Below are 57,671 nucleotides of genomic sequence, written 5' to 3' on the forward strand. Positions count from 1 at the left end.
GTAACTTATTAAATTCCGGCGCAGAAAAACCTGCCAATCCACTGCGGGCAAAGACGGGGCCTACCATTGCAGCTGCATGGTACAATTCTGGTTGCAGTGCCGCAATACCACCAGATGACATCAGATACAGGTACACATCATCACCCGATTCAGGCATCTGCCTTAACCAAACGTCAACACCGTTATCTAATGTCCAGCGGTGTGTGGTTGGTTCAATTGCCTCATAAGACGTTATTTCTCCTCCTTTTTCAGGCAATGGAAAATCACCAGAAGAGGAAGCCATCAAGAGTTCTTTACCCGATGCTGAAAATTGCGTCTGAAACTGAGCAAATGTCGCTTTGGCTTTCTCTGTATTCTCTTCTCTTGTGAGCAATAAAACGGGTTTATTGTTTGCTGCACTAAGGTACTTATTGATCGCTTTATTCAGCCTTGCTTGATCAAGCTGTTTAATAAATTGCTGCAACTGACTTCGAATCACTTCCTTCGATAGTTGTGTTTTACTATCCATTAAAGTGTAGAGACGATCGTCAGAAAAATCGGCGGCTTTTTTGTTTAACCACTGTGTATCTAAGCCATTAACATCATTTCGCCACGTTTCTTTAATCGTCGCTAGCTCAACAGCACCAACGCCATGATCTCGTAAGCTCGCTAATTCTTCAGCGAAAAATTTCTGAGCTGCCAGCCGATCAGATTCGGCAAATTCAACCACTATCTCACCAATATGGCGATTGATAATAAGGCTGTTATAGGCAAATGAATTGAGTAGTGGCGACTGAGTTTCTATGTGCCGATCTTGCAACCTCAGTGCGATAGCCTGAATCACCGTGTCTTCAAGTAGCAAGGTCTGGTATTCAGCATCGGTCCTCACTTGTTTGTCACTCAATTCTACCAGCAAAGCTATACCTGCCTGTTGCCCTGCCGAACCAGAGATAAACAAAGGCTCTGATGTAAGATCCTCAATCCCTTCATCTTCTGACTCTGTTTTAACATCCTGAACGACGGCTTCTTCTGATGCACTAAAATGCTGTGCGATCATAGGCTCTAACTGCTTACGATCAATATCTCCGGTAATAATCAATTCTGTATTTTGAGGTAGATAATGCGCATGATAAAACGACAACAATCCATCACGATTCAGGCTATTGATGCTGCCTGTCGTGCCGAGTACATCTCTACCTTCATAGCGACTACCTTGTAGTAATGCCTCAAAAACTTTAAGATCAGCGGGCTTATCACCACGTTGGGCAAACCGAAATTCGCCTAAAACAGCCCCTTTTTCATTCTCGATAAGGCTTGGATCTAAGGTGAGCTTTCCAGTGGCAATATCACTAAGCCAAGTCATCGCACTCTCTAACCGCTCATTATTCGGTAGATCGATTTGATAAGTCGTTACATCATGTGTTGTAAATGCATTTAGGTCATTGCCAAACGACACGCCGGCATCAACAAACAAAGACTCAACATGCTTTGCACCAAAGCCCGAACTGCCAAGAAACGCCATATGCTCAAGGAAATGCGCATAACCGGCCTGCTCTGCAGTTTCATCAACGGCACCAGCATGCACAAGCAAACGGAGCGAAACAGGCTCTCCGCTAATTGGTAACAAGTGATATTGCATTCCGTTTTTCAATTTTCCTTGCAACCACTGGCTATCCGCCTGAAGCGATTGAGGTTCAGGCACGTGCTGGCAAGCTACCAGCAACAAAGTGGCAAAAATAATTCCCCAAACTCTAACTAGTCTTTTTACTTCCATATACTTACATCCAAACTTACATACCCAACCAAACCATCATCATACAATTATAAATCGCGTGAAATATATAATTATTTTCAATGATTTAAATGAGTTATCACTCAGTAGCAGAGTATAGAACCTTCTGTTCGTTTATCTTGGCTGACCAGCTTGTATTAGTACTGTGTCAGGTAGGGTTTAGAAAAAGCATTGAAAGACAAATTCTCTAATGTGACATTTAATTTATCGGTTGGGTGGCGTTATATACGGCGTCGCACGGTCTTGATGCAACACCGTATGGTCTATTATGTAGTAGCAGAACTTAACCTACTTGTCCGGTGAAATATTCTGATTTAAACGGAAAAAATTATCAGGGTCGTACTTGGCTTTGACCTCGGCAAGCCGTTCATAGTTGGCTCCGTATGCTCCTTGAACGCGATCTTCATCTTCACTAATGAAGTTTACGTATACACCACCAGTGGCGAAGGGTTTAGTGGCATCGTAAAACTCACGAGCCCACTCAAAGCAAGACCCATCTTGACTCGTATTATCCCAACGCGTATGTACATTCATGATGAATTCAACATCACGATGAGGATATGCATTGGCATCAGGTGCAACCCTATTTGTTGCCCCTCCCATTTGAGCAATGAAGATCTCAGACTGTGGCGTTGGTAATTTGGAACCATACTCCACTAACTGCTCAATCAATCCATCACTTAACTCCGTGAAATTGTGTGACTTCCAGTAGTTTCGAGCACCGGGTGTTAATAGAGGGTCAAAAGCTTGCTGAAATCCAACAAATGGATGTGGTGCAAAGCCATTAGCAATCGCTTCGCCAAGCTGGTGTAACGGAGCCAATGCTTGTTTGCCTGCTTCCATGTCACCGCTGTAAAGAGCCACCAAAATCAATACTCGGGTTCCGTGTACATCAGGTTTAAGAAAAGGTAATGGTGGTGCATCGCGAATAACGGCCCATACCGTCAACTCTTCAGGGCAATTAGCACAAAAATCACGATATGCATGCAATACCGAATAAGCCTGCTCAAAAGGAAAAACAATTGGACCAGACATCACTTCAGGGCCAACAGCATGTAGTTTAAATTCGAATGATGTGACAACACCGAAGTTGCCGCCACCACCACAAGAAGCCCAAAACAAGTCAGCATGATGATTTTTATCACACCGCAGACGTTTACCTTCAGCGGTTACCACTTCAATGGCAAGAAGGTTATCAACTGTCATACCATATGTTCGACTTAGCCAACCGAAGCCCCCGCCAAGCGTTAACCCTGCTATCCCTGTCGTAGAGTTAATACCAACAGGGACTGCCAAACCGTAAGCTTGGGTTTCATGATCAACATCACCGAGTGTCGCGCCGGGTTCAACAACTGCAACACGCTCTTGCGGGTCGACTCGAACAGACCGCATATTACTTAAATCTATTAAAAATGCACCGTCGTACAGAGATTTGCCTGCAATATTATGTCCAGCGCCTCGAATTGAGGTAAGTAGCTGATGCTGCTTAGCAAATTGAATCGCATAGAGAACGTCGGCGGTTCCTGTACAGCGTACTATCACAGCCGGATGACGGTCGATCATCGCATTCCATATTTGACGTACCTCATTGTAATCAGGATCACCGGGAACGATAATCTGACCTCGAACTCTTCCATGAAGCTCGCTTAATACCTCATCGTTTAGAATTTTCATGTCGCCATCAAGTGAGCGAACTTGTAATTCAGCCATAATCACTTACCCATAGTTTTTGGCGAATGCACGGTGCATACGCCAGCCTATCTAATGAGCAATCGTTGGAAGTAAACCTCAATCATTGCTTCAGGTTGATTGCTACAACAATGAGTGTAGACGAGGCTTAGATTCAATAGCACAAAACCTAATGAACAGCCATGCTTGGGAGCCTGATTCAAATACTATTATACCCAAGTCACCAATTCCATAAACGAGAAAAACCGTGGCGATATAAGGCTACGGTTTGTTGGAAGACGATCTTTATTTGGATATATTGGCTCTATTTAGAAGCCAAATTTTCCATTATTATTTTTCCAGGCATTTTTCGCTGGAATTGACTCGATAGTATCCCAGTGTTCTACAATTTTATTATTATTAATGCGGAATAGATCATAGAAAGAAACGTGTTCGCCACCAAGGCTACCTTCACTAATACTCAGAACGAAATTGCCTTCACCTAATACGATATGGTTTTCTGTATAAACCATTTTAATGCCTTGCTTTGCCATCTCATCAAGTGCTTTGCCTAAGCCAGTAACACCGTCGGCTATGGCTGTATTGTGTTGAAGATAATCGGCATCACCATCATCAATAAAGCGACCTAGTTGTGCAAAGTCACCTTTCATAAGAATCGTATCAACAAAGTCAGTAACGAGTGCTTTGTTCTCTTTTGTCTTATCTAAATCGCTAATTTCTGTGGGGCCATCTAACTGGGTACGATTACTTGGATTTGGGCCTATTTTTTCAGCCAGATTATCCCAATGCTCAACAATTAAGCCATCTTCAAAACGGAATACATCAAAGCCAACTTTAGGGCCGAAGAAATTATAGTCGGTATGTGTAAATACGTAGTCACCATCAGTAAAGGCACGTTTTACATTAACCTTTGCACTGCCCTCTGGAAGCGCTTGTAGTACTGCACCAAAACCAGCAAGACCATCTCCCACTGCTAGGTTATGTTGAATATATTTATCTGGATTTACATAACTAATCGCTTGCTGATCGCCCGTTTCTATACTGTTAAGTACAGCAACCGCTTTGTCTTTATTAGATAGGTCCATTGTATTTTCCTTCGCTGAGATCTGACTTGCGTATGCTGTTCACACTAAAACTGTTGTAGCTAAAGCGGCTGATATACCTTTTTTCATGATTTTTACCTCTCGTTGGAATGAAGTAATAGTAATGATAAAAGGCAGAACTCACATGGTCAGTACAGGCGGAATAATGGTCAATGACGAACTTCAAACTGTTTCTGAAAGCGTGATGGGGTGATCAATGTATGTTTTTTAAAGTACTTTACAAAATTGCTGGCATCTTCAAAGCCAAATTCATAAGCAAGCTGTTGAGTTGGCAACCCATCTAATACAAGTCGCCTTTTTGCCTCCAAAATAGTGTAGGCATCGATGAGTTGCTTAGCAGTTTGATTGGTCGCTAATTTACAAATCTGATTTAAGGTTTTATAGGTAGTGTGCAGATGATCAGCATAATAAGTAGCATCTCTAGAGTGACGGAATTTTTTTTCAAGCAAATCAACAAAATCAGAGAACTTACCGAGTTGATCTTTGTTTAATCTATCATGATGATTCTCTGGCATCACTCGGCGAAGAATTAACGACAATGAAGAAAACAGAAACATGACGATTAAAGGATCTGATTCCTGATGCACAAGTTCTTTGCTGATTTCAGTCAATAGCTTTTCGCTGCTGCTCATGGCTTCTGAGTCAGGAATAAATACAGGCTGATAAGAATACTCTAAGTGAGTTGGCGTAAATTCTGGCAATCTCATGTTCGCAAGGGCTTGATTGATAAACTCTTGCGTAAAGAGCAGTATTTTACCTTTTGGTTTCTGGCTAAAATCAAACGCATGAACTTGATTTTTTTGAATGAAAATAAATGCCCCCGACTCATAAGGGTAGTTCACAAAATCTATTAAATGAGTGCCCTCTCCTTCTTCGATATGAATAATCTGATTGAAGTCGACGCGATGTGGCAAGGTAGGGTTATGATTAAGACTATCTTTACGTTGGTACAGTTGTTCTAAATCAATGATTTCAATTTCGCGGTTTGCCGTTTTTGTGTGGTTGAAGCCAACTTCAGGTATATTCATATTGCGAAAACCATTTATATAACATTCTGATTATACTGAAGTCTAGAGCATATCACTTAAATACTCTATCCCTCTAAACCGTCAGAAGAGATAATACGGAGCCTAACACTCATTTATATTAATAAGCTTGTTACTGTATTAAACTCACGGACTTGCAGACAGTCAGTATCGAGTATACCCCGCTACCTTTAATTTTATGTGTCGCGCGTTATCACTTCATCAGAAGCAAGACCTATAATCAGCTCTCGTAACCATTTATGACTCGGATCGTTATCAAAATGGCGATGCCAAAGTAACGCATATCCACCCGGTTCGAGTTTTATTGGAAGCGGCTTAACAACGAGATTGGCATCCATATTTAACGCTTTAACCGCAGAAAACGGATAACACATCAGTAAGTCACTCTGCTCACATAACTTCACTGCACTCTGTACATCCGACATATTGACCGCACTGTCGAGTTGCTTGCGCTCAATGTCGAGCACCTCTTTTAATAACCAACCGCTAATGCCACCAATGGTGACTTCTAAATGTCGGTATTTCAAAAAAGTGTCTATATTCCATTCTTCTTGCAATGCAGGGTGATCTTTGCGCATCAGACAAACCGAATAGTCCCGTACAAGCTCAGCATAATTAAGCTCATCAGGAATGCTAAGGTAATGAGACTTTGCACGTTCATCCCATTCAAAAATTCCAATACCAAAATCAATTTCACGCCTCAGTAAACGATTGAGACTATCATCACTCCAGGTACGGCTATTGATACTAATGCCGGGCGCTTGCTTAAGTAAGCTCGGCATGAAACGCGAATACGTCACGGTATATGCCGTTTCAACCAAGTCAAATGTAAACGTACGCTGGCTTTTTTCAGGTTCAAATTTTGAAGGTATCGCCAGCTGATCGATCTGACGTAAAATCTCATGAATACTGGGTGCAAGAGACAACGCCTTTGGAGTGGGAAGTAACCCTTTAGACTGACGGTCAAAAAGCGGGTCATCAAAGGTTTCACGCAGCTTAGCTAATTGCTTGCTGACAGCTGATTGGCTAAGGTATAAACGTGATGCCGCCGCTGTTACACTGCGCTCTTCGAGTAATACAGCCAATACCCGTAATAAGTTAACATCAAAGTTCTTCAAGTATGATTACCATCTATCAATAATTACAGCCATTGATTGTATACCGAAGTTACCTCAAGATGCTCGTTTCAACGATAATTTTCAACCTCTTACAAATACGATAAAAAGCTCCTCGTCTCGTTTAACTAATTTAATTCACGCTGCAAATTTTTAATACCAACAAAAACAAGCATAGCGCTTTACCTAAATGGTCAAAAAAACCTCAAAAATAACTATTAATCTTGTTAATATGTTAACCTCAAACCAATTGACAGGGTAATGATATGAAAAATAATGAAACAGATGTACCTACCTAATCGTCGCGTAATTTGTGGAGCATTATTTCTTCTTATAAGCTCAATTGGCATCTATTGGACTCATATTAGCCATACGCTGAACGCCCAAGAACAGCACCTGTTATTAAGTGATATCGTCAATGCACAAGCAAAAGCATTTGAACGCCGTCTATCACAATCATTATCTGCTACGCATATTTTAGCTCTGGAAGTTCAACAACAAAATGGTCGAATCGACGATTTTGATCACTTCTCTGAAGAGGTATTGAGAACAATTGGTGGAATATCTAACCTCCAACTAGCACCTGATGGAATAATCCAAAAAATATACCCACTTTTAGGTCATGAGAAAGCTATCGGACACAACATTCTTAAAGATGATAAACGCCGTAAGGAAGCACTCTCTGCTATCAATGAGCAAAAACTAACTTTGGCTGGTCCCTTCAAACTAATTCAAGGCGGTGTGGCGGTTATTGGGCGTAATCCCGTATTTTTTAGAGACGGTAACAAGCAGATATTTTGGGGCTTTACCGCTGCGCTAATCTATTTAGATGATTTGTTAGCATCAACGGAATTAGACCTCTTACAGTCCAAAGGGTATCGTTATCAACTAACTCGACGCTCCCCTGATACAGGCGAGACGGAAGTGATCGCAGCCTCTAGAGAATCTATCGTCTCTCCTCATCGTACTAGCACAATCAATATTCCAAATGCTACTTGGAAAATAACCATAAGCCGTCCAATGGAAGGAAGTACCTGGCAGGCTGCGCTCGGTTACCTTACCAGTATTACCATCGCTCTATTTGGATCTTGGGCTATGTGGTTTGTGCTTAGGCAGCCCGAAAAACTTCAGAAAATTGTTAAACAAAAAACACATGAACTGGAAAAATTTGCACTTTATGATCACTTGACAGGGCTTGCAAACAGGCGACTTTTAAATGAACACTTAGAGCAAGTCATTCAACAAACAGAATACTGCGGCAACTCGGCAGCTTTACTCTATTTTGACCTAGATGATTTTAAGCGCATCAACGACTCGCAGGGGCACGAGGTTGGTGATGGTGTGTTACAACAAATTTCGCATCGATTGAACTCCGTCGTAAACAAAAGTGATATCGTTGCCCGCATTGGAGGCGATGAGTTTACGGTTCTATTGTCTGCTTCCGGCTCTGCCTTTGATACTGGCCGTATTGCAGAACGACTGATAAACGTTATTTCAGAGCCAATTTTCTTGAATAACAAGGAACTCTCTGTTTCTGCATCGGTTGGAATTACCATGATTCCTTCAGACGGGAATGACGTGTCCACGCTTCTAAGAAACGCGGATATGGCAATGTATTCTGCTAAGAAAAGTGGCAAACGGAATTATCTTTTTTTCAATAAAACACTTCAGAAAAAAGCATTATATAAGATGTCGATTGAAGAAGGTTTAGACACTGCAATCAGTAAAAAACAATTCGTTTTACACTACCAACCAGTCTTTAGTTTTGATAGTAACAAGTTATGCTGTTACGAGGCCTTGATTAGGTGGAATCATCCTAGAGAAGGCCTCTTGCACCCTGAAAGCTTCATTGGTATTGCGGAAGAATCCGGGAAAATTAAAGATATTGGCTATTGGGTTATTCAGGATGTATGTGACGTCATCAAAATGCAGCAGTTACACATAGGGGATAGCTATCGTATAGCGGTTAACTTATCACCAAAGCAGTTCAACGATCCGGATTTGTTGGAGAATATACGCAGAATTATCCTGGATGTGGGTATTGATGCACGCTCTCTTGAAATCGAGATAACAGAATCGACATTGATGGAAAATATTGAGAGTGCGATACATACTTTACATCAGTTCAAGGAGTTAGGCATTACAGTCGCCATCGACGATTTTGGTACAGGCTACTCTTCCTTGGCGATGCTAAAACGCTTACCCGTCGACAAACTCAAAATTGACCGCAGTTTTGTTAAGGATCTGAGCTCAAATAATTCTGATCAGAAAATCGTTCAAGCACTAATTTCCATGGCCCACACTCTGCAAATTAGCGTAATAGCCGAAGGCATCGAGACACAGGAACAATACAATTTACTTCAGCAATATGGCTGTGATTTCGGTCAAGGCTATTTTTTTAGTAAACCTGTACCGATTACTGAATTAACCGTGGCTATGAGCCCAGTAGTTTAACCAACGAGAAAAGAAAAAAGGACGCTACTTATTAACAATAAGCCGCGCCCTTATTAAACAGTTCTATCTCATAAACAAGCTGGTACTCGATGCAAGACATTGAGATGCTAACGTTAGCTTTTACAAATAATTTAGAACTCAGACATTAGCTGTTTGTACTTCATATCGTCTTCATACATCTGATGGAAGATTTGATACTTCATATCATAGAAACGCTTAATTCTGTCTGTTTGTGGTGTTACTGCTTTTCCAATACGACTCATTGCATTCATCGCATCTGGAATATCGGTATAAAAACCTGACGCGACTGAACCTAGCATTGCAGAGCCAAGTAATACTGCTTCGCTTTCTTCTGGTAGTAACATTAAACAGCCAGTTGCATTGGCATGCTCTTGCACAAAAATCGTATTCTTTGTTCCTCCGCCACAACCCATAATAGTATCAATCTCGTATCCCGACTGATTCATTACTTCAATGATATGCCTTGTTCCTAACGCAATTGCCTGAATTGTCGCTAGGTACGCAAGTGCCATATCATCGAGTGTCTTCGACATTTTTAGACCAGTAATCGTACCGGTAAGGTTTGGGTTAGCTCGTGGAGAACGGTTACCATGAAAATATGGCAATACATGAATCTCTTTAGTTAGAAACGCAATATCTTCTTTAGTGCCCGCAAGTTTCAATAAATGATCATTTAGTATTTGATAAACCGTTGATCCATCTTTTGTAGCTTGTGCTTTTAGTTGTTCATATAACGGATTCGACGTGATGATATGGTCAATTAATGCACCTGTAGCAGATTGACCTCCTTCATTTAACCAATGATTAGGGATCATTGCGCCATAATAAGCCCCCCATACACCATCAATAAAGCGGGCTGTTTTTGATGCAGCCATATGACAAGATGAGGTTCCGCCTATTAGTGCCAAACGCTTATTAAAATCGGCAGTCTCGCCAGCCATACCGGCGGCTCCTAGAACACCGATACCACCAGCATGAGCATCGATAATAGACGTACCCACTGGTGTACCCCTTATTAAGCCTAAATCATCAGCTGCGTGTGCGGTTAAGCCTTGCCCTACGGGCTCACCCATTGGCTTAATAACATTACCAATAGACTTTGCACCATCAGCAAGTAAATCATCTAACCCAATGCGTTCGAAGAAGTGTGTATCCCACTTATCTTCATGACCAAGGTATGTCCATTTACACACGGTAGAACAAAGAGAGCGGCTATCATCAAACGTTGCTTTCCATGTTAAAAAATCGGGTAAATCAAAAAAATACTTCGCTTGTGACCAAGTATTTGGCATATTTTGCTTTAGCCAAAGTAACTTCGGGGTTTGCATTTCAGGGGAGATACGATTTCCCACATATGCCAATACCGGATGTTCTGTCGCATTAATACGCTCTGCTTGTGCAATGGCTCGGTGATCCATCCACATAATGATATTTTGTTCACTACGACCTGTTGGGCTTACTGTTAATGGTTGACCTTTCTTATCTAAAACAACTAATGAACACGTTGCATCAAAGCCAATGCCTTTTACTTGAATCGGATCAATACTCGCTTGTGAAACGGCATCTTTTACCGCCATACAAACACTTTGCCAAATATTTTCAGATGATTGTTCAACAAAATCGGCACGAGGTTTGAACATTTGAGTGTCGCGCTTTGCTTCACCGACTTTTCGACCAGAGGCATCGAAAACACCCGCTCTTGCGCTGCCACTACCAACATCAACGCCAATAAAATAAATACTCATTTTGCTCTCTCCACTAAGCTTTACGTTTTTGTAGGGTAATGAATAGAATTAAAATGCCACCCCAAAGAGCCATCGTTAAATAACTGCTGACTCCTAATAAGTTCAGACCGCTTTCTAACGTTTGCAATACAATCAATGCCAAGCCAATACCAATAATTCGACCAAAACCACCATCTGGATTAATCCCTCCTAATACCGATGCTAAGATGGCAATCAATAAATAGGATTCCCCATAGCCTGCTTTGGCCGAGTTGAATTTCGCCATCATAATAAGTGCAGCAACCCAGCAAAGAATCGATGAAATTGCATACACATAGAGAACCGCTTTTTGTGTGTTGATACCTGAGAATCGTGCTGCCTTCTCGTTCGAGCCCATTAAATAGATAGTACGACCAAGGCTGGTGTGCTCAAGTAACCCCCATAAACCAATAGCGAAAAACACGAAGAGGATAAGTGGCATTGGAATACCCAATACTGCGCCATTACCGATTACTAATAATGATTCTGGAAAGCCTGACATAACACTGCCACCAGAAATCAAAACGTTTAGGCCATTAATTAATGTCATCATTCCTAGTGTTGCTAATATTGGAGAAACCCCGACATAAGCAATTAAAGCACCGTTAAGTAAACCAATCACAACCGCTGTAACTAAACCGGCCACCAAAGCTAACAACAGTACCATTCCATTATCGGGTGCCATTGTGATAATGCTTGCCATAACTAAACTGCACGCATTGGTCGTTGCAATAATAGAGAGATTAATACCACCTGTAAGCATGCACACAGCCATGGCGAGCGCTAACATCCCCAGTAATGGCATTTGTGATGACATAGACTGTAAATTAGCCACCGAGAAGAATGTGTCACCACTTGCGACAGCCATGATGGCCATAATGCTGACTAAAATCACTAATAAGTAACGAATATTTCTGTCCGTTGGCAGCTTCAATGCGTTCAATACCTGATCCATTACGCCCCCTGTAATGCTTGTTTCTTTTCATTCAGAGCAGTCATACTGATACTGAATACAATGATGAGACCAGTGACAACCGCATGCCAATAGGAAGGAACCCCCAGCAATGTTAATCCGTTCTTCATAATGGCTAATAAAGCCACACCAAGAACAACTCCCATTAGCGTACCTTTCCCCCCAGTCATACTCGTTCCACCTAATACCACCGCAGCCAAAACTGTAAGTTCAAAACCCATTAATGAATTCGGTGCAACTGATTGTGTAATTTGGGTTTGCACCACAGAAGCGATACCCGCTAATGCCCCCATATAGCCGTATACGAACAAATGAATGCCAAATAAATTAATACCAATCCGGCTCGCGGCATCTGCATTACCACCCATAGCATAAATCTGACGACCTAACCGTGTTTTCGACATTAAGAATGACGTGAATAAAACAACAGCGACAAGCGTTATAATTGGAAGAGATAAGCCATAGTCGTATCCATCGCTCCCCACAAAGGTGAACCACTCAACCCCATCCATAAACCAATCAGGGAAACCGTATAACCAAGCACCATTGCTAAAGTAAATCAGCAATCCAAAAAATAGATTGAGTGTTGAAATCGTAATGATGATGGCAGGTACTTTCAGCTTATACACCAATACGGCATTAATAAGACCAAGCAACATACCCACAGCAGCGGCAATCAGAAACGCAATAAAGAAGTTTCCACCAATAGACAATACATAGGTCGCCATAACGTACTGTGCTATTGCGGCAGTCGCTGGAAATGAAATATCAATACCGCCTGCAATCAGAACAACAAAAAGCCCACAAGCCATGATGCCTAAAATGGCAGAACTCACCGACATATCGAAAATATTGCCCAGCGTTAAAAAATCTTCTGAGCTGATTCCTAATCCAACAACCATGAGACCAATAAGAGCCGCTAGATAAAACTCATGACGCTTTATTAAAGCCCCCCAATGAAAACGAATATGATCACGCATTGACTGCCTCCATGATTTCTTTTTCTGAAGATGTTATTGGATGAAAGTCATGAGAGAAATACCCATCTTTCATAACAATCACACGATGGCTGTTGTAAAAAACTTCAGGAATTTCATCACTCACCATGATGATTGCCATCCCCTTTAATGCGAGATCTTTTGCTATCTGATAAATACTTTCTTTGTTCGCAATATCAACGCCCACGGTTGGAGAATCGAGAATCAACACATCTGGCTCTGCCGCAATCCACTTAGCAATAGAAATTCGCTGAGCATTACCGCCCGACAAACTGGTCACTGGTAACATGGGATCAGCAACTTTAATTGATAACGATGAAATGAGTTTTCTCACTAAACTTGTCGCTTTAACATGGTCAAGAAAACCATTCGGCTTTTTCAATCGAGACAGAACAGTCGCTGTAGTGTTATCTTGTATGGATTGTTCCATAACTAACCCAGTACTCATCCTGTCTTCCGATACATAGCCAATGCCATGAGCAATCGCTTCTCTGTTAGAACTAAATTCAACAAGTTTGCCATTAACCTTCATTTGGCCGCTATCGGGCTTCGTCATACCAAATAATGCCAAACATAACTCAGTACGACCTGAGCCTAATAACCCTGTTATAGAAATAATCTCACCAGCACGAACTTGAAGATTAATATCATTAAATTGGCCCTTTTTAGTCAGGTTAGTTACCTCTAATTTCACGTCTCCTTGCTGTTTATATTCACCTAACGGAGAATACTCAAAACGTTGCCCCGTCATTAAAAAAGCCAATTCATCACTATTCATTTCATCTGCTGGATAAGTACCAATAGTTTTGCCGTCACGAATAACCGTTATACGATCAGAAATCTCCATAACTTCATCCAGTTTGTGGCTAACAAACACAACAGTGATGCCTTTGGACTTTAAATCTGCAACCACCTTAATTAAGCTATTGACTTCAGTGCGAGTCAGAGAAGCCGTCGGCTCATCCATAATGACAAGCTTGGCATCAGACGCCATTGCACGGCAAATAGCAACCAACTGGCATTCTGCAATAGAAAGTTGCTCTACCCGTTTAGTTAAAGGAAGTGATACCCCCACTTTATCCATCGCAGCTTTGGCTATCGCATCTAAACGTGTTTGCTTAACTAAGCCCTTCGTCCATGCCATATGATCTTGCACTGCAATATTTTCAGCGACAGTAAGATTAGGAAATAAAGATAAATCTTGATAGATAACCTGAATCCCATGCTCTATAGATTGCTGCGGATTCAAGCGGGAATAGGTTTTCCCATCAAGTACAATCTCAGCCCCTTTTTCAGGTGCATGTACCCCAGAGATCACTTTGAACAAGGTACTTTTTCCACAACCATTTTTCCCTGCTAAGCAATGCACTTCACCTTTATGAAAAGTTAAGTTGATGCCATCAAGGGCCTTAACGGAACCAAAATGCTTGGATACTCGCTTTAAGGTAATAAATGCTTCGTTTGACATGATGGATTTCCAGCTAAAGGGCAGCATTGCACTGCCCAAAACAAAATATTAATAGTGTGATTAGAAACCAAGGTCGCGAGCGTTTGACTTGTCCACAACGAGGATTTTATTAAATTTAATCACACGCTTTTCTTGATCAATCTCTGCAACACCAAGATTATCAACGGTCACACCATCAACCACTTTTTGACCGTCCAGCATTTGTTTAGCTACCGCAACCATCGCATAACCTGCATCGGCAGGATTCCATAAGAAACCTTTATCAATTTCGCCACGCATCAAGTACGGTGCCGCTTGGCTTGGCATCATAATACCAACGGTACTCATTTTGTTTTTAGCACGTTTCTTCTTAATTGCTTCACCAGCACCAATGGCACCGAGTGAGCCATAAGAAACAATACCTGTCATGTCTGGATGAGCTTTCATTAAGTCATTCGTTGCAGCATACGAAGCATCAATACTTTCTGCGACAGGCATACGACTTGTCACTTCATACATGTCTGGGTAAGCCATTTTTTGGTAATCAATCGCTAAATTTGCCCAGTTGTTATGCAGTGGAACAGTTAATGACCCAACATAAACGGCATAGCCACCTTTTTTGCCCATATTTTTCGCAAGCTCATCCATTGTCGCTTTCGCATAAGCTTGATTATCAATGGTTTCGATATCCCAGTCGGCACTGTGACCATCTGGCGATTCGTGAGTTAGTACAATAATGCCCTTCTCACGTGCTTTCTTAAATACGGGTTCTAATACCGTTACATCATTAGGAACAACAGTTATAGCATCCACTCCTTTAGCAATCAGATCTTCAATGATCTTCACCTGCTGTGCTGGATCGGGAGTAGATGGACCTAGCTGACGGGCATTAACACCAAAATCAGTAGCTGCCTGCTCAATACCCTTGTTCATTTGGTTAAACCAAGGGATACCTGATACTTTCACGACGTTCACAATTTCATAGTCTTTTGCCTGAACACCAGCAGTAGCAAGAGCCAGTGTAAGAGCAGCAACTTTGAACAAGACCTTTTTCATCGTTTCAATCCTTTATTATGTGTATAGGGTATTGGATATTCGATGAGAAGAATATGAGGCATAGACTGATAACAAACTTAAAATCACTCACGCAATGTGACACACACACATTAATGTAACCACACCAAAACATCACGGTTAAATAATTGTTAAACTGAAACCATTACGTAATTTAAGCAAATCAATTCACGCCAAACAACACAATAAAAGATCAATTAAACACAAGGTGGCAACAATACACTTTGCGATTACCTCTACGGTAAAAATTAATTGAGGGAATAGTCATTACTGACTGATGGGAATATTATGATTTATGACCTAGTTCTTATTTATTGATAAATATTGCATTGTTGCACTGAAAAAACAGAGGTTCATCCAGAATTTAAAAGCATCTCGACGAGCCACTTTTAAAATATAAGCAACTCATGATGTATTTTTATTACAAATTGCTCTTTACGAATATACGAGCACCAGCCTCATTCATGATGCTCTCCCCCCTCAATATCACCAATGCATTTTGCCATTCTCATCACGTTTTTAACCTATCAAAGATACTGAATACCTTGGATATCATTGCGGTAGATAACATTTATCTATGTGATATGCATTTTTTCTATGGCTGCCCTTTATAAAAGGCATTTCACCCAATACCACCAACGACCTATGATAAACCTAATGACGTTTAGCTTTATAAACAGACAAACATGTATCGCAGGAAGCACTCTAAGAGACCGCTTAATAAAAAGCATAAGCTGTTGATACCATCGAATTAGTCCAACGTGATTTTATCGACTCAAACCTCTTTATCCCTTTCAGGAGAAACTAAATGATTAAGAAAATATCGCTTGCCGTTTCAACCGCCTTACTATTAAGCAATACGGCAATGGCAGCAGAGAATATTGTAGTCGGTGTAGAAAAAAGCTACGTACCTTACTTCACCGAGTTGGCAGAACAATTCAACAAAGGTAAAGATTTTAAGGTTGAAGTCGCCGCGACAAGTATGTTTGACCTATTGAGTGCATTGCCAACTCAAAAAGGCAACATTGCTGATATTTTCATGATCCCTAATGACCGTATTGGTGAATTAGCCGACCAGCATTTAATTACTTCTACCAACTTCACAATTAACGGTTTTACCGATGCTGCAACTAACGCCGCAACATACAACGGCAAAACGTATATGGTGCCAATGTCTACGGACACTACCCTATTTCTTTACAACAAAGATATGGTAAAAGAAGCACCAAAAACATTGAAAGAAATCCCACCTTCAGATTGGGCTGCAACATTTACTAATTTCTACTTTTCGGGTGGTCTGTTTATGACCAACGGCGGCTACATATTCAAAGACAACAACCCTCAAGACATTGGTTTAAATACCGCCGATTCAATCAAAGCAGGTTTAGCGGCTCAAGGGCTATACGACAGTGGTGTTAGTCACTGGACATTAATGCAAGATGACACTGTCGCTTACGACATCATGATGAAGTACTTCATGGAAGGAAAACTAAAAGCGATCATCAATGGACCGTGGGCGATTGCTGATATTGAAAAAGCCGGCATTAACGTTGGCGCAGCACCAATCCCAAGTTGGGATGGTAGCCATCCATACAAAGCCCTAACAGGGACAAAAGGGATGACCGTTAATGGTTACAGTGATAACAAAGAAGGCGCGAGTGCCTTTCTTAAATTCCTAGCTACGCCTGAAAATGCACAAAAATGGTACGTAGATACACGCGAAGTCTCGCCTAGTTTGTCTGTGAGTTACAAAGAAGGGTCACTGCACAAAGCCATTTTCGATGCGACGAACATTGGTCAACCTATGCCAAGCATTCCTGAGTTCATGAAAGTGTGGGGCCCAATGAAAACAGCTCTTGCTCAAATAGCACAAGGACAAGATGTGAAAGCGGTATTAGATGCAGCTGTTGATACTATCGAAATCGATATTGAAGACATGTAATCAACGTTAATATTCCCTTTCTATGAGCCGCACGATGCCTATGACATTAAGGCATCGTGCAACACAAATAACGTGACATATCTACACAGCACTTATAAATAAGTAGGTTATTTACATGAGTCAACAATTTGTATTCTGGCTCTCTATAGTTATTCCCGGCAGTGGACATCTCCTACTCCGTCGAATGCGAGAAGCCCTATTTGGATTTTCGATACTGGCTTTAGAGATATTGGTATTTATTCAATTCACCCTTCCGAACTTCCGCCTATTAGCTGTCGAGCAACCTAATGGAAAAATCACCATTGGTGCTGAGCGTTTTGTTGATGATTCTTTTCTGATCATGGTCGGTTCAACCGTTGGCGCCATGATGATTCTGGTTTTTTTAGCCCTTCACTACGCGTTTGCTCGTGATGCTAAAGATGTAAAGCGCCAAATAGAAGAAACTGGTTTTGCCATTACGTTTACCGAGAAAGTTCGTGGCCTATCACACGAAATCGTTCCAAACCTAATCACTGCACCTAAATTTATTTTATTGTTTATTTTTGCTCTTTTACCTGCAATTGTCTCTATTATCGTTGCATTTACTAACTTCAAACGCCCTGTACTTCCGCCTGCATTCCTTATTGAATGGAAAGGCTTTACCAACTTCGAACGTTTATTTACCAACGAACGCACCGCAGCTGCATTTCAAGAAACACTCACTTGGACGTTAACATGGACATTTTGTGCCTCAGCACTGACGATTGTTTTAGGCACTGTGCTGGCGGTTGTAGCCAACAATAAACACATCAGAGGAAAGAAATTCTTCCGTACCGTGTACATCTTGCCTTGGGCCGTTCCTGCTTTCTTAACCATTTTAGTCTTCCAACTTTTCTTCTCGAAAATTGGCGGAATGAACACTATGGTAATCCCATTTTTCACGGGTAATGAATACGATGTCAGTACCGCAATTGGCTTCTTCCTTAATGCCGATTACGCCAAGATAACGATCATTTTAATACAAGCATGGCTTGGGTTTCCTTACGTCTTTATCTTAGTCACAGGCGTATTACAAACCATTCCAGACGACCTTTATGAAGCCAGTGCCATTGATGGCGGTAATGCATGGACAAACTTCTTCGACATCACTTTGCCCTTAATATTAATCAGTGTTGCTCCCGTGTTTATTACTCAATTTACCTTCAACTTTAATAACGTCACCATCGTTTATATGCTGGGTGAAGCAACGGTACAAACCGTGGGGTCGATTTATAAACCACTCGATACCATTTCATCGCTTGGTTTCCGTTTAATGATGGATGCCAAATACAACGAAGCCGCGGTGTATACCTTAATCACCAGTACCATTGTCGGTGCGGTTGTCTTGTATTCATGGTTAAAAGCCGGTGCCTTTAAAAATGAGGAGGTTATGTAATGGACAACGCTATCCGTTTAGATCGCCCAGTCAAAGCGAAACGCCTAAATCGTCATTTCATCACCAAAAATATAGGACTGATTTTTAGTTACGCGTTTCTTATTTCAATGGTGATCGTGATTGTTTATCCGATACTGGTCACTCTTATGAGCGCGTTTAATGTGAGTAATTCACTGTATTCAACCTCCTTTTTTCCAGAGAATTTCAGTTTAACTGAAAACTTTGTTCAACTGTTTACTGAAACACCTTATTTAAGTTGGTATCGCAATACCTTCCTTGTGTCGGTTATCACTATGGTGCTCTCTACTGTTATTGTTACGATTTCTGGTTTTGTTTATTCCCGCTATCGTTACCAGTCACGAAAAAGTGCCTTAATATCGCTATTAATCATTCAGATCATCCCCTCTGGCAGTGGCTTAATTGCCCTGTACGCGATTGCAAACTCTATCGGCATTTACAGCTCTTCAAATGCCACGCTTTATACGTATATCTTTATGATCCTCATCTACACCACAGGTGGCATCACAATGAATACGATTTTAATGAAGGGGTATTACGATTCGATCCCTCGAGCGTTAGACGAGTCAGCGAAAATTGATGGTGCAACCCAAATGCAGGTCTTTAAAGAGATATTACTGCCATTGGTTAAGCCGATGATCATGGTTATCGCCATCTTCTGTTTCTTAGGCCCTATTGGCGACATCATCATGCCAAAATTCCTTATCGCCAGTATGAATTCAGAAGCAAAAACACTGGCCGTAGGCCTGATGGGACTCATCAACAACATCAAAGAGTCTAGCTATAACGTATTCGCAGCAGGAGCGGTCTTAGCAGCAATTCCACCTGTCATTGTGTTCTATAAATTTCAAGATTATATCGTGGGCGGCTTAACGTCTGGTGGAGTAAAAGGCTAATGAGCAAGATTTCATTAAGAAACATCAATAAAAAATACCCTAATTCGGATACGTGCTCGGTACGTGATTTCAATTTAGACATTGAAGAAGGTGAATTTATTGTCCTTGTCGGCCCATCCGGTTGTGGCAAATCCACCACTTTGCGCATGATTGCCGGGTTAGAAGACATTACCGATGGTGAGTTCCTCATTGATGGCGAAATCGTGAATGACATCAGTTCAAAAGACCGCGACATTGCAATGGTATTCCAAAGCTACGCCCTTTACCCACATATGTCGGTACGCGACAACATTGGTTACGGATTAAAGCTACGTAGTTATCCTGGCAATGAGATTAAAGCGTCGGTTGATAATATCTCTGAAGATCTCTTCTTAACCGAATACCTTGAGCGTAAACCGAAAGAACTCTCTGGTGGTCAGCGTCAGCGTGTTGCTCTTGGCCGTGCCATGGTTCGTACGCCAAAGCTGTATTTAATGGATGAACCACTAAGTAACTTGGATGCAAAATTACGTACTACAACGCGAACTGAAATCTCTCGCATGCACCGAGATAAAGGCGCAATCACCATTTACGTAACGCATGACCAAGTTGAAGCAATGACGATGGCAGATCGCATCGTATTAATGTCGATGGGTGAAATTCAACAAATTGGCTCTCCAAAAGAGCTATTTACCAACCCTAAAAACTGCTTTGTGGCGACTTTCATGGGCATGCCATCAATGAACTTGATTGAAGGAACATACGAAGGCGGTCAGTTCATATGTCACTCTTTCACTATTACCTTAAATGAGAGTGATCAACAAATTCTAAATGATGCGGGTTATAACGGTAAATCAGTTACTTTAGGTGCACGTTCGAGTGCCATTCGCTCAGGTAAAAAATATCGCGATGCTTTCCCTGATTGCTGCTTTGAAACCACAGCAATGAACAGTGAATACTTAGGAGATGCTATCAATGTGTTCTTCAATGCCGCACCAATGAACCTATTTGTTGGCACATTAGGCACAGGCGAGCCCGATGTGGCGATTGATGAAAAGATCACCTTAGTTATCGACAATACCAAGCTGCATTTCTTTGATACCAAAACCGAAGAATCGATCAAGTATTCAATAAAATCAGCTGAGTTCAAAAAATAATCACATCATAAACATACCTTAAATAAGGTACTTCACTGCCCTCTTACAGTAAGAGGGCAATGAAGAGTATAATCTATTCCAGACAGTTAATGGAAAGGAGTCACACTTTGATTTTTCGCGGCCAACTTCAACGCATTCACGACTATATGTTTCATATTGCCGTCGCTGTCGTCATTTTCATCACTGGATTTATCATTGCGTACAGCACCCTTCCCAAGCCATCTTTTGAGTATTCAACGTTTACTGAGCAACAAAGTAACTTTAAGCAATGCGTAAATAATGATGAGCTATTTCTCTTGGCTGAGCGTTTTGAGAGAAGCTATTTAACACTTCCATTAGAAACCATCCATACCGAATACAACACACTGCGTGATCAGATCCCAAATGATTGTGGAGCATTTCATGTAGAAAGCAGTTATGAGCAACTGCAAGAGATGGCGATTCCTGTATTAGCCGAAGCTCAACGCTTTTATGGTTCTAAAGACGTAAAGGCGGTGAATGCTGTCTACACCACACCATCGCAATACAACGCACTGCTTAAGCAACCTCAGCCGTATCTCTTTTTTATCTCAGATAACGAGCAAGAACGTATTGTGGCAATTAAGGTAATGCCAACCAAAGACGTCTTTGAAATCACCCCTCTTTGGGGATACGAAGAGAGCCAAGATCTCGCGTATACACAAGGTGAAGTGCAAAAACTCTTACTCGTTTATAACGAAATTAAAAGCTAGAAATCAACTATCGAAACTTGAAATATTACGAAGAGACGCTTCACTTACGAATTCGTACCGCAAAGGGTGAAGTTGCTAATAACAGCGAGAATCCCGTTGAAGTGAAGCTTCCTCGTTTACTTTCTGACCATAATGTCATTGATATTTATCACGAAACGCCTTACCAGTTAACAAAAATACTAACATTGGCACTATTTGGCTTCGCTATGTATCAAGATAGATAGATATATACAAATAAGCGTCATAAAATAGCTCTTTCTGTAAAAGCAAAGAGCTATTATGTTTAAGTTAATGATCCAATTCATTCAAGTAGCTAAGACTCAGAACGTAACCCAAGCCGCTAACAACCTCTGCTTAAGTCAACCGACGTTAAGCCATAACATGCAGAAGTTAGAAGAAAAACTTGGCAGTAAACTGTTTAATCGTCATTCCAAAGGGATCACGCTTACATCAAGCGGTGAACTACTTTATGAACAAGCGAAAATGATGCAGAATCTGTACGAGAATACCCTCAATAAATTAGAAAAAAATAAACTGAGGCATCAAACTGAACTTAAAATTGGCTGTGGTGATGCCTGGTGGCACCTGTTTATTCGAGACAGCGTTCAAGACTTTCGAGATACCTATCCTCACAGCAATATATCCATCGATGTTGGCAATCACTTACAGCTGATGAATTTATTATTAAGTGATGAAATTAGCATCTTTGTTGGGCATGAGATACTCGGACTAGCGCAATACGAAGGCATACAGTTTCACCCTCTATTTAGCAGTTGCGAAGAAGTCTATGTCAGGAAAGGGCATCCTCTACTTGAGATCACTTGCAGTAATGAAGATATCGCACGCTTTCCCTCTGTCGATTTAGGCGCGTCTAAAAAACGTTTTTCACACTTAGTTCAACAGCAAAACGAAGAATTAACGTCTTTTCAAAAACGTCACTATTTGCAAGAAAAGGTTATCTATAATACCAACTCACTATTAACCGCAATTGATTTATTACAAAACAGCGATGCAATTTTACCTTACCCGATAGGAATGAGGTCTTACTTTAGTACCTTTGATATTGTGCCGCTTCAAATGCAAGAATGTTTTAGTAAGGCAACTATTGGAGCATACCTACATAAAGATGGATTACAAAATAAACAAAGCATTGCACTGTTAGATCAATTCAAAAGCCTTATTAAAAACAATCCGCATATCAATGGCGATATAGATTAAGTAGGTAATAAAAAGCTAGTTCACTCTATTTAAGCTCAGAAGGGATAACCAGCCTCTTTTTATAAGGCTGGTAACTGCGGACTAACTACCTTGATTAAAATGTCGAAGGATAGCGGTTACTTCAGTGATCCTTCTGATAAAACTACTTTTTGATGCCCGCTCGAATTCAGTATGGTCCCCATCACCATAAGGACCAAAACCATCAAGAGTGGGTAAACCAGCCCCAGAGGTGACATTGGCATCACTCACCCCGCCTCGTTGTTCCGTTTTTAAAGGGTAGCCAACAATTTTCCCTAATAGGTCAAGAAATTGCTGCTGTTCAGGCGAAGGAGTCATAACATCACGTTGCAAACCACCACTCAGGTTGGCTGTCACCCCTTCTATCCCATGATTTTCAACCATGAAAGGAATAGCACTTAACACTCGTTGTTGCTCAATCGCTTGGGTAAATCTAGCTTCCACCATTAACGTGGCCTTGGGGGAAATGGTATTGGTGCTAGTTCCCCCGTTTATTTTTCCTACATTAACTGTGGTGCCTTCAGAAATATTACTCAGCTCAGTCAATAAAATGAGCAGTTTTGCTGCGGCAAGGTTAGCATCTCTGCCTTGAAGGTAATTATTACCAGCATGCGCCGCGACGCCTTGAAGTTCGATGCCATAAGTCGCAACACCTTTGCGCCCATTAACCACTTCATGATCTGCACCTGCGGCTTCAAAATCTAAACACGCTTGATAGTTTTTGGCTAACTGACGAGTAATAAGCTTGCTGTCATCACTACCCGTTTCTTCATCACTAACCATTAAGAAGTCGATATTACGGATTTCACCACACTTTCTTTTTATATTACGTAGCGCACTGAGAGCAACAAAATTGCCGCCTTTCATATCGCAGGTTCCAGGGCCATAGATCCAGTGTTCATCTTCCCTAAACCCTTCAAATATCCCTGGTGGGAATACAGTATCTAAATGTCCCATAAGAAGCAGCCGAGGTTGGTCTTTTTCTGTTGGGCTACAAAATAACAAGTGGTTCCCAACCTCTTTTCGCTCAAAGACTTCACATTCAAAGCCAAGCATTTTCATCCACACTTTCATCTTTTCACCGTGATAATCAACGCCACTTTTGTTGTTTGTCCAAGAGTTTATTTCAACAATTTCTTTCAAATCAGTGAAATCACTGTAGTCCATAATTTGATTCCTTGCACAGCTTTAGTAATTCGCTGCCATCGTTAATTAGAATTTTCAACTCAGCTCACTGTTACAATCAATATGCAACAATATGATGTGAACATATATTACTATTGTGCCAGTTTTACTGACAATGCCTGAACGGCATATTTTTGATCTGCTCGTGATTAAGGAGATACTCATGGCAAAACATCGAATCGGTTTGTGGATGTATGAGAACTGTGGAGGACAAGACATTGAGCGAAAAATCGTTGCTCAGCTACAAGAAAGAGAAATTGAAGCAATTGGCGGTCTAAACTTAGCGCATGCCTCTGCATATGACAGCAGTATTTTTTGTAATGGTCATATATTAGATGAACTCGATCTGTTCTTTTCGTATAACGCAGGGCAGCAATCACCGTTTCAGGTCTATCTGTATCAGACCCTCAACACCATGATGCCAATGATCAATAACTATGATTCATTCGCTCTGACGGAAGATAAGTTCCGAACTGCACACCGACTCAAGAAAAATAATATCCCAACCACCGATTATATTGTTTGTAGTAAGAACAATATTGAACAGCTCAAAGAACACATGCGTTTTTGGCAGGGAAAAGCCATTTGTAAGCCTGTTGACGGCTGGGGAGGCAACGGCATTATTAAATTAGAACACGAACGTGACCTTGACCTGCTAACGCCCTATATAACCCAGCAGCATGCACCGCAATTCTATTTAGAACGAGTGATAGAAAACGATTTTACCGATTACCGAGTAGACATAGTGGATAACAAATTTGTTGCCTGTTATGGCCGAAAAGCTGCACCCGGTAGTTGGAAAACCAACGTGACCAGCGGTGGCAGCGTGATAATGCGTGAACCTGTACCAGAAGTGGTTGAACTGGCATTAAAAGCCGCGAAAGTGACAGGGCTAGAAGTGGCTGGAGTCGACATTATTTATGACATTGAGCACCAGCAATATGTGGTCATTGAAGTCAATGGCATTCCTGCTTTTGCTACCCCAGAACAAGAAAAGTTCGGACTTAACTTTAATGATACTAAGATTCAATATTTGGTTGATCTCATCGACCGAACAGTAAACAAAAGCAATCATCCAACGAATATTTCTCCTGATATTGCCCTCTCCTTTCATGAGCCTGTAATGAATCCACCCCTCCACACTGAGGTACCTTCCGTATGATTTCTGTAAATACTTCCAATATTACAAGCAGTACTAAAAGCTGCCCTAAAATTGGCTTACTGTACCTTGACCATGTATTACGTTTTTTCAATTGTTCTAACTTTAAAGGCTGGCCAGAAAAAATTGAACAGGTGGTGTATCACTGGGGTAATGATAAACAGCGTTTTATCAATGAAGTGAAGCGCAAAAAAATTGAGGTCTTAATTGGCAATATTCCGGCAACGGCATACGAAACATTCCGCGCTATCGCCCGTGAATTACCGAATGTTCGGTTTATCCCTTCTCTTGATACTCAGTTCAGTAATAAATCAAAAGAAAACGTCACACACTTTTGTGAAAAATATCAGTTGCCCGTTCCGCTTACTAAGATTTTTTATCAAGTAGATGAAGCCTTGGAATACCTAACACATACTGATTATCCAAAAATTGTTAAACGTTCTTATGGTCCATCCAACTATGGCGGTTATTTTGTCCATAAAGTAGATACAGCCGAAGAAGCGTTACGACTATTTTCAGAAAAGCGATATTACCCTGCTTATATTCAAGACTTTGTTCCGATGAAAGCCGATATTCGAGTAATGCTAGTCGGACACCAACCAATGTGCGCATTTTGGCGCCGTCCTCCTGAAGGTGAATGGCTTACCAACACCAGTCAGGGAGGTAGCATGGACTATCAAGATATCCCTGAAGAAGTACTTGAAATAGCAGTAAAAGCATCGAAAGCGGCCAATGCTGAATACTGGGCTTGTGATATTGCCGTCAGTACAGAAGATGAATATACCATTTTGGAATGCGCGACAGCTTTCGCTGCTTTTCCCTATATCCGAGACTGGATTGGCCAATATTTAATGTGGTTATTAAATCCTCAAAAATTCACCAAGCCTCATATTGTTCATAAAAACTGGGAAGAGCTAGGAAAGATTGACTCATCATTATTGCGAACCATGCGTCACATTACATTTGGCCAGCCAGATTTCTCGACAGATACTGGCGAGTATGCGCCAACAGATGAGCACTACCGTCTATTGCAAACGCACTATCAGCCAATTGAAGAGTGGCCAAGCGAAGCATGGAACTTTCAAGATATGCACAACAGTCTGGTCATTGAATCTAAAACATCGAGCGGTGTTTTAGAACAATTAAGCACTGAACCTGTATTAGATTGTACTATTGAAGAAATGGATAGTGGTATTGAGGAACATAGTGTTGTTAATGTCTCGGCACAGCAAGCCTGCTTACATCCTGATGACATAAGTAGCCCTGATATTGATTGCTCTAATGTAGCGGGTTCTGATATAGACGACTCTTCTGTAAAGGAAATACCTTCAATCACTCACGACCAATTAGTAACATTCTTCTTGGGCGTAAAAGGAATTGGGCAAACACTAGCCAACGAGATTGTTGATACGCTTAGTGTAGAAGGCACGTTACACGCTTTAAACAATGCCCCACAGCAACTCACAACGTTTCGAAATTTAAAGCAGAAAAAGCTGAAAACAATCCTTGCCGACTGGCACGCGTATGTTAGGGATTAAGAATGAAAAAACGATATCTTTCTTACCAAGATACTATCGACTTCTTAACAGAAGCGATGGCAAAATATCCTGATTTGATCCGGCTACAGAATATAGGTGACACCCATGAAGGGCGCCCTATTATGATGGTGACTATATCCCAAGATGTAGCCTATGCCGATCTTAAACCAGCCTTATTGTATACAGGTACGATACATGCCAGAGAATGGATAGGTATCGAGCTAGCGGTTAATTTTATTCAATATTTATTGGATAACTACCCGAGTAATCCCGAGGTTGTTGAAGCCTTGACGCGCAACACCTTATATATCGTACCTTGCCTGAACCCAGATGGTTTCGAGTATTCCCGTAATCACTTTTCGTTTTGGCGCAAGAACCGACGTGATAATGGTGATGGAACCTTTGGGGTCGATCTAAATCGTAATTTCGGTATTAACTTCCGTCAATCGACAAACACCCAGTCGAATATTTACGGAGGACCAGCCGCATTTTCCGAACCAGAGACGCAAGCGATTAAGCAGTTTGTCGAGCAACATAACAATATAAAAATTGCACTTGATTATCACTCTCAGGGCAATGTATTTTTTCCTGCTCATAAATTTAATCATGAAGCCGAAATTGAAGGTACGGATCTTAATATTTTGTGCGCCAATATGGCGAAAGAAATACATAAAGTGACTCGCCGTCAGTATGGTATTCACCGAGGAAAGCCACCTGCAAACCTGATCCATGGTAGCGGCCGTGAGTACTATTATGACCGAGGAATTTTATCAACCGTCGTCGAGGTAGGCAGTCGAAATATTCCCGATTACCTGATCAATATGTCACAAAGTGTTGATGAAAATATTCCGGCATTACTGTATGCACTTGGTACTGCCATAAACTATTCAGATTTAGCACCTAAACGCCCAGAAAATTTCACTGTACGTGACATATCAGCTAACCATGCAGAGCTAGTCTGGGATCATAACCCTGAAGATGACGGCTGTTATTATCAGGTTTACCGTAATGAAGCCCCCAAAGACCCCTGCACACGTGACAACCTTATAGCCATTACATCACAAAGTGAATATACCGATAAGCAACTTAAATCTGGGCATCGTTACTATTACAACTTACGAAAAGTTAACCGCGTCAACCGGGTAAAATCACCGTTTGCGCCTGAAGTAAAAATAAAAACGAACCTTGAAAAAGATGAGTTTTCATTCACCTTATTCCCAACGCCCGAAAAAATAGGCTACACCGGAGAGTTTCTTGCCACGCAAAATGCAGAGCACTTTGGTAATAACTCCTTATTTATAGGCGTAAATAAAACCAAGGGGATCTGCTACGGTGTTATTGACTATGATATGAGCCGGATCCCTACCGATGCACAGATCAAAGACGCCGCGTTCTCTTTGTACCCGATGAATCGAGTTGGCGCCAAAATAGAGAATTATGGCGAATGGTCGGTATCCATTCTAGATCCTGATGATATTTCTGACATAACTGATTTCGAACAAATCCATAACGCAGTAGCATTACAAACATTAGGCGATGCAATTGATTCCGATCAGCTCACCCAAGGCATCTGGAAAAATTGGCGTTTCAGTGCCCTAGAAAAACAACTCATTCAAGATCAGTTAGAAAAAGGACGTTTGTTATTACGGTTACAAGGCCCAGATAACTTACCGCAAGGCCACGATTCGCAAATGATGCAATTCGATATCGGCTATGGTCGTTTTGGCGGTGGTATTCATTATCGACCAAACCTCGATCTTATCTATCACCGCCGCCCTAATGCATTAACCTGTAATGCCACTGTGTGCCACACCGTAAGCCATATAGGGGTTACTCAAGGAGAGTTACAAAGTGGTTTTGATGCCGATGGTCAGCGAATATTTGGTCATGTAGAATTCATGCTACCACAGCTATCAGAACGTACAGATATTGTAATCACTGATGCGTATTTTGTATTAGAGAGCGAAGCTACAAACGGTATTTCACAGCCAATACGATTTACCGTTGGGATGGTTGATAATGACAAGCTCAGCTACAACAGCATAAAGTGCAGCGAATTAATCGAATTTCTTGGCTACGAAGTCAGTAGTCACGAACTGGTTAAAACACCAAAACAAACCTTTATGTTTGATAGTTCAGCCCGTCAGCATTTAGAAGATCTACATGATTCAGGGAAACCCATCAATTTAATCATTCGAGCAACCTCAGCCTCTCGTCAACAAGACGCTATTGTGCAATGGAAAACACTCTCAGCTGATGAGACCACCGTTTACCCACAACTGGTTGTGGAATATATTGAGCGACACAAACAGCCAATGGATTCTCCTGAAAACTTTCAAGCCTCATTAGAAGACGGGTTGGTTAGGTTAACGTGGGATAACCCTGATAGTGAAGACTGGGTAGGCACGTATGTGGTGCGAAATAGCTTCCACCCACCCCGTTCTCCCTTTGATGGCGTAAAGTTGTATGCAGGTAAAGACGGATATACGTTAGACCGTTTTGGCAATACGAATATTCCCAAATATTATTCTGTATTTAGCTACGACAATGTACCCAACTATTCTGTACCAGCCACCTTGAAATTCAGTACTGACGAGGTTACTCCCGTTATTTACGATGAATTTGAAGCACAAGACGAGATGGAACAGCGTTATCGAGAAGGTGACTAATTACTCCTAAAGCCTAAGAACCCTAAATCTAATGTTATAAAAATCACTGGCGCTGACGTTATATAAACTAAAGCGCAATGTAAACTAGGCCGTAATAAGTGCCAGTGATTTATACCAACTCTTAAATTTAATATTGAAATACCGCTGAATGTGGTTACAAAGAATTACTGGCGTAGAAAGAGAAATATTATACGAATGTTTACACAGAGGTTACAAACCACCGAATAAAAGCGTTAAGATTGCTATTATTTGCTGCTATTATGCACACTATGAATCGCTTTCAACTTATGGGCTTACTGGTTGTCTTTTGTATCAACGCTTCATCAGCTGTTGCTCAAGATAATACAACAAACCTTCAAACGTTATGGCAACAGTTTTATCAGCAAGCAGGCTTGCTCTCTCCAAAGCAAGATCTTAGCCAAGCCGACATTAACCGCTACCCTAAATCACTACTTCTCAGCAGCAGTCAGTACCCTCTTTTCAGCCAATTCCACTGGCACGAAATACAGCAGCTGTGGCAAATAGGTGATCAATGCCAACAAGATCGCTCCTTAGCTACTAAGCCAGATCGTAAAGAGATTAGGCTACAAAATGCTATCGAATTTGAACTGGCGCGTTGCCAAAAAAAGTCACTAGCAAATAATTGGTTTGATAATAAGGCCTTGCTTCACCCGGCTGGCGGCAGTTACGCAGACCGATACCTAACCTCGCTTGATAAACCGCATCGTGAACTTTTTTTAACTCAGCATCGAAAGCAATTAACGCTCGCTAACCAAGAGCATCCGTTACACGCTTTACTTTCAGAGCTTTCTCCTCAAGGAGTCGATGCGTTGTTATCAGGCTATCGAGCTTACATTACCGAACAGAGCACACTGTGGTTAAACAATGACTCGGGGTGGAAAGCCATCGGCGCCAACCAATGGCAGCCTCTTGCACATTCGATGAAATTAGCGATAGCAAACAACACAGCCGCAATTTGTTCATTTCGGTACAGCAACATTTGTTTAAATGTCGCGACACCAGCGCCTCAACTAACTCGTTGGATCTTGGCCTTTTTAGCTTTAGCTATTGCATTTTTGATAACACGTAACCTTTACCAACGACGACAAAATGCAAAAGAACGACAATTTATCCTCCAGCTTCTAACACACGAGCTAAGAACACCAATTACCAGTTTAGGTTTTACCGTAGAGATGTTTCGCGATCAATTTGATGAGTTAAGTGACAACACACAACAAACGGTTTGGCGCTTAATGGCAGACCACCAAAGGCTGGCTCAATTAGCAGAAACCAGTAAGGGCTATTTGAGTTCTCAACCTGAAGATCAATTTCAACATCAAAGCGCTTATCTCTCTGACTGGTTAGATCACTATTTAGAAAAATATTCACTGGATTACACATTGAACGAAGATCGAGAATTAAACCTACCCTACTATTGGCTTGGGATCTGTCTCGAGAACCTGATAAAAAATGCTCAGCAACATGGTAAAGGTAACGTCGCTATCGATATTCATGTTGATCAAGTACTGCGAATTCAAGTGTCTGATCAGGGTGAATTCCCGAGTATCGCTCAACGCTGGTTAACACTTGTTAGCCCTTCAAAGAGTCAAACCAATATGGGGATCGGTCTCGTTATCGTCTCTCGCCTTATGAAGCAAATGGGTGGCAAGCTTATCTGCCAACGCAAACCAACACGTTGTATTTTGGAATTACCATTATGAACCAAATTTTATTAATTGAAGACGATAAGCTACTTGGTGAAGGGTTAAGTGAATATCTTATACAACAAGGTTTTACCTGCAAATGGCTCACTAACAGCCAAAATATTGAGACACACTGGTATCGTGCTGATCTGGTTATCCTTGATCGTCAACTAGCTGAAGGCGACAGCATTACACTTTTACCACAATGGCTTATGCTAAAGGCACTGCCTGTAATCATCCTGACCGCAAAAATCGAGGTCGAACAGCGTATTGAAGGATTAATGGCTGGTGCCAAAGACTATATGGTGAAGCCCTTTTCTCATCAGGAATTATTGGCGCGTATTTGTGCACAACTTCGTCCGTTGGGTGAGAGTTTGATTCACTACCAACAAATAGAAATTGATGTATCTAATAGAGCGTTAACCGACGATGGGTCTGCTGTCGAACTCAAACCAAAAGAGTTTCAATTGCTACTGATGTTAGTTCAAAATCAAGGACGCGTTTTCCATCGTGAAGAACTACTGAATAAAATATGGGGTTATCAAGCCTTCCCAACAACTAGAACCGTAGATAACCATGTATTACGCATCCGTCAAAAATTACCTAGTATTCATATAGAAACGTTACGTGGTGTTGGCTACCGCTTGGTGAAAGTGTCATGAATAAACTGGTTTCATTGCTTCTGAGCTGCCTATTTATTAGCCCAATCACTCACGCCAAAGCTGACAACTGGTTTGCTGATACCCCACTGCAATCGAGCTATTCAGCTTTATCTGCAGGTCAAACGCTGCTTGCTTGGCAAGAACTTCAACTCAGCTTGAGCCAAAATCAGATCAGTGAGCACTATTGGCAACCGATCAAAGACGCGGTATTGAGTAAAACACAATGTGGGAAGCAACTGATTAGTTCTGTAAGTTTACCAGCCAGCATCGATGTCTCTTTTATCAATAAAAATAGTGTGAACAATCAGGGTTATCAGATAAAAATATCAACAGAGCAAGTCACGCAACCTCTTATTTTAAAACTATTTGACGAAAATAATACGTTACTTGTCACTGCCAATATTCCCCAGCCAACCGAAGAGTATATTGAATTTGAAAGTAACGATTTATTGAGTACACCAAAGGCAGGAATATACCAACTATCGATTAATAACGTTCGCTATCCGCTGGTCATTTCTTCTTTCACAAACACTACATGGGTTCAGCAGAGCACAGATCAAACATCAAAATCATTCATTGTCACACCACCAGCAAATAAAATAGCTTGTGCACCCGTTGTGATGAATTGGCAATGGTTTGATGAACAATACAACCAGATAGGTAAGCATATTTCAATGCAGCTAGCACCTGTTATGCCAATTATATCAGCCGCAACTAATAGCAATTTACAATATGCAGCAAAACGCCCAGCAACCACTCCTAGCAACGCAACATGGCTAAGTGCTGTAGTCAGCCAATTTGAATACCAAGGCGAAGTGAAAGTGGAATATGTCCAGCGCTTTAGTTTGCCTATTTCGACAATAGAGACATATAGGTGACAAAACGACATTGGATTTGCTCTGTAATAAGCGCAAATCCAAACGGAATAATCACCATGAAAAAAACAACGTTTTTATTTACGACCTTAGCCAGTGTTATCAGTTTCTCAGTCCACAGTGCAGACATACAACTTAACCAAAACAATCAGCAAATCTCTATAGATCCTGATAATTTGCAGATTAACTGGCGCAAACAAAATCACAACCTCTCAATAAACCAAGCCGCACTGGCGATTAACGATAAACCACAACATGCGATTCAGCTTGTGCAATCCAGCGACAATCAGGCTCGCTGGCTCCTTAAACCCAGTAACATTGAGGTAGCAGCAAAATTTGATGAAAGCTTAAATCTGGCTTTTACGGTTAACGAAAAAACAATCATCAAACGTAATCAGCCAATCAAACTAACGTGGTTTGATTTAGCAGAGCAAGCCACGCAAACTTTACTGATCCCTTTCAACGAAGGCATGCGTATTCCAACTGATAACAAAACATGGATAAACTACTTAAGCGCAGAATATTCAGGATCTAACACCGCACAAGATCGTAAAATGCCGTTTTGGACCACAGAGCAAAATGGCCAGTTTGTCAGTTACCAATTCGTAACAGCTACAAACAACACACTGCATTTCACCCCATCTAAGCAAGCAGGCAATATATTATTAGACATGCAAGCAACGCATGACTTCACGCCCCTTAATCGATCACAAGCCTTTAATGTACAAATATCCCTTAGTGATGAACCATTAGCGGGCGCAAAACAATACCGAAAGTGGCGTATTAACCATCAGCAAGCTCAGCCCCTTTCAACAAAACGTATTGATAATCCTGAATTGAAAAAATTAATTGGAGCGAGTCATGTCTATTTGTTTGGTCGTGACGTGCTTGCCGTTGAAGATGTTCTGGATTGGTGGGGACTAAAAGATTGGTACTTTAATCAACCGCAATTTACGCCGTCTAAAGAATCGATGAAAGAGCTCAAATCGCTTCATCAAGGTCAAGATTGGCTTAGTAAATACCATAAACATTTACTGGTTGAGAGCATAAACCAGTCAATCAATAATACCATGCCAGCCCTTGACCATCCGCTGGGTAACAACGGTATTAAGGAACAGTACCAAGCTGCTCAGCAACGTAAAGCTTGGCTAGCAATACAGGCAAGGAGCTATTTGATATCTCCCGACCGCTGGGGACAAGCTATTTCAAAAGATATGATCACGAACCTGCAAAAAGTTGGCTTAAAGAAACTTTGGCTTGGCTTAGATAACTGGATGCCTGCGTTTTATCAACCCGAAGCCGTGGAACAAGCAAAAAAAGCCGGGTATCTTGTGGGGGTTTATGATTCCTACAATACTGCAATTGCCCCTGGGGTTAATGACGCTTGGCTTACAGCACAACTACCACAAGCAATGCGCGAAGAGTGTGCGATTGAAAAAGCCAACGGCGATCAACAAAAAGGATTTCGTGGCAATGGTGTATATCTGAATCCAAGTTGTCACCGAGGTTACGTGGAAAATCGCATAAAAGACGTAATTAATTACGGGCGCTTTAACAGTATATTTCTAGATGTCGATGCTACAGCGATGGCACGTGAAGATTACAGTGACTCAAGTGGTGGGATGAATCAGACAGATATGCTCGCTGCGTTTAACGCACGTATGCAGTGGATCGCTACAGATCAGCGTGTGCTATTAGGATCAGAAGATGGCAACGCTTTAACCACTCAGGGAATAGCCTTTGCACATGGTATGGAAACTGTGGGATTTGGTTGGACAGATCCCGATATGAAGAGTAATCGTCAGTCTCCCTATTATTTAGGTGCTTGGTATCCTGATCAGAAGCCTGCTTTTTTCTTTCAGTCAGCCCAAGTCAAAGAACCATACAAAACGCTACTGTTTGCACCGCAATATAGAATACCGCTATATCAAACAGTATTTCATGATGAGTTGATTAACAGCCACCACTGGCACAGCGACAGCCTAAAATTCAGCAACGTGCAAATAGAGCGAGACTTGATTGCTATGCTCTACAACACGCCAGCGATGGTTCATTTAAGTCGTGATGAAGCGAACACTATAAATGAACCTCGTTTACAGGCACTTAAACACTATCAAAGCGGCTTTCTTCCTATTCACAAACAACTATGGGATAAAGCGCTGGTGGGTTTTAAATGGCTCGATAAACAAGGGCTGTTACAGCAAACCACTTTTAGTGATGGCAGCAAAATTATTGCTAACTTCTCTAAACACGCTATGCCACTAACAGTACCCAATACCAAGCACCTACCATCAGGTGCAATTTTGGCAGTACTAAGCAATGGAAAAAACATTCAATGGCGTTCATCAACAAAAAATAATGACTAGCCGGAAACGCGCAAGGTATCAGTAAGTATCAATTTTGTACTATTCATGAAATAGTCGGTGCTTCTTGCATTGACTATTTCATTCGCTCACGCGAGGGTATTTATGATTGGCGCTCTCATGATAAATATCTGCCAAATATGAAGCTAACTCACTATCATTGAGCTCAGCAGAATTAACAACATCGTATATACAAACACGCATTGATATATCTGATTCTAAATACAATAACCAGAATTTACTGAGTAAACAGCATGATGAAATTAGTCAGTGGGCATACACAAACTGCAGGGCGTGTGCTCCATATATGACCACAATGACTACCTTGATGAACAACGAGAGATACACACCAATTGGTGGAATAAGTTCGAAAGGATTCTAGCGAACGCTAATAACATAGTTGAAATCAAGAAGGTGTAATTACACGTATTCTCTTTACTAAAACAATCATTGTCATCCTGCTTCTTTAGGGCTTTCCATTACTACCATCGTTGCAATTGAGTTAACTTGTGGTATTTCACCTAACACGTCGGCGTGAAATCTTTTGTATGCAATTAAATCTTTCGTTTCAACCTTTAACAGATACTCGCTGACACCAGTGATGTTATGACATTCTGTCACTTCAGTAGCATCGTTTATACGTTCTTCAAATTCTAATTGAGCTTGTTTGCTATGATTTGACAATCCAACGGTTACGTAAGCAACAAAGCACAGTCCGAGCTTATTACGATCAAGTACTGCTCGATATCCTTTTATCACACCGTTGCGCTCAAGCTCTTGTACTCGACGTAGTGTGGCTGAAGGTGATAAACCAATCCTATCAGCGAGCTCTACATTCGTTAGTCGACCGTTTAATTTCAGCTCGCGCAATATTCTTTCGTCAAATCTATCCATAAGTGCAACTTATTGTGAATACCTTAGGTTTAATGGTGAAAATAGACACAAAATTCACCCTATCACGCATTAAAATATCAAAATTCAATACACATGGTAAGGAATTGATGTGGAAACACAACAAATTATAGCTTTAGTTACTTTTGCCTTTGTCTCAACCATTACCCCTGGCCCTAACAACATAATGCTGATGACATCTGGTGCTAATGTGGGCTTTACCCGTACCCTTCCACATATACTTGGAATTGTTTTTGGTTTTAACCTGATGATTGTGGCTGTGGGTTTTGGATTGATTGAAATATTCAACTACTACCCGATGATACACAGTGTCTTACAGGTCGGTTGTATAGGATACTTATTGTATTTAGCGATAAAAATCGCAGTAAGTAGGTCGGATTACAATAAATCAGCTGATTATGAACCATTGAACTTTGTGGCTGCAGCTAACTTTCAGTGGGTAAACCCAAAAGCTTGGTCTATGGCTCTAAGTGCAATCAGTATTTATAACATTTCAGGACAGTGGCAAGAAGTTATCATCATCTCATTGATTTTTGCCATAATAAATATCCCAGCAGCTAGTGCTTGGGCTGTCACCGGGCAAAAATTTCAATCAATTTTAACAAGTCAAACTAGTGTTAAATATTTTAACTATGGGATGGCGTCGCTACTTCTTATCTCAGCAGTAATGATGATATGAACGTTAATATAGTTCAACTCTAGTGTAATACAAAGCTCAGCCACCTGAAATTTATATAAAGGAAAATTAGAATGCCCGCTTCATCACATGATAATGAAAAACAATTCGTTGCTATTTTAAACAAAAAAATAGAACAAGGCCGTACACTTAATGTACTTAGTCATTTAAGTGTTGGTATCTCAAATGTACTCGAAGAAGGTGAAGCTATATTCGTTGATTACCAAGACCTAGACAATGGAATTCATCCTAGCTTATCCCATTATCCTTTTATCGTTCTAAAATCAGATAATTCTAACAAGATCAGGAAAATACGAGAGCAAGCGATTGAAAAAGGTATTAAGTTTACTGATTTTACACATACGATGATTGAGGGCGGTTCAACGATTCAGCAACAAATAACAAGTCAAACAAAAGAAGAAGATCTTGAATATTTAGGGATTTGTTTATTTGGCGATGTAAATGTTATAAAAAGCATGACAAGAAAATTTAGTTTATATAAATGACTCTAAGGTGTGTCTTCTTTTTATCTATAAACGTATATCAGGAAGATTTCTTCTTGATATACCAAAGCATCCACAGATACCGAGTTTTTTCCATATACTATATCAAAGCTTTTTTAAATCCTTAACCTTAATAAAATGGCGGGATCGTTGAGCCATCATATTGGTGGTACCTTCCACCAGCAGGGACACCTACTTGCTGACTATCTTCGACAACAACCTCAATTAAGCACCCTATCCAGGTACCATCCACTAGCTAATTTTTTCCATTATATAATTTGTTAATGTCTGCCCTCTTATTTCTACATTTTGCGCTTTTACTGCCTTAAAACCAAAATGCTCATAGAAAGGTTTTGCGGTAATACTGACTTCTGAATAGTAACGGTGAATATTTTTTTTACTGCCACAATTCAAAATATGGGTCATCAATGCTTTTCCAACCCCCATACCTTGGTATTCATAGTGGCAAAAAAAATGGTCAATAAAGCCATCACTCTGTAAATCAGAATAACCCACCACCACACCGTTAATTTCCGCAATAAAGGGATTAATGCTATCCATCTTTTTTTGCCAAAGGGTAAAATCGAACGATTCAGGTGCCCATGCCTTTACCTGTTGTTCAGAGTAGTCTCGCGAGTTGATATCGCGAACAGTATTAAAGAAGATGCCCCACGTTTCTATTGCATCAGATTCAACATAACGTCTAATTAAAATCAATGAATCACCTATCTACAGTTAACATTCAACCGCTGTTTCAGCCGTACCACTAAATCTATTTTCGGTGTAATCCATAAATCGCATGAGTTAAAATACGATCGCCCACTTTCTCGGCATTCGTGATTACGCCTTCTAACTCCATGCCTAAACGCTCACACACAGCCCGGCTTGCAGCATTGTCTACTGCCGCTGAAATTTCGACTTTATTCATATTCAAATGAGAGAAAGCATAATCAATAAGGTATTGGCACGATTGCGTAACAATGCCCTTTCCTTGCATATTCGCTGCTAGCCAATAACCGATTTCAACTTTTTTGATATCGTGATTAATGGTATTAAAGCCCATATTGCCAACAATTGAGCCTTTATATTCAATCGCACAAGTCATCGACTTGTTATCGGCATAATTATGAAGAGAATGTTGAATAAAGGCGTTAAATTCAGCTTCGGTTTTACAAAAGTATGGCCATGATAACCATTGAGACAAATACTCATGATTCTCTTGTGCTAACTCTACATATCGAGGGGCAAACGACGGCTGTAGTAAACATAATTTAATGTCATTATCGACAGTTACTGTAAACATGATCTCTTCCTTGAAATATTTTTGGCAGCTGTAAAACAATCAATACCATTAAAGGCAGCAAACACTTAGCTTCCAATCTTGTATGTATATCATCGTTTACAGTATAAATACTATAACTCACTATTTTTAAATGTGAACCTCATTAAAAATAGACATATAATATTAAATTAATCACGTGCTTACATTTATAGGGACGATAATGACAGCTACTGCCTACCTTAACTCACTCAACGAGCGTTACTTGTCTATTCACCGAACAAAAGAAGATTTCTTTTGGGATACCTACATGGGTATGAGTGATGACCATGATGGCTCGACGAAAGCAGAAACCGCTTGGAATGCTTTTTTAAGCGCCTCTTCTCAAATCTCTGATGTACAAGCGCAGATCAAAATCGCTGAATCTCTTGAAGAATCAGATGAAAAGACACAAAGCTTGATCGGACTAAAAGGATGGCTGGCTACTTTTCAAGCACATGCTCTAGAGTCTGAAGAAGCGCAGCAACTTAAAGCTGAGCTCATTAAGTTCGAAGCCAGTTTGTTTGAAAAAAAGCAACAGTACGTTATGACGTATATCGGTGAAGATGGCGAGAAAGCGGAAGGATCGCTGCCTGTGCTGTCATCGAATATTCGTACAAGTGCCAACGAGCAAGTACGTCAATCATCGCATCAAGCACTATTAGATTTAGAGCAGTGGTTACTACAGAACGGTTTTTTAACCTTAGTAAAGCTGCGTAACAAGTTCGCAAAATCATTAGGCTATAACAGCTTCTTTGATTACTCCATTGTTAAAACAGAACAGATGACTACCGCCGAGTTGTTCACTATTCTTGATGATTTCGAAGTAAGAACAAAAGACAGTCATCAAAATAGCTTAAATAACTTAATCGACTCTCTTGGTCCGCAATCGGTACAAGGGCATAACTTTGTATACTCGTTTTCAGGCGATGCTATGCGAGATTTAGACCCATACGTTCCATTTTCTCAGTCATTACGTCGTTGGGTTGAATCATTTGGCCGTTTAAATATTGACTACTCTGGTGCTGAGTTAACATTAGATCTACTTGATCGTAAAGGTAAGTACCAAAACGGGTTCTGCCATGGGCCTGTGCCGTCGTTCTACGATCAAGGTAATTGGGTGCCGGCGAAAGTGAACTTCACCAGTAACGCGAAGCCCGACCAAATAGGCAGTGGCTATGACGGTATCAATACCTTATTCCATGAAGGCGGGCACGCTGCGCATTTCTCGAATGTAAAAATGAATGCGCCATGTTTTGCCCAAGAATTTGCACCAACTTCTATGGCTTATGCTGAAACACAGTCGATGTTTTGTGACAGCCTATTAGGCGATGCTGATTGGCTAAAACAATATGCATTAGACGCAAAGGGTAATGCCGTACCTGATGAGATTATTAAGGCGATTATTGATAGTAAACAACCGTTTATGGCTTACGGTGAAAGAAGTATTTTGGTCGTTCCCTATTTTGAGCGTGCATTATACCAACTCAGTGATGAAGAACTGAATGCTGAAACGGTAACGAAATTGGCAAGAGACATGGAAAAGAAAATTCTCGGTCTAGATGCTAGTCCACGCCCGCTAATGGCGATTCCGCATCTTTTATCAGACGAAGCGTCATGTGCTTACCAAGGCTACTTACTTGCTCATATGGCTGTCTATCAAACAAGAGCTTACCTAACAGAGAAACTTGGTTACTTAACCGATAACCCAGAAATTGGACCGCTATTAGCAAAATATTACTGGAATAGCGGTAACAGCGTTAATCATAACGGTACCATCGTAAACTTGACTGGCGAAGGCTTTAACGCGAAATACCTAGCCGATGAATGTAACTTATCATCTGAGCAAGCATGGGAAATCGAGCAGAAGAAAATATCAGCGCTTGAGTCGAGAAATCGAGCTGAGGTTGCTTCCTTGAATGCCACCATCAATATCATTGATGGTGCCAACAAATTAGCTAACAATGCCCAGTCTGATAACGACATGTGCAATGAATTTGAGCAATTTATTGTATCAACGTACGGCCGCTGATAACCGCAAACTTACTCATCGTAATTAGAAATCGTAAAATCAGTTACTAAAACAATAACTAAAACAGCTACTCTAGATTCTAGGGTCGCTGTTTTTATTGTGTGTCTATAAAACTGGGAATAATAAGGTAATACGCAAGCCACCCTTCAATCGATTATCTGCTTCTACCTGCCCTTTCATTAAGGCCATCGATTCTTTTACAATCGCCAGCCCTAGCCCGTAACCACCAGATTGCTTATCTCTGGCTTCTTCCAAGCGTGTAAATGGGTCAAAAATACGTTTAAGGTGCTGAGGTTCAATACCTTTACCGTCGTCTTCAATAATTACTTGAACATACTGCTCTTCATGCTCTTGCGACAGTTGAACAGTTAGCGAGATTATTGCCTGCTCTCCGGCATACTTGCTGGCATTAACTAATAAATTTTTAATTACGCGTAATAACAAGCGACTATCTGCAAGTATCAAGGGGGTTTCATTATCAAAGTACCCCGTTAAACTTTGCTTCGGTTTCAAGCCCATCTGGCTTTCTAATACTTGCGCTTGGCAAAAGATCTCAAGCTGTAATGGCTCTAAGCTTGCAGAGTAACTTGCATTCTCAATGCGACTAAACTCTAAAATTTCAGTCACTAGGTTATTCATTTCATCAGATTCATGCTCAAGACGATCTAATAAATGCTGGTTTTCTTCGGGCGTTCTTTTTCGAAGTAAATGTAAAGCCAGGTTATGACGCGCTAGCGGTGTACGTAATTCATGAGAAACATCTCTAATTAGACGTTTTTGCTGTTCTGCCAATGTTTGAATACGAAATGTCATATGATCAAAGTCATGAGCTAACTCTCGAAACTCTTTGACACCACGTCCCACTTCGCTTGTCACTCGAACACTAAAATCCCCTTCAGATAAACGACGACTGGCTTCTTGTAGTTTATTTAATGGTCGTTGTAAATATCGAGCCAGTAATAATGAAAATACACATAGAATAAGAGCGGCAATAAATATTTTAATTAAGCCAAAATACAGTTTAAAATGATGGGCAGGATGCTGATCAAGTGGGAATTGAATAACTAAACGATTACCATCGCGTAACGGTATTTCTATGATTGGTCGATTAACACGACTTTCCAATAATGAATCTATTTGCCTGATATACGCCAATTTAAATTCAAAATGTGGGTGCATGTCTCGCCCACTCAGTGACCTATTTTCTTTATTTAATACAAAAAGGTAATAAGGTTGCCCTCGCTCCCAATCTGCCAATTCATACATATCACCGTCAGCTATCATGATCTCAGCTTGATTTGCAAGATCGCGCATCTGCTCTTGTATTCTATCTGGAATACGTAACATTGCTTTGACTAACGCAATTTCTGCCACGTTTTGTATACCAAGGATCAATAATAGGATAATGGCAAAATAGGAAAAAAGCCGTACAGCTAATCCACAGCGGTCATTAATAGCGTGTAAGGGAGAAAAAACATTAGAGCGAATTAAATTCATTATTCATTAAATCAGTATTGTTACTATTAAAGTGCTAATTAAAAAGTGCAAATAGTGAGCTAGCATTGCCGATAATTAATTAAGCATCAAGTCATCGATTAGCATCAAAACTACGCTGCATTAACACTTTCGTAAAAGCTATAGCCTTTACCACGTACCGTCTTAATGTGTTGCTTTGACAGGCCTGACTGCAGCATTTTCCGTCTAATATTGCTGATATGCATATCGAGGTTACGATCAAATGGGCAAAGATCTTTTTTCAATACTTCTTTTTGCAATTCAGCTTTAGAGACCACAATACCGTCATGCTTAATAAGGTATTCAAGCAGCTCAGATTCGGTGCCCGTTAACGGCAATCTTGAAAACTGTATCGATAAATCAGCCGTGCAGTTATTCAGCCCCTGACGCTGACGTTCAAGCCCGACTCTACGTAATATCGACGTGATTCTTGCCAGTAATTCAGGTACACGAAAAGGTTTCGCGACATATTGATCGGCTCCAGCTTGCAAGCCATCTAGCATAGACGCTTCATCACCCAATGCGGTTAACATCAGAATAGGTGTGGCAAAACGTTGGCAAATGCGACGTGCAACCTGTAACCCATCAATATTCGGTAGCATCACATCCAGTAAGACTAAATCAACAGAGTGTGCTTGCATGTACGTCAGGGCACTTTCACCGTCGTGAATATAGTGGACATCGTAGCCTTCTTCACTCAGCACTTCGGTTAATAACTCGCACAGCATTACATCGTCATCAACAACCAGAATATTTGACACAGCACTCACTCTTAATAAAAACGATTCGTATTCTAGTTAATAAAATCAGATCAATCAATAATAACAATGCTTTTTCTAAGTCACTTAACCTTTCATCTCGCGTATTTGACTAAGATACCGAATCCAACTTGTTGACGCAGCAGAAGACGTAATATTATTCGCTAGCTTGGCATGAATGATGGCACGGTCAAAGTCCTCTAGCTTGTAATAGGCGCGTACTTTTGCAAGCTCAACATCCGCCTTTTTAGCTTTACGTTTCACACGTTCTAATTCTATTAACGCCTTACGATAATGCCCTTCTTGCAACAATAACTGAGCCAACTCCCAGCGATACCTATTATCTAACGCGGCCGCTTTAGCCCAAGTGGAAATCGCTTTATTCCACTCTTTGGCCAACTGCCAATACATCGCTTGATCAGAGAGTAATTTAGCGTCGGTTTCTGCCCCGTCTAACTCACTAAATAAGATAGCTGCTCGTTCAGGAATACCACGTTGCGCATAAAGTTGAGCGAGTGTTTTTAAATCTTGCTGACGAAGTTCGACACCTTGATGCTTGGCTAGAGCTAAAGTATCCAATGCATCATTCGAACGCCTAATTCGAATTTGAATACCAGCCAATTGCTGCCACCATACGGTTTTATTCGGCTCTAGCCCAATCAAACCGTTAAGGGTAACAATTGCACCTTTCCAGTGTTTAAGTTGAAGCTGAGCTCCCAACTTAATCGTCATCGGTTGTACATCTGCTTTTTTGTTGAAAGCATCGTACTGTTTTAAGGCAGAAAGGACTTTTTCCCACTCTTCAATCTGATAATGCGCTTGTGCAATTCTCAGCCATAATTCATCAGCTTTCTGATTATCAGGTATATTTGTCGATAACGTATAATAATGAGGAAGTGCCGCTGTAAACTGCTGCTCTGACAATAGAATATCAGCGAGCATTCGCTGAGTTACCCAAGCTTGTTCATCATCCAATAAACCACTGTCGACAGCATAAGACAGATTAGCAATAGCATTTTTCGTATTGCCTTTTTGCCAATAGAAAATCCCCAGCATACGTTTAACAAATGCTTTGTCGTACGCCCTAGAAGGATTGAGATCAGCCAGTAGCGCGATGGCTTCATTTAATTTTTCGTCTTGCTGCAAATTATGAGCTCGCTGTACTTTGCCAGCTGTAAATTGAGAGAGCTCTTTCGCTTGAACGCTTGTCGAGATACAAAGCATTAAGGTACAGGCAATAACGACGTTTTTTATATTCATTATTTATTTAACTTAAATTCAAGGCGAACAGTTTGACCCTGCTGAGGAATGGACTTTCCATCAACAACTTTAGCCTGATATTTCCATTTACGTAATGCTCGAATAGCTTCTCTTTCAAATAAGCGACGCGGCTTAGCATCTAGTATTTCAACATCGGTCGGACGACCTTGTGCATCAATAGTAAACGACAACACAACAAAACCTTCAGCGCCTTGCTTCATTGCACGAGCTGGATATTTAGGCTCTACACGGTATAGCGGCATGGCTTGTTGGTTCGCCCCAAAGTCTGAGAATTGAGGCACACTAATGGCAAGCCCTGTAATCGCAGTATTCAAACCTAGGCTCGGCATTGATGGCGCAGAGGTAGCTGTAACCGCAGATTGAGAACTTCTTGGTACAGCCTCTGGTGGCGGTTCCGGTGTGTCGGGTTTTTCTGGCACGGTACGCTGACGGCGTTGCGCATCACGTTCTTGTTCAACCATAACGATATCGAACGCCAGAACGTCAGATTTCTCTGGTGTCTTTTTATGTCCATTGTCTACCATCCACGCCATAAAGGTGAACAAACCCAATGCCACAACGGCAGAGAGTGGTAGTGCGACCAATAGCCGAATAAATGATGACTGAAAAATTGAACGAGAAGGCACGGTGGCACTTGAATTCAAAGGCATTAGCGCTTCTCCGCTGCCAACGCAATATTATTAACTCCAGCGCCTTTCGCTGCATCCATCACTTTTACAACAGTGCCATTATAAGCATGTTCGTCAGCTTGAATAACTAATGACGCTTCAGGTTGTTCTAACAATAAGTGTTCAAGTATTGCTTGTACACGTTCTACATCAACCACGCGCTTATCAATGTAAATATCATTCGCAGACGTAATGGCAATGAAAATACCGGCATCTTTTTGACTTACGACATTGCTCGCCTGTGGTCGATTAACCTCAACGCCAGATTCTCGAACAAATGAGCTTGTAACAATAAAGAAAATCAACATGATAAAAACAATGTCTAACATAGATGTCATGTCAATTTGTGCTTCTTCACGAGCAGAAGACGGACGGCTCAGTCTCATCATTGGCTCCTTAATAATTTTTCTAATTTCAATTCACGTAGATGACACGCTTTAGACAAGCGTGCGTGAACAAACATACCCGCGAGTGCCGCAACCATACCCGCCATGGTCGGTAACGTTGCAAGCGAAATACCCGAAGCCATTAACCTTGGCTGACTACTACCTTGAGTTGCCATTACATCGAAGACAGAAATCATCCCCGTTACGGTGCCAAGTAGCCCTAACATTGGACAAATAGATACCAGTACTTTAATCAAATTCAAGTTTTGATTTAAGGCTGTACGTGCTTCATTTAACCAGCCGTCACGTACAGCATGGGCATACCACGATGTTTGATCATCACGGGCATGCCATTTTGCTAACCAAGCTTGTCTCTGGTTTGGATACTGGAAGAACAGGTAGATAACCCGCTCGACAACCAATATCCAGCAAAGCATTACCACGGCAGCCAACCACCATAATATTTGGCCGCCCTGGTTCATAAATTGCGATAATGAGAACCACCAGGCTTGTAAAAGACTGAATTCCATTATGCTGTTGTTCCTACTTTTTCAGCCTGCTCTGCAACAAGGCTGATCCCTTGCTTCTCTAAAATATTTCGAATGGTATCTGCTTGTGTACTCAATATATTATGCACAAGCAATAGTGGCATTGCAGCAACCAAACCTAACACTGTTGTAATAAGCGCCATTGAAATACCACCCGCCATGACTTTAGGATCACCATTACCAAACTGTGTAATGACTTGGAAGGTTTCAATCATACCTGTTACCGTGCCTAGCAAGCCAAGCATTGGGGCTAAAGCCGCAAGGAGCTTCAACATAGACAACCCTTTTTCAAGGTGTTGTTGCTCATCGACAATAGTTTCAAGTAGGCGTAATTCCAACGCCTCAACACTTCGTCCTTGTTCGGTATAACGCTCTTTATTATCATAAAATACGCTAAGAACACGACCCAGAGGGTTATTACCAGGAACCTGAGGTTGCTTTAACTGCCCTTTAATTTGCTGACGAATAATGAATAGCTTAGAGCCTCTAAAGAGCGCAATAATGGCACCAATCGCAAGTAGCCCTAAAATGACCTTACCGACAACGCCGCCATTCTCTAATCGTTCTTTTAAAGACGGAGTATTCGCCAATTGTTCCAGCATAATACCGCGTGATGGATCAATCACTACAGGCAACAAGCCTGCCTGATCGATGGTCGATAAATCGGCTAAAACTGGCGCTTGCTGAGGTTGCTTTAAATACGGTTTAGCTACATGACGTTCATTGCTCCATTGCACATAGCCTTGTTCGCCTACTAAACCAAAGCTACCAATACGGAAGGCGTTAATATTTGCTTTGTACCCTTCCCCATTAATATAAGGCAAAGAAACCGCTGCAATTTCACCACTTGCCGTTATCTGCTCTACCATTCCTTGCCATAGTCCAGTTAACTGAACCATTGAAGGCAACGCTTTGGCATCAACGATTTGATTGACAACAGAGGCATATTTAGCGCTATCAATACTGGTTACCGATGTTTCCATTTCAGTATTAAGATCTTTTGCAGACTGGCGCACAACGCCAAATAACTCGCCCAAACTGCCCGTATCCAAACGTAACTGTTCTTCAAGGCTCGATAAGTCCGCTTCGTTTTTACTGAATGTATCACTCAGTTGTTCAGTTTCACTTTGTAATTTCTCGCGCATAGCCAAAAGAGAATCACGTCGCGCCTGAATCGTTTGCTCCGTATGTTTGAACCCCGCTTCACGTTGAACATTATGAGCACGTTGCTCTTTCTGTTCTTGCTGAGTTTTTGATACAAGCGATTCAGATGAAACAGGTGATTCGGCTAACACAGCGAATGGCATAGCCAGTAGACAAGCAGCCGTTACTAACGTTTTGAATTTCATATTAGTGCTGCTCCACGTTAGTTGACGCTGTTACATTTGTTGTTACAGGTGGTTGTTCAGCGACTAGCTGAGCTGATACTGGCAAGGTTATTAAGCTTGGGGCAACCTGTTTGTGTGCAATAGAAAACGCTTTATCGATATTTGAACTTTGACTGCTGTCGACGGCATGCCAACCATTATCGATATCATTCCATGCCCAGTAACGCGTACCATCTAAGCTTCTAGCAACGAAAGAAATACGTCCTAGATACAATAAATCTGTTTCAATAGCCGCGCCATCTTCTACTGTAATTTGACCTTGGTACACACCTAATTTCGTGCCGTAATCCATTTCAATTTGATAGGCTTCAAGAATACGGCGGTATTTTTCAGCGTCACTGATATCAGCTTGCGACATCATGGCGTCTAATTTATTAAGGCGAGCCAAGCGTTGTTCATGACGAATAGGCTTATCATCGGTAATAATTTGCTTCAACCCATCAAGCATTTTATACATCAGGGGTACTACACCCTGCCGTGTTTCTTTAATACCTTGAATTTGCTGATTAATACTGGTCACTTCTTCATTTTGATTGACAACAAGACGAGACAAGTGATCGCGATAAACCGTTAAATTTTTCACTTCTTCTTCAAGTTGCTCAATCTCAGCTTTCATTGTTAATGCAGCTTCTGCACTTTGATCAACTTTTGTCTGGCTCTTAGTAGAAGCAGTATTAGTTTTACTTTCGATTGCACGAGCGGCATCGATATTCGCATATACACTGCTTGCCATGCAGAGCATCAAAATTACTAGGCTAGGTTTTATTGCTTTCATATTGCTCATCAATAGTATTTAGGTGTAGTCAAAATTAAAAATACGCCTAGCAGCCTAGGAGTAAGATGCATCACTCTAATTGAAAATGAATCTCATTTAAAGATGTTTTATCTGTAAATATAGGATTGAAAACACGGTAACTTCCTACCTAGACACATTAAATGTATAAAGTAAGCCATTTTAAGGCGAAACACCCACCAAGTATCCATGAAATTACTACTGTTTTTTTGAAGTTCGATGAATTATTTGAAGATCAATGTATAATGCGTGCGATTTTATTCATAACGCGGTATTAGAAGTGACCCAACTAACTTTAGAAGCAATTCGCGAGCAATTAACCGAATTGAATTTCAATGCTGAAAACATCCGAATGATAACTGTTGAAGCGATGGATGATGCGCTTCTAGAAAGCTGCACCACAAAAGAAGACGAAAGTTTTTATAATAGCTACATGAACGTTATTTACCAAAAAGGTGAACGTTACGTTTTGGGCTATCGCTGCAATGAAGAAAAAATCATTGATCAGGCTATCATTAAAATTGGTGATAAATACTTTGACCCAACAGAACAATCTAAGGGCGACTTCAAGCCTTATCAGTTTGCATTTTTAACTGAATTCAAAGTGTTCGACATGATGAAAAACGCTAAATCAAATAAAGATTTCCCGCCTGATGTGGATTTTTTGTTTACTAGAGCTAAGCACTACAAAAACATCATTAATAAAGCCAAGTAACACACCACGTAAAAAGCATTCTAAAAAAGAGGGGCAACTATACCCAAGTTACCTCAAGATGCTCGTTTCAGCGAGAATTTGTTGGGCTCTAGGCAAGGCGCTTATTTATAGGCCTAGTCATTCTACGTTGAAAATAAGTAACACCGCATAGAGCCCAACAAAACTCGCCCTTCGGGAGTGATTCAGCGTATCTACTTCTGTGTCAAATGAGTTTGAAAGGGAAAGCCATTCCTACCACACATTTTCCTTGAATTAAACACGCTGAGATCACTCTGAATCCTGCATATTGAGGTAGCTTGGGTATACAATTAACCGTAGTTGCCCCTCTTTTTGTTTCGTACTTATGTTGGCGTCAATAATTGCTACTTTGTTACCGTAATAAGTGCATTTGCTAAATAATCTAATTGCTGCTCTTGGAGGCCTGCAATATTAATTCGACCATCACCGACCGCATAAATGCCGTATTCAGCACGAAGACGCTCGATCTGCTCTGGGCTTAAACCCGTTACAGAGAACATACCTTTATGCTGCTCGATGAAATTAAATGCATCTGAACCTTGTGCTCGTACAGCTTTTGTTAAACCAGAACGTAAGCTAAGTAAACGCTTATGCATTTGATCAAGCTCTTGCTTCCATGTTGCGGTTAACGCATCATCTGTCAAAATTGTAGCAACTAATGCAGCACCGTGATCAGGCGGCATAGTATAAGAAGCTCGCGCCAGTTGTAGGATACGTCCTTTCGCTTTTTGTGCTTCTGGCAAAGAATCACTGATAACAATAGCTGCGCCAGTACGTTCTCGGTATAAACCAAAGTTTTTAGAGCATGATGCCGCTACAATCATTTCTTCAACGTTGTCAGCCATGTACTTTAGACTAGCACCATCCTGCTCTAAACCATCACCAAAACCTAAATAAGCAATATCAACAAACGGTAAAAAACCATTCTTATTTGCTAGCGCAGTAATAGCTTGCCAATCAGAAAATGAAATATCTGCACCCGTGGGGTTATGGCAACACCCATGAAGTAATACAACATCTTTAGGGCCCGCTTTTGCTAATTCAGCCAACATTGCATCACTATTTACTTGCTTCGTTGCATGGTCAAAATACGGGTAGTATTTAACGGTTAAGCCAGCCGCTTCCATTACGGGTTTATGGTTAACATAGCTTGGGTTTGTTAACCACACAGTAGTATCTGGCTGCGCGAGGTGCATCAAATCAGCCAACATACGCAGTGCACCACTCGCCCCTGGAGTTTGGACTGCAGCAGCACGGCTATGAGCAGATGTACCACCAAGCAGCAAATCCATCATCGATTGGTTGAAGACTTCACTTCCAGCAAGACCAACGTAAGATTTAGTTGTTTGTGTTGCTAGTACTTGCTGTTGCGCCTGCTGAACAGCTTGCATAATTGGCGTTTCACCTTGGCTATTTTTATATACACCAATACCTAAATCCATTTTATCTGCACGATCATCTGCACGATAGGCAATAGAAAGCGACAAAATTGGGTCAAGTTGTGCTTGTGTAAGCTGCTTAAACATAGAAGAAATTCCATTTTTTACGGTTGATCACATCAAATTATCATTTAGATCACAAAACGTCACGATGAAATCGCGATATTTATTCAGCATTATTCACACCACGCGTAAAGATTCACAAACCCTATTGTAAATAAACACTGATCAAGATTAACATTTTAGAAACTTAACTTGCATGTACGGTTGAAAAGCCTAGATTTATATAAGAAAAGAGATTTTATTTCCCACTCAGTACCCCATTTCGGCACCAAGCCGATGTACGGAGGAATTATGAAAAACAGCGTTGATGTCCGTACCCTATTAAGTGTTTATGAAAAAGTGAAAACCCAAGGTCAACATTTTGAAAATAGCTGCAAGCTAGAAGATATTACCTGTACTGAAAGCCCTGATGGTTACTGTGTAAACTTGGCAGACAACAACGTAAGCCTTGATATTAACTTTCACAATACATACCACTTCCATACGATGAATGAAGACCCAGAGTCTGTAATCAACCAAACAACCACCGAGTTTCACAATAACAATGAAGCGCAAGTACAAGAGTTTATCCACAAATTAATGCAATTAGATAAACGATATTAAGTCAGCCTACCTTATCGCTAAAGATACCATCGTCAATTCAAGCAAGTTGTCGGTGGTACACATCTCGGTTCGCTTATAAATCACCCAAACATTTGCGTATTTTTACTTTAACGCTCATTAAGCCATCAAACGCACTTTTTGACCTTTACACCTAGGTCGTTGCACCGTATTATTCGCTGCGTTGGAGAGATGGCTGAGTGGTCGAAAGCACCGGTCTTGAAAACCGGCAAGGGTTTATAGCCCTTCTAGGGTTCAAATCCCTATCTCTCCGCCACATTTAGAGAAGGGCGCTGATTTATCAGCGCCCTTTTTGCATTTAGCATTTGTAGCTAGAGTGATTTGTTCCAAATCACCTTATACCAAATCCATTAATTACCTGTTCAGTTCAGCGAGAGTTAAAATGCTTTTAGGTAAGGAGATAAATTGAGGATCTAGTTGCTCTAAATTGAAATTTATTAACGCAGTATAAAAGTATTTTAAACTCGCCCAAAGGGAACACCACTGGAAGCCAACTTCTGTGTCTAGTGATTTCAAAAGAGAACCACTCTTCTATCAAACACTATCCTTGAACTCAACTCCCAGTTGTATTCTGAATGGTCAGATAATTAATGGAATTGGTATTAAACAGACTGGAATACTTTAAAACGAATTCATCTGATTTTAGCATCCTTTCTTTCTTTCAAAATGCTGGCATAATATTGCCACAATAAAACTATGGAAAAAGTCCCATGACAATCGAACAAGCCTTAAAGCAACGTAGTGACTCTAAATGTGAACTATGTGCATCTGACTCTAACTTGACGGTACATGCTGTTGCAGCATCACCTGATTCAAGTGCTGGTAACTGTGTATTGCTTTGTGAAACTTGCCATAGCCAGATTGAAAACCCAGAAATAGCTGATACAAACCACTGGCGTTGCCTAAACGACAGCATGTGGAGCCAAGTACCAGCGGTTCAAGTATTAGCTTACCGCCACTTAACTCGTCTTACAGATAAAACAGACTGGGCACAAGACCTAGTTGAAATGATGTACATGGAAGACGATGTTAAAGAATGGGCTGATAAAGGCCTTGTTGATGACAACGCTGAAAAACCACGTGATGTTAACGGTGTTGAATTAAAGAAAGGCGATGACGTAACTATCATCAAAGACCTTCCAATTAAAGGTTCTAACAACGTAATCAAGCAAGGTACTGTTGTTCGTGGTATTAGCTTAAGCGACGATCCTAAATTGGTTTCAGGTAAAGCAAGCGGTCAGTCTATGTACATCATTGCTGAGTACTGCCGTAAGAAATAAGTTATTTTGCACCTTTGCGAAGTAATCTGATTGCTTATTCCAAGCACTTAAAAAGCCCCAATCATCGTCGGAGATTCTCCGATAATGATTGGGGCTTTTTGTTTTATTACTGGTAATTGATGATTATCTAAGCCTATAATCGAACCAAATTTATCGCAGCAGAATATTTTTACTTCTGTTGTGAGCTTGTTAGTCGGGGAGCCTTAGGCTGAGACCACTTCGGTGGGACCCGTTGAACCTGATCCAATTAACATTGGCGGAGGGAACTAATAGTAATGCCCTTCTCTTTTGCCAATAAACATACTTGGCATCGCTTTCAAGGCAGCTGTTAACTCTTCGCGTATCATTTAGGGATTAACACATGACGTCTTTATCAAAAACACCGATTACTCTTACTATTGCAGGTTCTGACAGTGGCGGCGGCGCAGGCATTCAAGCCGACATCAAAGCAATTTCTGCAACGGGTGGTTATGCTTGCTCTGCGATTACTGCGTTAACCGCACAAAATACACTGGGCGTTTCTGGCATATTTCCGATTCCACCAGCGTTTGTTGAACAACAACTCGATGCTGTATTTAGCGATTTAGACATTAAAGCCGTAAAAATTGGAATGTTAAGCGACACAGTTATCATTAAAGCTGTTGCTAATAAGTTGCATCAATACCAACCTCAACATCTTGTTATCGATCCTGTTATGGTTGCTACCAGTGGCGATCTATTATTGCAGCAAGATGCCATTACGACACTTAAAGATGTGCTATTACCTCTTGCCGATATTATTACCCCAAACCTTCCTGAAGCCGCTGCACTATTGGGCTGTAAAGCACCTGAAAATGAAGCTGAAATGGATGCAATGATTCAAGGTTTACGCTCGCTTGGTGCTAAATCAGTACTTCTAAAAGGTGGTCATCTTGAACAAGATGAAAATAGTACCGATATTCTGATTACAGCTGATGATGTTTATCGCTTTAGTACAAAGCGTATTATCACCCGTAATACACACGGTACAGGTTGTACTCTTTCTGCTGCTATTGCCTCTTTCTTAGCACAAGACTACCCACTCGTTGAAGCTGTTACTCACGCCAAGGGTTATATTTCTCACGCTATTTTCCATGCTGACGAATTAAAAATAGGTTCAGGGCATGGCCCTGTTCATCATTTCTTTGCGGGTCATTTTACCCCTGAAGCGTAATTCGACAGATCAATGTGAGAACAACCATGACGACAGATACCGTGATGAAATCAGGTGTTGGGGTTAATTTAGCGAATTGCAGATTACGCTACCTCAGTAGCCCAACAACATTATTTGAAAACTTGAATATACAACTCCCGACAGGGCAATGGACTTGTATTCTAGGTCGAAGTGGTTGTGGCAAAACGTCACTATTACGCTTACTTGCAGGGTTGATAGATGATGAAGTGCAGTGGCAAGGCCAATTAACAACCAATAATGACCAGCAATTATCTAGTCAGGTTGCCTATATGGCACAGCAAGATTTACTGTTTCCTTGGTTGAATGTACTAGATAACGTGTGTTTCAGTATCAAAATCAGTAAAGGGAAGCCAAATACTGATGACAAGCGCCGAGCTTTAGAACTGCTAGAACATGTTGGGCTCAGCGATTATGTAAACGCTTTTCCTGATAGCCTATCAGGTGGTATGCGCCAGCGAGTAGCACTAGCACGTACACTGATGCAAGACAAGCCAGTTGTTTTAATGGATGAGCCTTTTTCGGCATTAGATGCTGTTACAAGGCATAAGCTTCAAAATCTCGCCGCCCAACTTCTGAAAAACAAAACTGTTTTATTAATCACTCATGATCCTCAAGAGGCATTACGCCTAGGGCATCAGATTTTATTAATGACCAGTGCACCCGCAGTCATGCAACATTTACCCGTACCCTCAGCAACGACTCCTCGTCAGTTTGATGCCGAGCTTGCAGGTTTACAGCAAAATATTATCGAACGATTGGAGCAAGATTATGTCTGATCTACAGAGTACCCACCCTCAATTTGCAGCTCAGTCCATTTTACAAAAAAGTGCCCTTAGTCAAGTAACGCCACACCCGATTATTCGATTACTTATTAGCGCCGCCATTATTATTGGGCTGTGGCAAACGGTGGTTATAGTATTTGAACTACCCTCCTTTATTTTGCCGGGGCCGTTAGCTGTTTTTAACAAACTGATTCAACGTTACGATGTACTGCTTAGCCATGCTTGGGTTACAGCATCTGAAGTCATATTAGGTTTGTTATTAGGGCTATCCATGGGCTTATTCTTTGCCCTACAAATGTTGCTATTTAACCCGCTGCGCCGTTGGTTACTACCGATTTTAATTGCGAGCCAAGCCATTCCTGTTTTTGCTATCGCCCCCATCCTAATGCTATGGCTTGGCTATGGTATTGCTTCAAAAATTGTCATGGCTGCGCTGATCATCTTCTTTCCTGTAACAACATGTTGTTACGACGGACTAAGACACACACCTACTGGCTATTTAGACTTAGCAAAAACCATGGGGGCATCTAAATGGCAACTACTTCGCCATGTACGCCTTCCTGCTGCACTACCCGCTTTAGCTTCTGGTATTAGGGTTGCTGTTGTTGTCGCGCCTATCGGGGCAGTTGTCGGTGAATGGGTAGGTTCTAGTGAAGGGCTTGGTTACCTTATGCTGCAAGCAAATGCTCGCATGATGATTGATGAAATGTTTGCTGCGCTACTCATTTTGGCAACATTTTCTATCACTCTTTATTTTGCCGCCGATCTATTACTTAAACGTGCAATACCGTGGCAATCAAAACAGTAAAGAGCACCACTTACCTATTACCTATTACCTATTACCTATTACCTATTACCTATTACCTATTACCTATTATAAAAATACAAAAAGGACGTTAAACATGAAAAGAACGCTATCTAAAAGCTTGCTTGCACTCGCACTTTCAGCCACTACTTTCAGTGCAGCAGCTAAAGATTTGACGTTAATGCTCGATTGGTTTGTAAACCCAAACCACGGACCAATCATTATTGCTCAAGAAAAAGGACTGTTTAAAGAACAAGGGCTAAATATTGAGATTCAAGAACCCGCAGATCCGAGCATGCCTGCCAAGCTTGTGGCTGCCAATAAAGTCGATTTGGCTGTTTCTTACCAAACCAGTCTAACTATTGATGTTGCCGTGGGTTTACCGCTTATCCGTTCAGCAACGTTAATTGCCGCACCACTGAATACCTTGATGGTTCTCGATAATAATAAGATCCATTCACTCGCAGATCTTAAAGGTAAAAAGATAGGTATTGCCATTGCCGGTAATGAAGAAGCAACTATCGGTACAATGCTAAACACTGCGGGGGTTGAGTACAAAGATGTTCAGATTATTAATGTCGGTTGGGCACTTTCTTCTTCTTTAGCATCAGGAAAAGTGGATGCTATTTGGGGGGGATTACGTAACTTCGAAAGTAATCAACTTGAGCTTGAAGGCTATAAATCAAAAGCATTTTTCCCAGAAGAACACGGTGTACCTTCGTATGATGAGCTCATTGTTGTCGCCAATAAAAATAATTACGACAAAGCAACAATCAAGAAATTCAATAAAGCCGTTGAACTGGCGACTCAATACATCATTAACCACCCAGATCAAGCATGGAAAGAGTTTGTTGCTTACAACCCAGACACTCTCAATAACGAATTAAACCGCAGAGCATGGCGAGATACTCTGCCCCGCTTTGCGCTTCGTCCATCAGCGGTTGATTTAGAACGTTATGACAACTTCGCAAATTTCATGTACCAACACAAAATCATCGCTAAAGCACCGAAAGCGATTGATTACGTACCAACACTATAAGCTGTTTGTTATTTATACTCATTTGATAAAAGGTACAATACGATGAACCACTTGGATCTTATTCAGGCTTGCCAGCAAGAATACACAGAATACACCGAGCACGCATTTGTTATGCAGCTTGCTAATGGTCAATTAAACCAAGCCGCTTATTTGCATTATTTAAAGCAAGACTTCCTATTTTTAAAACACTATGCCCGTGCTTATGCTTTGGCTATTTATAAAGCGCAAACCCTTGAAGAAATGCGTGCACCGCTACCAAGCTTACAGGCATTAATTGAAAATGAAACCTGTCATCATGTTACCTATTGCGCACAATGGGGGCTCACTGAAAGTGATATGGAAGCAGAGCCAGAAGCTTTTGGTACTGTTGCTTATACTCGTTATGTTCTAGATACAGGTATGGCTGGTGACCTAACTGATTTGTATGTCGCCCTTGCACCTTGTGCTATCGGTTATGCTGATATTGGTAAAGCATTGATTAATCATCCTGAAACCATCGTTGAGGGTAACCCTTACCATAGCTGGATTGAGCTATACAGCGGTGAAGACTTCCAAACGGGAGCTCGTGCAGGTATGGATCGCCTTGATACTATGATGGCTGATATCGATTTGAATAGCCCTCGAGGTCAGCGTCTTTGCGAGATATTCAAAACAGCGACACGTATGGAAATAGCCTTCTGGCAACAAGGCCTAGATGCAGCAAAAGCATAAACACCCCCTAGTTAATCCAATACGTTAGAGTTTAAAAACAACTTGAGTGTTCGATTTGTCATAGCATAAGTCGAACACTTTTATTCTTTATTGGGTAATACGTAATGCATCTAACATTGCGATTAATACAACCATTGCATCATCAATAAAATTGTATTGGCGCGCTTTACCCAACACACGAATACCTTGCATTTGCAGCACTAAAAATCGGCTCATCTGTTCAACATTTATGTTGTTACTGATTACACCATCCTGCTTTGCATTCTTAAATGCTTGACCCAGTGCGGTATCTAACTCGGTATAAAGCATTGTTCCCGTATTAAGCACTTCATCATCACTATGTGCACGTTCTAGAATCGCATTTTGCATAAAGCAGCCGCACTGTTGTTCTCTTTGCAATAAAGCAAAACGCTGAAGATATACTTTAATCGCTTCTAACCCTGCATCACCCTTCCCTAATTCCGTTAAAGATGGAAAAGAAATCTGAGTTAAATAGTAATCAAGGCATTCGTGGTACAAGGTTTCTTTATCAACATAGGCGTTATACAAGCTAAAACGATTAATGCCTAGATGATCCACCAGATCGGCAATCGAGGTATCTGCATAACCTTTATGCCAGAATAGCTCCATTGCGGCGATGAGTTTTTCTTCACGATCAAAATTTTTGGTTCTCGCCATTTCAGCACCTCGTGCAACACGTTACGTTTTCGATTGATCTTTTTCTTGACTGATCGTTCTGTTATTGCGTAAATTATAATCTAACCGATCGTTCTGATAAAGGCTTACCATGAAAATTTATGAATTAGCACCCGCTCCAAGCGCTCGTAGAGTCAGTATTTACCTTGCAGAAATGGGGATTGATGTTGAACGTGCCAATATTGATATCCGTGGTGGAGAAAACCTGAGTGAAGCCTTTCAGGCGATCAGCTTAAACGGAAGAATCCCTGTTTTAGAGTTGGATGATGGCACTACAATCTGTGAATCTATCGCGATTTGTCGTTACTTTGATTCAGTCACTCAATCAAAAACATCACTTTTTGGTGATACACCAATAGAGCAAGCAAAAATTGAAATGTGGCAACGTATGGTCGAATTTCAAGGGCTTTACGCTGCGTTCCAAGCATTCCGTAATATCACAGGTATCTATGAAGATCGTGAAACGTGCGTTACAAGCTGGGGGCACGAATCTCGCCAGCGAGTTATCGACTTCTTACCAGTTTTAAATA

General features: G+C 41.0%; 53 protein-coding genes, 1 tRNA gene and 1 riboswitch (2 of these 55 running past the window's edge). Of the genes, 28 read left to right on the forward strand and 26 right to left on the reverse strand.

Annotation, left to right across the window (positions count from 1 at the left end):
- From C9J47_RS18030 to C9J47_RS18050, 5 genes are all read right to left on the reverse strand, one after another.
- Positions 1 to 1,753, reverse strand: the 5' portion of a protein-coding gene (locus C9J47_RS18030; protein WP_107254735.1) for a M16 family metallopeptidase. 1,034 nt of this gene lie to the left of the window's left edge; 1,753 of the gene's 2,787 nt are visible here — the first part of the coding sequence; its start codon is at positions 1,751 to 1,753; its stop codon lies off the left edge, out of view.
- Between the two features lie 306 nt (positions 1,754 to 2,059).
- Positions 2,060 to 3,481, reverse strand: coding sequence for an FAD-binding oxidoreductase (locus C9J47_RS18035; protein WP_107254736.1), 1,422 nt, complete (start codon positions 3,479 to 3,481; stop codon positions 2,060 to 2,062).
- Between the two features lie 287 nt (positions 3,482 to 3,768).
- A complete protein-coding gene (locus tag C9J47_RS18040) occupies positions 3,769 to 4,566 on the reverse strand; it encodes a nuclear transport factor 2 family protein (RefSeq protein ID WP_425440606.1) in 798 nt (265 codons plus the stop codon).
- 146 nt (positions 4,567 to 4,712) lie between these two features.
- A complete protein-coding gene (locus C9J47_RS18045) occupies positions 4,713 to 5,591 on the reverse strand; it encodes an AraC family transcriptional regulator (protein ID WP_107254737.1) in 879 nt (292 codons plus the stop codon).
- 194 nt (positions 5,592 to 5,785) lie between these two features.
- A complete protein-coding gene (locus C9J47_RS18050; RefSeq protein ID WP_107254738.1) occupies positions 5,786 to 6,727 on the reverse strand; it encodes a LysR family transcriptional regulator in 942 nt (313 codons plus the stop codon).
- Positions 6,728 to 7,000: 273 nt separating this feature from the next.
- Between C9J47_RS18050 and C9J47_RS18055 the strand changes: the two genes are divergently transcribed.
- A complete protein-coding gene (locus C9J47_RS18055) occupies positions 7,001 to 9,178 on the forward strand; it encodes a bifunctional diguanylate cyclase/phosphodiesterase (protein WP_107254739.1) in 2,178 nt (725 codons plus the stop codon).
- Between the two features lie 131 nt (positions 9,179 to 9,309).
- On the opposite strand, the gene C9J47_RS18060 is transcribed toward C9J47_RS18055, so the two are convergent.
- Genes C9J47_RS18060 through C9J47_RS18080 form a run of 5 tightly spaced genes read right to left on the reverse strand, consistent with a single transcriptional unit; the run spans position 9,310 to position 15,436 of the window.
- Positions 9,310 to 10,944: an FGGY-family carbohydrate kinase gene (locus C9J47_RS18060; RefSeq protein ID WP_107254740.1), complete on the reverse strand. Its 1,635-nt coding sequence runs from the start codon at positions 10,942 to 10,944 to the stop codon at positions 9,310 to 9,312.
- Between the two features lie 13 nt (positions 10,945 to 10,957).
- Positions 10,958 to 11,917, reverse strand: a complete 960-nt coding sequence (locus tag C9J47_RS18065; RefSeq protein ID WP_107254741.1) for an ABC transporter permease — start codon at positions 11,915 to 11,917, stop codon at positions 10,958 to 10,960.
- Positions 11,917 to 12,915 (reverse strand): ABC transporter permease, encoded by a 999-nt coding sequence (locus C9J47_RS18070; protein WP_107254742.1) that lies wholly within the window; start codon positions 12,913 to 12,915, stop codon positions 11,917 to 11,919. The genes C9J47_RS18065 and C9J47_RS18070 overlap by 1 nt, the downstream gene beginning before the upstream one ends.
- Positions 12,908 to 14,401: a sugar ABC transporter ATP-binding protein gene (locus C9J47_RS18075; protein WP_107254743.1), complete on the reverse strand. Its 1,494-nt coding sequence runs from the start codon at positions 14,399 to 14,401 to the stop codon at positions 12,908 to 12,910. Before C9J47_RS18075 ends, C9J47_RS18070 begins: the two co-directional genes overlap by 8 nt.
- 60 nt (positions 14,402 to 14,461) lie before the next feature.
- Positions 14,462 to 15,436 carry an autoinducer 2 ABC transporter substrate-binding protein gene (locus tag C9J47_RS18080; protein WP_006229455.1) on the reverse strand — a complete coding sequence of 325 codons (975 nt, stop codon included), beginning with the start codon at positions 15,434 to 15,436 and terminating at the stop codon, positions 14,462 to 14,464.
- An 826-nt stretch (positions 15,437 to 16,262) separates the two neighbouring features.
- Between C9J47_RS18080 and C9J47_RS18085 the strand changes: the two genes are divergently transcribed.
- From C9J47_RS18085 to C9J47_RS18115, 7 genes are all read left to right on the forward strand, one after another.
- Entirely contained in the window at positions 16,263 to 17,396 is a 1,134-nt protein-coding gene (locus tag C9J47_RS18085; RefSeq protein ID WP_107254744.1) for a sugar ABC transporter substrate-binding protein, read from the forward strand.
- A gap of 115 nt (positions 17,397 to 17,511) precedes the next feature.
- Positions 17,512 to 18,810, forward strand: a complete 1,299-nt coding sequence (locus tag C9J47_RS18090) for an ABC transporter permease subunit (RefSeq protein ID WP_107254745.1) — start codon at positions 17,512 to 17,514, stop codon at positions 18,808 to 18,810.
- Positions 18,810 to 19,724 carry a sugar ABC transporter permease gene (locus C9J47_RS18095; RefSeq protein ID WP_107254746.1) on the forward strand — a complete coding sequence of 305 codons (915 nt, stop codon included), beginning with the start codon at positions 18,810 to 18,812 and terminating at the stop codon, positions 19,722 to 19,724. Before C9J47_RS18090 ends, C9J47_RS18095 begins: the two co-directional genes overlap by 1 nt.
- Positions 19,724 to 20,860 carry an ABC transporter ATP-binding protein gene (locus tag C9J47_RS18100; protein WP_107254747.1) on the forward strand — a complete coding sequence of 379 codons (1,137 nt, stop codon included), beginning with the start codon at positions 19,724 to 19,726 and terminating at the stop codon, positions 20,858 to 20,860. The genes C9J47_RS18095 and C9J47_RS18100 overlap by 1 nt, the downstream gene beginning before the upstream one ends.
- Positions 20,861 to 20,967: 107 nt before the next feature.
- Positions 20,968 to 21,591 carry a hypothetical protein gene (locus tag C9J47_RS18105; RefSeq protein ID WP_170107538.1) on the forward strand — a complete coding sequence of 208 codons (624 nt, stop codon included), beginning with the start codon at positions 20,968 to 20,970 and terminating at the stop codon, positions 21,589 to 21,591.
- Positions 21,592 to 21,608: 17 nt separating this feature from the next.
- Entirely contained in the window at positions 21,609 to 21,815 is a 207-nt protein-coding gene (locus C9J47_RS18110) for a hypothetical protein (RefSeq protein ID WP_107254748.1), read from the forward strand.
- A gap of 55 nt (positions 21,816 to 21,870) precedes the next feature.
- Positions 21,871 to 22,809 (forward strand): LysR family transcriptional regulator, encoded by a 939-nt coding sequence (locus C9J47_RS18115; RefSeq protein WP_107254749.1) that lies wholly within the window; start codon positions 21,871 to 21,873, stop codon positions 22,807 to 22,809.
- 81 nt (positions 22,810 to 22,890) lie between these two features.
- On the opposite strand, the gene C9J47_RS18120 is transcribed toward C9J47_RS18115, so the two are convergent.
- A complete protein-coding gene (locus C9J47_RS18120) occupies positions 22,891 to 23,994 on the reverse strand; it encodes a M20 family metallopeptidase (RefSeq protein ID WP_107254750.1) in 1,104 nt (367 codons plus the stop codon).
- Positions 23,995 to 24,175: 181 nt separating this feature from the next.
- Here C9J47_RS18120 and C9J47_RS18125 point away from each other — a divergent pair, with 181 nt between their 5' ends.
- The 7 genes from C9J47_RS18125 to C9J47_RS18155 all read left to right on the forward strand — a co-directional run bounded on the left by C9J47_RS18125 (position 24,176) and on the right by C9J47_RS18155 (position 34,984).
- Positions 24,176 to 25,174 (forward strand): ATP-grasp domain-containing protein, encoded by a 999-nt coding sequence (locus tag C9J47_RS18125; RefSeq protein ID WP_107254751.1) that lies wholly within the window; start codon positions 24,176 to 24,178, stop codon positions 25,172 to 25,174.
- A complete protein-coding gene (locus C9J47_RS18130; RefSeq protein WP_107254752.1) occupies positions 25,171 to 26,709 on the forward strand; it encodes an ATP-grasp domain-containing protein in 1,539 nt (512 codons plus the stop codon). Before C9J47_RS18125 ends, C9J47_RS18130 begins: the two co-directional genes overlap by 4 nt.
- Before the next feature lie 2 nt (positions 26,710 to 26,711).
- Positions 26,712 to 29,378 carry a M14 family zinc carboxypeptidase gene (locus C9J47_RS18135; protein ID WP_107254753.1) on the forward strand — a complete coding sequence of 889 codons (2,667 nt, stop codon included), beginning with the start codon at positions 26,712 to 26,714 and terminating at the stop codon, positions 29,376 to 29,378.
- 269 nt (positions 29,379 to 29,647) lie between these two features.
- Positions 29,648 to 31,099 carry an ATP-binding protein gene (locus C9J47_RS18140; protein ID WP_107254851.1) on the forward strand — a complete coding sequence of 484 codons (1,452 nt, stop codon included), beginning with the start codon at positions 29,648 to 29,650 and terminating at the stop codon, positions 31,097 to 31,099.
- A complete protein-coding gene (locus C9J47_RS18145) occupies positions 31,096 to 31,743 on the forward strand; it encodes a response regulator transcription factor (protein WP_107254754.1) in 648 nt (215 codons plus the stop codon). Before C9J47_RS18140 ends, C9J47_RS18145 begins: the two co-directional genes overlap by 4 nt.
- Positions 31,740 to 32,621, forward strand: coding sequence for a DUF2861 family protein (locus tag C9J47_RS18150; protein ID WP_107254755.1), 882 nt, complete (start codon positions 31,740 to 31,742; stop codon positions 32,619 to 32,621). Before C9J47_RS18145 ends, C9J47_RS18150 begins: the two co-directional genes overlap by 4 nt.
- Before the next feature lie 56 nt (positions 32,622 to 32,677).
- Positions 32,678 to 34,984, forward strand: coding sequence for a glycoside hydrolase (locus C9J47_RS18155; RefSeq protein ID WP_107254756.1), 2,307 nt, complete (start codon positions 32,678 to 32,680; stop codon positions 34,982 to 34,984).
- A gap of 78 nt (positions 34,985 to 35,062) precedes the next feature.
- Here C9J47_RS18155 and C9J47_RS27620 read toward each other — a convergent pair whose 3' ends face one another.
- Positions 35,063 to 35,209 carry a DUF7661 family protein gene (locus C9J47_RS27620; RefSeq protein ID WP_425440605.1) on the reverse strand — a complete coding sequence of 49 codons (147 nt, stop codon included), beginning with the start codon at positions 35,207 to 35,209 and terminating at the stop codon, positions 35,063 to 35,065.
- 225 nt (positions 35,210 to 35,434) lie between these two features.
- Complete coding sequence (locus tag C9J47_RS18170) at positions 35,435 to 35,875, reverse strand: Lrp/AsnC family transcriptional regulator (protein ID WP_107242475.1); 441 nt, start codon at positions 35,873 to 35,875, stop codon at positions 35,435 to 35,437.
- A gap of 109 nt (positions 35,876 to 35,984) precedes the next feature.
- On the opposite strand from C9J47_RS18170, the gene C9J47_RS18175 reads away from it, so the two are divergent.
- Entirely contained in the window at positions 35,985 to 36,572 is a 588-nt protein-coding gene (locus tag C9J47_RS18175) for a LysE family translocator (protein WP_107254758.1), read from the forward strand.
- Positions 36,573 to 36,643: 71 nt separating this feature from the next.
- Positions 36,644 to 37,075: a DUF2000 domain-containing protein gene (locus C9J47_RS18180; protein WP_107254759.1), complete on the forward strand. Its 432-nt coding sequence runs from the start codon at positions 36,644 to 36,646 to the stop codon at positions 37,073 to 37,075.
- Positions 37,076 to 37,202: 127 nt separating this feature from the next.
- Here C9J47_RS18180 and C9J47_RS27460 read toward each other — a convergent pair whose 3' ends face one another.
- The 3 genes from C9J47_RS27460 to C9J47_RS18190 are packed head-to-tail and all read right to left on the reverse strand — an operon-like array spanning position 37,203 to position 38,375.
- Positions 37,203 to 37,325, reverse strand: coding sequence for a hypothetical protein (locus C9J47_RS27460; protein WP_281258977.1), 123 nt, complete (start codon positions 37,323 to 37,325; stop codon positions 37,203 to 37,205).
- The gene (locus C9J47_RS18185; protein WP_107254760.1) at positions 37,325 to 37,789 is read right to left on the reverse strand and encodes a GNAT family N-acetyltransferase; all 465 of its coding nucleotides are present in this window, start codon (positions 37,787 to 37,789) and stop codon (positions 37,325 to 37,327) included. Before C9J47_RS18185 ends, C9J47_RS27460 begins: the two co-directional genes overlap by 1 nt.
- 55 nt (positions 37,790 to 37,844) lie before the next feature.
- Positions 37,845 to 38,375: a GNAT family N-acetyltransferase gene (locus C9J47_RS18190; protein WP_107254761.1), complete on the reverse strand. Its 531-nt coding sequence runs from the start codon at positions 38,373 to 38,375 to the stop codon at positions 37,845 to 37,847.
- A gap of 199 nt (positions 38,376 to 38,574) precedes the next feature.
- On the opposite strand from C9J47_RS18190, the gene C9J47_RS18195 reads away from it, so the two are divergent.
- A complete protein-coding gene (locus tag C9J47_RS18195) occupies positions 38,575 to 40,422 on the forward strand; it encodes a M3 family metallopeptidase (protein ID WP_107254762.1) in 1,848 nt (615 codons plus the stop codon).
- Between the two features lie 105 nt (positions 40,423 to 40,527).
- On the opposite strand, the gene C9J47_RS18200 is transcribed toward C9J47_RS18195, so the two are convergent.
- The 8 genes from C9J47_RS18200 to C9J47_RS18235 all read right to left on the reverse strand — a co-directional run bounded on the left by C9J47_RS18200 (position 40,528) and on the right by C9J47_RS18235 (position 47,741).
- Positions 40,528 to 41,919 carry a sensor histidine kinase gene (locus tag C9J47_RS18200; RefSeq protein WP_107254763.1) on the reverse strand — a complete coding sequence of 464 codons (1,392 nt, stop codon included), beginning with the start codon at positions 41,917 to 41,919 and terminating at the stop codon, positions 40,528 to 40,530.
- 110 nt (positions 41,920 to 42,029) lie between these two features.
- A complete protein-coding gene (locus C9J47_RS18205; protein WP_107254764.1) occupies positions 42,030 to 42,698 on the reverse strand; it encodes a response regulator transcription factor in 669 nt (222 codons plus the stop codon).
- Between the two features lie 84 nt (positions 42,699 to 42,782).
- The gene (locus C9J47_RS18210) at positions 42,783 to 43,955 is read right to left on the reverse strand and encodes a tetratricopeptide repeat protein (RefSeq protein ID WP_107254765.1); all 1,173 of its coding nucleotides are present in this window, start codon (positions 43,953 to 43,955) and stop codon (positions 42,783 to 42,785) included.
- A complete protein-coding gene (locus tag C9J47_RS18215) occupies positions 43,955 to 44,626 on the reverse strand; it encodes an energy transducer TonB (protein WP_107254766.1) in 672 nt (223 codons plus the stop codon). The genes C9J47_RS18210 and C9J47_RS18215 overlap by 1 nt, the downstream gene beginning before the upstream one ends.
- Positions 44,626 to 45,030, reverse strand: a complete 405-nt coding sequence (locus C9J47_RS18220) for an ExbD/TolR family protein (RefSeq protein WP_107254767.1) — start codon at positions 45,028 to 45,030, stop codon at positions 44,626 to 44,628. Before C9J47_RS18220 ends, C9J47_RS18215 begins: the two co-directional genes overlap by 1 nt.
- Entirely contained in the window at positions 45,030 to 45,560 is a 531-nt protein-coding gene (locus C9J47_RS18225) for a MotA/TolQ/ExbB proton channel family protein (protein WP_107254768.1), read from the reverse strand. Before C9J47_RS18225 ends, C9J47_RS18220 begins: the two co-directional genes overlap by 1 nt.
- Positions 45,560 to 46,927, reverse strand: coding sequence for a MotA/TolQ/ExbB proton channel family protein (locus C9J47_RS18230; RefSeq protein ID WP_107254769.1), 1,368 nt, complete (start codon positions 46,925 to 46,927; stop codon positions 45,560 to 45,562). The genes C9J47_RS18225 and C9J47_RS18230 overlap by 1 nt, the downstream gene beginning before the upstream one ends.
- A 1-nt stretch (position 46,928) precedes the next feature.
- On the reverse strand, positions 46,929 to 47,741 hold the full coding sequence (locus C9J47_RS18235) for a DUF3450 domain-containing protein (protein ID WP_107254852.1): 813 nt from the start codon (positions 47,739 to 47,741) through the stop codon (positions 46,929 to 46,931).
- A gap of 256 nt (positions 47,742 to 47,997) precedes the next feature.
- Here C9J47_RS18235 and C9J47_RS18240 point away from each other — a divergent pair, with 256 nt between their 5' ends.
- Positions 47,998 to 48,474, forward strand: coding sequence for a hypothetical protein (locus C9J47_RS18240; protein WP_245903522.1), 477 nt, complete (start codon positions 47,998 to 48,000; stop codon positions 48,472 to 48,474).
- A gap of 362 nt (positions 48,475 to 48,836) precedes the next feature.
- Here C9J47_RS18240 and C9J47_RS18250 read toward each other — a convergent pair whose 3' ends face one another.
- Positions 48,837 to 50,018: an amino acid aminotransferase gene (locus C9J47_RS18250; RefSeq protein WP_107254771.1), complete on the reverse strand. Its 1,182-nt coding sequence runs from the start codon at positions 50,016 to 50,018 to the stop codon at positions 48,837 to 48,839.
- Between the two features lie 267 nt (positions 50,019 to 50,285).
- Here C9J47_RS18250 and C9J47_RS18255 point away from each other — a divergent pair, with 267 nt between their 5' ends.
- The 8 genes from C9J47_RS18255 to C9J47_RS18290 all read left to right on the forward strand — a co-directional run bounded on the left by C9J47_RS18255 (position 50,286) and on the right by C9J47_RS18290 (position 56,445).
- The gene (locus tag C9J47_RS18255) at positions 50,286 to 50,597 is read left to right on the forward strand and encodes a DUF3081 domain-containing protein (RefSeq protein ID WP_011220777.1); all 312 of its coding nucleotides are present in this window, start codon (positions 50,286 to 50,288) and stop codon (positions 50,595 to 50,597) included.
- 183 nt (positions 50,598 to 50,780) lie between these two features.
- Positions 50,781 to 50,871: transfer RNA gene (locus C9J47_RS18260), tRNA-Ser, on the forward strand.
- A 454-nt stretch (positions 50,872 to 51,325) separates the two neighbouring features.
- Positions 51,326 to 51,895: a PhnA domain-containing protein gene (locus tag C9J47_RS18265; protein WP_107254772.1), complete on the forward strand. Its 570-nt coding sequence runs from the start codon at positions 51,326 to 51,328 to the stop codon at positions 51,893 to 51,895.
- Between the two features lie 184 nt (positions 51,896 to 52,079).
- A riboswitch (TPP riboswitch) is annotated at positions 52,080 to 52,177 on the forward strand.
- A gap of 79 nt (positions 52,178 to 52,256) precedes the next feature.
- Complete coding sequence (gene thiD, locus C9J47_RS18270) at positions 52,257 to 53,087, forward strand: bifunctional hydroxymethylpyrimidine kinase/phosphomethylpyrimidine kinase (RefSeq protein ID WP_107254773.1); 831 nt, start codon at positions 52,257 to 52,259, stop codon at positions 53,085 to 53,087.
- 41 nt (positions 53,088 to 53,128) lie between these two features.
- The gene (locus tag C9J47_RS18275) at positions 53,129 to 53,884 is read left to right on the forward strand and encodes an ABC transporter ATP-binding protein (RefSeq protein ID WP_425440607.1); all 756 of its coding nucleotides are present in this window, start codon (positions 53,129 to 53,131) and stop codon (positions 53,882 to 53,884) included.
- Positions 53,877 to 54,698, forward strand: a complete 822-nt coding sequence (locus C9J47_RS18280) for an ABC transporter permease (RefSeq protein WP_107254775.1) — start codon at positions 53,877 to 53,879, stop codon at positions 54,696 to 54,698. Before C9J47_RS18275 ends, C9J47_RS18280 begins: the two co-directional genes overlap by 8 nt.
- A 94-nt stretch (positions 54,699 to 54,792) precedes the next feature.
- Positions 54,793 to 55,734: an ABC transporter substrate-binding protein gene (locus C9J47_RS18285; RefSeq protein WP_107254776.1), complete on the forward strand. Its 942-nt coding sequence runs from the start codon at positions 54,793 to 54,795 to the stop codon at positions 55,732 to 55,734.
- Between the two features lie 42 nt (positions 55,735 to 55,776).
- Complete coding sequence (locus tag C9J47_RS18290; protein WP_107254777.1) at positions 55,777 to 56,445, forward strand: TenA family protein; 669 nt, start codon at positions 55,777 to 55,779, stop codon at positions 56,443 to 56,445.
- Between the two features lie 87 nt (positions 56,446 to 56,532).
- Here C9J47_RS18290 and C9J47_RS18295 read toward each other — a convergent pair whose 3' ends face one another.
- On the reverse strand, positions 56,533 to 57,123 hold the full coding sequence (locus C9J47_RS18295) for a TetR/AcrR family transcriptional regulator (protein ID WP_107254778.1): 591 nt from the start codon (positions 57,121 to 57,123) through the stop codon (positions 56,533 to 56,535).
- A gap of 109 nt (positions 57,124 to 57,232) precedes the next feature.
- Here C9J47_RS18295 and C9J47_RS18300 point away from each other — a divergent pair, with 109 nt between their 5' ends.
- Positions 57,233 to 57,671, forward strand: partial view of a glutathione S-transferase gene (locus C9J47_RS18300; RefSeq protein WP_107254779.1) — the 5' portion only. Its footprint extends 173 nt past the window's final position; the window shows 439 of its 612 coding nt (coding positions 1-439); it begins with the start codon at positions 57,233 to 57,235; the stop codon falls past the right edge of the window.

Origin of the sequence: Photobacterium indicum (assembly GCF_003026215.1) — a bacterium.
GTDB classification, from domain to species: domain Bacteria; phylum Pseudomonadota; class Gammaproteobacteria; order Enterobacterales; family Vibrionaceae; genus Photobacterium; species Photobacterium indicum.

Bases quoted from the DNA above. Each gene is read 5' to 3' on its own strand.
- C9J47_RS18035 (WP_107254736.1), bottom strand. From the start codon at position 3,481: ATGGCTGAATTACAAGTTCGCTCACTTGATGGCGACATGAAAATTCTA.
- C9J47_RS18045 (WP_107254737.1), bottom strand. From the start codon at position 5,591: ATGAATATACCTGAAGTTGGCTTCAACCACACAAAAACGGCAAACCGC.
- C9J47_RS18055 (WP_107254739.1), top strand. From the start codon at position 7,001: ATGAAACAGATGTACCTACCTAATCGTCGCGTAATTTGTGGAGCATTA.
- C9J47_RS18060 (WP_107254740.1), bottom strand. From the start codon at position 10,944: ATGAGTATTTATTTTATTGGCGTTGATGTTGGTAGTGGCAGCGCAAGA.
- C9J47_RS18065 (WP_107254741.1), bottom strand. From the start codon at position 11,917: ATGGATCAGGTATTGAACGCATTGAAGCTGCCAACGGACAGAAATATT.
- C9J47_RS18070 (WP_107254742.1), bottom strand. From the start codon at position 12,915: ATGCGTGATCATATTCGTTTTCATTGGGGGGCTTTAATAAAGCGTCAT.
- C9J47_RS18075 (WP_107254743.1), bottom strand. From the start codon at position 14,401: ATGTCAAACGAAGCATTTATTACCTTAAAGCGAGTATCCAAGCATTTT.
- C9J47_RS18080 (WP_006229455.1), bottom strand. From the start codon at position 15,436: ATGAAAAAGGTCTTGTTCAAAGTTGCTGCTCTTACACTGGCTCTTGCT.
- C9J47_RS18085 (WP_107254744.1), top strand. From the start codon at position 16,263: ATGATTAAGAAAATATCGCTTGCCGTTTCAACCGCCTTACTATTAAGC.
- C9J47_RS18090 (WP_107254745.1), top strand. From the start codon at position 17,512: ATGAGTCAACAATTTGTATTCTGGCTCTCTATAGTTATTCCCGGCAGT.
- C9J47_RS18095 (WP_107254746.1), top strand. From the start codon at position 18,810: ATGGACAACGCTATCCGTTTAGATCGCCCAGTCAAAGCGAAACGCCTA.
- C9J47_RS18100 (WP_107254747.1), top strand. From the start codon at position 19,724: ATGAGCAAGATTTCATTAAGAAACATCAATAAAAAATACCCTAATTCG.
- C9J47_RS18115 (WP_107254749.1), top strand. From the start codon at position 21,871: ATGTTTAAGTTAATGATCCAATTCATTCAAGTAGCTAAGACTCAGAAC.
- C9J47_RS18120 (WP_107254750.1), bottom strand. From the start codon at position 23,994: ATGGACTACAGTGATTTCACTGATTTGAAAGAAATTGTTGAAATAAAC.
- C9J47_RS18125 (WP_107254751.1), top strand. From the start codon at position 24,176: ATGGCAAAACATCGAATCGGTTTGTGGATGTATGAGAACTGTGGAGGA.
- C9J47_RS18130 (WP_107254752.1), top strand. From the start codon at position 25,171: ATGATTTCTGTAAATACTTCCAATATTACAAGCAGTACTAAAAGCTGC.
- C9J47_RS18135 (WP_107254753.1), top strand. From the start codon at position 26,712: ATGAAAAAACGATATCTTTCTTACCAAGATACTATCGACTTCTTAACA.
- C9J47_RS18140 (WP_107254851.1), top strand. From the start codon at position 29,648: ATGAATCGCTTTCAACTTATGGGCTTACTGGTTGTCTTTTGTATCAAC.
- C9J47_RS18145 (WP_107254754.1), top strand. From the start codon at position 31,096: ATGAACCAAATTTTATTAATTGAAGACGATAAGCTACTTGGTGAAGGG.
- C9J47_RS18150 (WP_107254755.1), top strand. From the start codon at position 31,740: ATGAATAAACTGGTTTCATTGCTTCTGAGCTGCCTATTTATTAGCCCA.
- C9J47_RS18155 (WP_107254756.1), top strand. From the start codon at position 32,678: ATGAAAAAAACAACGTTTTTATTTACGACCTTAGCCAGTGTTATCAGT.
- C9J47_RS18170 (WP_107242475.1), bottom strand. From the start codon at position 35,875: ATGGATAGATTTGACGAAAGAATATTGCGCGAGCTGAAATTAAACGGT.
- C9J47_RS18180 (WP_107254759.1), top strand. From the start codon at position 36,644: ATGCCCGCTTCATCACATGATAATGAAAAACAATTCGTTGCTATTTTA.
- C9J47_RS18190 (WP_107254761.1), bottom strand. From the start codon at position 38,375: ATGTTTACAGTAACTGTCGATAATGACATTAAATTATGTTTACTACAG.
- C9J47_RS18195 (WP_107254762.1), top strand. From the start codon at position 38,575: ATGACAGCTACTGCCTACCTTAACTCACTCAACGAGCGTTACTTGTCT.
- C9J47_RS18200 (WP_107254763.1), bottom strand. From the start codon at position 41,919: ATGAATTTAATTCGCTCTAATGTTTTTTCTCCCTTACACGCTATTAAT.
- C9J47_RS18210 (WP_107254765.1), bottom strand. From the start codon at position 43,955: ATGAATATAAAAAACGTCGTTATTGCCTGTACCTTAATGCTTTGTATC.
- C9J47_RS18215 (WP_107254766.1), bottom strand. From the start codon at position 44,626: ATGCCTTTGAATTCAAGTGCCACCGTGCCTTCTCGTTCAATTTTTCAG.
- C9J47_RS18220 (WP_107254767.1), bottom strand. From the start codon at position 45,030: ATGAGACTGAGCCGTCCGTCTTCTGCTCGTGAAGAAGCACAAATTGAC.
- C9J47_RS18225 (WP_107254768.1), bottom strand. From the start codon at position 45,560: ATGGAATTCAGTCTTTTACAAGCCTGGTGGTTCTCATTATCGCAATTT.
- C9J47_RS18230 (WP_107254769.1), bottom strand. From the start codon at position 46,927: ATGAAATTCAAAACGTTAGTAACGGCTGCTTGTCTACTGGCTATGCCA.
- C9J47_RS18235 (WP_107254852.1), bottom strand. From the start codon at position 47,741: ATGAAAGCAATAAAACCTAGCCTAGTAATTTTGATGCTCTGCATGGCA.
- C9J47_RS18240 (WP_245903522.1), top strand. From the start codon at position 47,998: ATGTATAATGCGTGCGATTTTATTCATAACGCGGTATTAGAAGTGACC.
- C9J47_RS18250 (WP_107254771.1), bottom strand. From the start codon at position 50,018: ATGTTTAAGCAGCTTACACAAGCACAACTTGACCCAATTTTGTCGCTT.
- C9J47_RS18255 (WP_011220777.1), top strand. From the start codon at position 50,286: ATGAAAAACAGCGTTGATGTCCGTACCCTATTAAGTGTTTATGAAAAA.
- C9J47_RS18265 (WP_107254772.1), top strand. From the start codon at position 51,326: ATGACAATCGAACAAGCCTTAAAGCAACGTAGTGACTCTAAATGTGAA.
- thiD (WP_107254773.1), top strand. From the start codon at position 52,257: ATGACGTCTTTATCAAAAACACCGATTACTCTTACTATTGCAGGTTCT.
- C9J47_RS18280 (WP_107254775.1), top strand. From the start codon at position 53,877: ATGTCTGATCTACAGAGTACCCACCCTCAATTTGCAGCTCAGTCCATT.
- C9J47_RS18285 (WP_107254776.1), top strand. From the start codon at position 54,793: ATGAAAAGAACGCTATCTAAAAGCTTGCTTGCACTCGCACTTTCAGCC.
- C9J47_RS18290 (WP_107254777.1), top strand. From the start codon at position 55,777: ATGAACCACTTGGATCTTATTCAGGCTTGCCAGCAAGAATACACAGAA.
- C9J47_RS18295 (WP_107254778.1), bottom strand. From the start codon at position 57,123: ATGGCGAGAACCAAAAATTTTGATCGTGAAGAAAAACTCATCGCCGCA.